The sequence below is a fragment of the Streptomyces sp. NPDC048277 genome, assembly GCF_040652235.1.
In the GTDB taxonomy this organism is placed as follows: Bacteria; Actinomycetota; Actinomycetes; order Streptomycetales; family Streptomycetaceae; genus Streptomyces.
This window is the reverse complement of sequence record NZ_JBEZLQ010000043.1, coordinates 1-57,671: the sequence shown is the minus strand read 5'-3', so window position 1 is coordinate 57,671 and position 57,671 is coordinate 1. Positions and strand designations below refer to the sequence as shown.

Here is a 57,671-nt window from a genome sequence, read left to right as displayed (position 1 = left end):
GGCTGCCCCTCCGCGCGCAGCGCCTCGGCCGCCCAGGCACCGAGCATCGGTTTACCGACGTACTCGGCGACCGGACCGACCGGGGCGTCCGGCAGGGTGCGGGCGGCCGGCGCGCGTCCGGACCGTCACCGGCCGCCACCCACGCGCGCAGCACCCGGCGGTCCGTGGCCGCCTCCCAGTGCCACGCGGCGGCGACCAGCCGCTCGGCGTCCAGCGCCGAAACCGCCTCCAGGGTGGGGAAGCGCTCCGCGACGGTCGACGGCGTCCACTACGGTCCCGGTTCCCCGTCACCAGCATCGTCCCTGCCCCCGTCCGGTCCCGGGTGCGCCGCGCGCGGTGGCCAGCCGCCGCCGTGCGCCAGCAGCAGCGCCTCGCGCAGTACCACCGCGGCGAGCGGTGTCAGCCCGTAGGCGTCACCGCTGCGCCACACCACACCGGCCCCGGCCAGGGCGTCCAGTCGGGCCGCCGGCCGATGCGCCTCCGGCTCCAGTTCCGCCACGTCGTTCTCGTCCAACGTGCCCAGCCCTATAGGAGGCGTTCCAGTTCGGGCGGTGACGGCAGGCGGTACGACGAGGCCGACCCGTCCGGCTCCTCCGGTTCTGCCCGCTCGGCCTCCTGACCCGGCTCGTGCGGGCCCGCCGTGTCGTCGCGCTCACGCACCGGAGCGGCGAACGACGCCCCGGCGGCACCGCGCACTCGGCCGACACGGCCGCGTCCCGGGCCACCGAGCGGGTCTCGCCCGCTGCGGTGCAGAGCGTCACCAGGTCGCCGAGGATCTCGTCGTCGAACTCCTCCCCGATATCGGGGTCCGCGCCCAGCCGGTCACACCACTCCACCAGGGCACGCACCGTGAGCCCCGCGAGTTCGCCCGCGTCCCGCTCCCGCCACGCCTCCAGGGACGGCCCCGGACACGGGGTGCCGTCCTCGTCCAGCACCAGGAAACCGGTCACCACAGTGAAAGAGACACCGTCGGGGTCGAGCTCGGGGTCGGCGGGCGGGGCGGTGGCGAGCCGTGCCGCCGGGGCGAGCAGTCCGTTCGCATGCAGCCCGGACACGAACCCGCCCCGGTCCGCGGGCAGGGGGTGCGGCGGCGCGGACGGCTCACGGTACTGAGCCGCGACCGTCCGGAGCGAACCCGTCACGGAGAGCATCGGGAAGGGCTGCAGGCCGGTTTCACGACCGGGAAGGGGGACGGGTGGGGCCGGTTCCCGCACCCGCTGTGCCGGGAACGCCCGCTCCCGAGGCGCTGGGCAGTGCTCCACAGGACAGCCGTCGAGTTCTTCCAGGGCCGCCTGTGCCGACGGTGAGCGCCGCAACGGTCCAAGAAGAGAACGGAGTTCACGTTCGGCGGTGTCCGCCGGTGCCGAGCCGAGACGGCGGTACAGCCTGACGAAGGGGTGTACCTCCACGAGCGCCTCGTCGATGTGCGCGTGCCGCGGCAGGAGCGCCGCGCGGCGGGCGTGGGTCAGGCAGCGGGAGCGCCGTTCGTCGAGGTGCCGCAGCGCTGCGGCACATTGCGATAGCGAAGTGGTTGCCGGGGATCCTCGGCCGGAGGGGCCGAGGCATCGCATGGGTAGAGGGGGCGGGGTCGACGCGCAATCGGGTGGGGGGGGATCGTGGTGACTCCTCCCCTGTGGCGGGCGAGTCGCCTGCCGCATCTCTCTGCGTCTGTGCCCCTGCCCTTCCGTACGCCCCCTGATCTGGTCCCTGCCGGTCAGGGGGCTTCTTGCGTCGGACTGTCGATTCCGAGGGGCTTGTGGGCGTGGAGCCCGCGATTCGCACCGCCATGGGCGGCTTGGGTTGCCGCCGAGTACGCTGCGGACGGGGCTGTGGTGGTGGTCCTGGTGTCCCTGGCGCACGTCTGTGGCGGTGACGCACGTATGACGCACGGAGTTTTCGCGGAGCCTGGAGCGGGCTGGAAAACCGCCTCTGACCTGCATGTTCTCTGGAGCGGCCCAGGTCGCACATCTTCCCGATGACGCATCATGTGGAGTGCGTGGCGATTCTTGAACCGGCTGGGAAGGGCGCCTGACCTGCGGGTTCGGGTGGTGTGCGCTATGTGCGGTGTGGGCGTTACGGGCGATATCTTGACGCTGAAATGATGCTATCCGAGGTATCTTGACGCTCATTTGACGCCCTTTCTGATGGGGCGTCAGGAGCACTCAAGGCAGGTTCCCACTCTTCCTCGTGGTTCCCCGCAGGATCCGGCACGCGAATGGCACGGCTGGGGCCCCGGATTGCCTGAGCCCCAGCCGGCGCCAGTCATCCACGCTGCCATGTCGTCGACCACGGCAAGCTAGTTGTGACCGTCAGTGACAGTTGGCCGCTGCCTCGACGTCATCGAGGGGCCGTGTGGTGCCGCCCTTGTAGCGGCGGGGCGCGAACGCAACCGGCGTGGTGTGACAAGTACGGGGTGAGACCGTCGTCCGGCGGTCGGAGACGGAGCTTCCGTGGAATCGGAGCACGACGCGTACGGCGATCGTGACAGTGACACCCAACTGTCCATGTCCGCCGCGGATCCGGCGGCGTTCACGCCCCTGGTCGAAAGGTACTCGGTCGCCCTGCACGGCTACTTCGCGCGGCGGATGCCCGGCGCGGCGGACGATCTGCTGGCCGAGGCCTGGCTGCAGGCGTTCGCCGCGCGGCACACGTTCGACGCCTCGCGCGGATCGGCGCGAGGCTGGCTGTTCGGGGTGGCCCGCAACGTCCTCGCCGGCACCGTGCGGCGGGCGGCGCGGACAGAGGGCCCGCCGGGGGAACAGGTCACCGACCCGTGGCAGGCGGTGGACCAGCGGCTGGACGCGGCGGCGCTGGCGCCCGCACTGCGCGGCGCGCTGGCCGAACTGCCCGCAGAAGAGCGGGAGGTGATGCTCCTCGTCAGCTGGGAGCAGCTCACGCCGGCCGAGGCGGCCGCCGCTGTGGGCATCCCGGCGGGGACGGCCCGTTCGCGGCTGCACCGGGCCCGGGGCCGGTTGCGCGAACGGCTCGCGCCGGCCCGCCTGGCGAGCCGGCGCCCTGCCGTGACAGGAGACCTGACATGAGTACACACGACATGGAGGAGACGGGCGTGATCGAGCGGCAGGCACTGATGGACTTCCCGGGCGCCAAGGCGCTGCAGGCGGCGGGCCGGGTCGAGCCCCCGTCGGCGCAGGTGCTGGCCCGGTCGCTGGCGGCAGTCGAGGAAGCCGTGCGGGAGGACATGGGCCAGGCCCAGCGGGAGGAGGTACGGAAGGACGCCGTGGTGACGCCGTTGCGTAAGCGCCGTCGCGTCCTCGCCGTCCTGGCGTTGGCCGCGGTCGCGGCCGGCGTCACGGTGATGGGCGTGAACACGGGAGCGGGTACCCGGCACGGGGCGCAGCCGCAGTCCGCGTCGGTTTTCCTCAACAACGTCGCCGAGGTCGCCGCCACGCAGTCGGCCGGCTCGGGGAGGTACTGGAAGGTCCGAACCGATTCCGCCGAGTCGTACATCACGCGTTCCATGGACGCCACCTACGTCATCTCCGGCAAGACCCCCCGCAAGACACGGTTTCCCGGCTGGAGGCTCGGGTCGGAGACCTACGACTGGAACGGTCTGGACAGGCTGACCACGAACCCGGCGTTGCTTCTGCGGCAGATCGAGACCACGACCAAGGCCTCCGCCGATCAGGACGAGGACGCGGGAACGCTCGGCTTCGTGCAGGCGACCACCCTCCTCGCCAACGCCCCCGCCGGCCCGCGACTGCGCAGCGGCCTGTTCCGGGCGCTGGCCGAACTGAAGGGTGTGACCGTCGTCGGCACCGTCAAGGACAGCGCCGGGCGCACCGGGACGGAGCTGGCCTACCACGGGGGCGTCGGCACCACCAAGGTGATCATCGCCCCGAAGACCGGCACCCTCCTGGAACTCACCGAGCCGTGGAGGACTGAGAAGGACCAGCGCCGGGCGACGTACCTGTCCACCGGCCTGACCGACACGATCGGCTGACGGACGACACGGAACGGCGCACAGCCCCGTCCTGGACCGTGCGCCGTGGCCGCGGGGCATCCACCAGACGCGGCGTGATCGACCCGTACCAGCACGATGCTTGCGTACCGCAGCAGTTGAGCAGCGCGGGACGAGATCTCGCTCAAGCGAGCCGGGACACGATGGTCGGAACCGGTGCGGTGCGGTGAACTGGTGGCCTTGACCCGGGACCCGAGCGTCGGTGGCGTCGGCGCCGACATGGACCAAGAGGCGTCGTCGTCCCGGCCGGGCTTGCCGTTCGCCCGTGCCGCCGCTGGATCCAGGACGGCCGTGACCGGCGCCGGTCACGCGCCGCGACGGGTCGTCGTCGGGTGAGCGCCAAGTCGGTCGGCCAGACCCTCGAACCGCCTGGTCCGTGCGCTGAAGGACCTCGGCGGCATCCCCGCCTACGGCAATCAGCGCACCACCTGGGACGCCGGCTGCCCCGAGCCTGTACTGACCGTCGGGCCGGCCGCGGGCTGCCCTCCCCGGAGGGGAAGGGGAGCCCCGGGCCGTCCGGGGCTCCCCTGCCGTGGCAGCCGCTTCCCAACACCACGGAGCCGCCCATCTGTTCGCAGACGAGCAGAACGAGAATGGCACGCTCCTCGGCGGGCATCCCGGGATCCGCGCACCTGGTCAGGACTTTGTAAGCGTTCCGGCGCCACCGTCGGGGGAACGGCAGGCTGATGGCTCGAACACCGGCATACCGTCGACAGATGCGTGAAACCGCAGTCCAGCGGCATGCCCTCGGCCCTGTGGGCGTTCCGGAGCTGGCGGCACCACCCGCTGGAGCAACTCCCGCAGGTCTTCCGGCGCCAACCGTTCGACAAGCGCAGCAGTCGGCCCCCCCGCCGACCGACGTAGCCCGGCCCCGACGTGTTCGGCGACGCCACTGGCGGGAGCGGCGGAAAGGCCTGCTCATCAGGATGAGGGGGTGAGTGTGCCTCCTCCGGTGAGCTTGTAGGTTTTGCCGTCCAGGTAGGCGTTGGCGGTGAGTGAGGCGTCGTAGGTGATGCTGTGGGCGCTGGTGATGCCGCGTGCCTGGTCGCCCCGGATGCGCAGTCCCGTGACGGAGGTCAGCGTCGAGGTGGTGGGCGAGGACCAGGTCGCGCCGTCGCTCAGCGCGAGCGCGGCTCCGCTGATGGTGCCGTTGAGCTGGGTGTGGGAGGCGTCGAGCTCCACCGTGCCGCCGCCGGACACCGTCGCCAACTCGTCCGTGGCCGAGCGGAGTCTGGCTCCGTCGGAGACGTCGATGACGGTCGAGCCGCCGCTGAAGTCGAATACCGGGCCGCCCTGCGCGGTGAGTGAACCGCCACGGATGGTCAGTGTGTTGCTGCTGGTGCCCATGGCGAAGCCCATGACGCCCTCCTCGGCGCCCGTGAGGTCGCTGTGGTCGGCGAGCACGGTGGTGGTGGTCCCGGCCATCACCACGGCGTTGTCCGCCCGCGCGACACCGTGGACCCGGTAGGCCTTGATGGTGCCGGTCGCGTAGAGGACGGTCGAGTACTTGCCGGTGGCCAGCAGCCGGCCGCCGTGGACCTCGATCGTGCCGTCGCCCTGGTCGGTCGCCACGGCGGAACCGTGGCAGGCCGTGGAGACCATGTCCACATTGCGCAGCACCGCGCTGCCGTTGTGGCTGACCAGGACCGGGTGCGCGAACTGCCCGGAGACGTCGATGCGGCCGCCGCTCATGGTGACCGACCCGTCGTAGTCGGCGTGCAGGGCGTTGGCGCCCGATCCGGTCGTGGTGATGCTGCCGCCTCGGACACCGATGGCGCTGCCCGCGCCGGTGACCCGTACGGCGGCGTTGAGGCCGTAGAAGCTGCTGTCGTCCGCCGACTCGGTGTTGCCGCTCGTGACCACCGTCGGACGCCGGAGGCGGAGGGTGCCCGCGTTCTTGACCAGGACCGCGGTCTCGTTGTCGTCGGTGGCGGTGAACAGTGCGTCGGAGAGTGTCCGCGTACCCCCGTCCAGGGTGTACGCGGCGGTGCCGGTGATCGTGCCGGTACCGCCGCCGGGCCCGGGTGCGCTGCACGCGGTCGGGTCGACGGTGTCGGCCCAGGCCGCTGGAGCACTCCAGGCCACGCCCGAGACGGCCAGTACGGCCATCGCCGGGAGCAGGGCGATCCGGCGCTTGCGTCGTCCGGTGGGCAATCCGCGATTCATGTCATTCCTGTCGTGGTCAGGTCGGTTGAATCCTGGACGGTGTGCTGTCAGCCGAGGGTGGAGAGTCCGCCGTCGACCAGGATGCTGGCCCCGGAGATCCACTCGGCGTCGTCCGAGGCGAGGAAGAGCGCGGCCTTGGCAACGTCCTCGGGCTGCCCGAGGCGTCCCATGGGGATCCGGTCGAGGGTCAGCCTCCGGAAGGCCTCGGGCGGGTTCTCACTGGTGAACAGCGGGGCGGTGGCCGGCGTGACAACCGGGCCCGGGATCACGGAGTTGGCCCGGATGTTGTACTTGCCGCCCTCGGCGACGAGTTGGAGGGTGAGTGCCATGCAGCCGGCCTTGGCGGCGGCGTGGGCGTTCTGGGCGACGAACTCCACCCCGCGGACGGCGGCGATGGAACCCACGTTGATGACGGATCCGCCGCCGTTCGCGATCAGGTGGGGCCAGGCCGCGCGGGTGACGTAGAAGACCTGGTCGAGTTCGTTGCGGAGGGTGAACTGCCAGTCGTCCACGGAGAGTTGATCGATGGGTGCCATCCGGATCGCGGAGGCGTTGTTGTAGAGGACGTCCACGCCTCCGTAGCGGGTCGCGGCCTCGTTCACCCAGGCTCGCGCGGCGTCGGGGTCGCCGAGGTCGACCGGGCCGAGGGCGGTCATCTCGCCGCCCGCCGTGCGGGCCAGTTCCTCGGTCTCGGCGTTGGCGGCCGCGTTCAGGTCGCAGCCGACGACCTTGGCGCCTTCCCGGGCGAAGAGGATCGCCGCGGCGCGGCCCATGCCGCCGCCGGTCCCGGTGATGAGAGCGACCTTGCCCTGGAGGCGTCCGGGGGTGTTCATGAGCGGTACTCCTTCACTGATGTGCGGCGACCACGGGCGCGTCGGCGGGCAGCGGTCCCGCGGCGGTCGCCCCGCCCGGTGACCCCAGTTCGCCGAAGACGGACGCGTTGGCGTCGGTGTAGGCGGCCCAGCCGTCGGGGACGTCGGCCTCGTAGAAGATCGCCTCGACCGGGCAGACCGGTTCGCAGGCACCGCAGTCGACGCAGTCCTCAGGGTGGATGTAGAGCATCCGCTCCCCCTCGTAGATGCAGTCGACGGGGCACTCCTCGACGCAGGCCTTGTCCTTGACGTCCACACAGGGCTGGGCGATCACGTAGGTCATCGGGATTCTCCGGTGGCTGAGCTGACTGCGGGGCTGACGGTCCACGTCTCGGAGCCGTGGAGCAGTGCGGTGAGGTCGGCCGGCCGGGCCTGGCGGGCCGTTTCGAGCTGGCCTCGGGCCAGGTCGTCGTAGGTCGGACGTCGGACGGCGCGGAAGACGCCCACGGGTGTGTGGCGGGTGGCCGGTCCGCCGAGCCGGGACAGTGAGAAGGCGTGGGTGGGGTCGGCCGTCTCGGTGTCGTGGACGACCGTGCGGGAGGTCTCGAAGCCGGCCCCGGGTGCCACGACCCGCAGCGCGCCGCTCTCGGGGTCGCGGATCACCCGGTGTGCGCCGTCGGGCCCGAAGCACAGCGGCTCGCCGTGGCGCAGCGGGATGACGGCCGGCGGGCGCGTGGGATCCGCGGTGTCCCGTTTGAGCAGGTCGAAGGCGCCGTCGTTGAAGACGGGGCAGTCCTGGTAGATCTCCACCAGTGCCGATCCCCGGTGCTCGGCCGCCGCGCTCAGCACCTCGGTGAGGCCCCTGCGGTCGGAGTCCAGTGCCCGCGCGACGAAGGTCGCCTCGGCCCCGAGCGCCAGCGAGACCGGGTTGAAGGGGTGGTCGACCGAACCCATCGGGGTCGACTTGGTGACCGTTCCGGGCTCGGAGGTCGGCGAGTACTGCCCCTTGGTCAGGCCGTAGACGCGGTTGTTGAAGAGCAGGATCTTGAGGTTGACGTTCCGGCGCAGGGCGTGGATCAGGTGGTTGCCGCCGATCGACAGCGCGTCGCCGTCGCCCGTGACGACCCAGACCGACAGGTCGGGCCGGGTGAGCGCCAGCCCGGTGGCGATGGCGGGCGCCCTGCCGTGGATGGAGTGCATCCCGTAGGTGTTCAGGTAGTAGGGGAAGCGGGAGGAGCAGCCGATGCCGGAGACGAAGACGATGTTCTCGCGGCGCAGCCCGAGGCGGGGCAGGAAGGACTGGACGGCGGCCAGCACGGCGTAGTCGCCGCATCCGGGGCACCACCGGACCTCCTGGTCCGACCGGTACGAGGCGGCGGTCCGGCCGTGGTCGTCGGTCGGTACGCCGTCCGGTCCGCGCAGGGTGGGCGGGTCGAGGTCGATGGCGGTCATGGGGCGGTCCTCTGTACGGCTGTCTGTGGCGTGCGGGTGGTCCCGGCGGCCGGGGCGGTGAGCAAGTCGTGGATCGTGTCGGCGAGTTCGGCGGCGCCGAAGGGGACTCCGGACACCTTGGTCACCGAGTGGACATGCGCCGCGCCGAAGGCGCGCAGCAGCGGCGCCAGTTGGCCGAGGTTCAGCTCCGGTACGACCACCCGCTCGTAGCGGCTCAGCACGGCGTCCGTGTTGCCGGGCAGCGGGTTGAGGTGCCGTAGGTGGGCCTGGGCGACGGACCGGCCGCGTGCCCGGATCCGGCGGCAGGCGGCGCCGATCGGGCCGTAGGTCGAGCCCCAGCCCAGGACCAGTACCCGGGCGTCCCCGGAGGGGTCGTCCACCTCCAGGGCGGGTACGGCGACGCCGTCCACCTTGGCGCGGCGGAGCCGGACCATGCGCTCGTGGTTGGCCGGGTCGTAGGAGATGTCACCGCTGCCGTCGGCCTTCTCCAGGCCGCCGACGCGGTGTTCCAGGCCCGGCGTGCCCGGAACGGCCCACGGGCGGGCGAGTGTGCCGGGATCGCGCAGATAGGGCCAGAAGGCGCCCGAGCCGTCCGTGGCGTTGGGTTCGGTGGCGAACCGCTGGCGCAGGTCGGGGAGTTGGTCCGCATCCGGGATCCGCCAGGGTTCGGAGCCGTTGGCCAGCGAACCGTCCGACAGCAGCAGTACAGGAGTGCGGTAGGTGAGCGCGATCCGTGCCGCCTCCAGCGCGGTGTCGAAACAGTCGGCCGGAGAGCGCGGGGCCAGCACCGGGACGGGGGCCTCGCCGTTGCGGCCGTACATGGCCTGGAGCAGGTCGGCCTGCTCGGTCTTGGTGGGCAACCCCGTGGAGGGGCCGCCGCGCTGTACGTCCACGACGACGAGCGGCAGCTCGATCATCACCGCGAGGCCGATGGTCTCGCTCTTGAGCGCGAGCCCCGGACCGGACGTGGAGGTCACGCCCAGGGCGCCGCCGAACGCCGCGCCGAGGGCGGCGCCGATCCCGGCGATCTCGTCCTCCGCCTGGAAGGTCAGTACGTCGAACTCCTTGTGCCGGGACAGCTCGTGCAGGATGTCCGAGGCCGGCGTGATCGGATAGCTGCCGAGCAGCAGCGGCAGTTCCGCCCGGCGGGCCGCGGCGATGAGGCCGTAGGCGAGCGCGGTGTTGCCGGTGATCTGCCGGTAGGTGCCGGGCGGGAGCGGGGCGGGGGCGATCTCGTACGTGCCCGCGAACGCCTCGGTGGTCTCGCCGTAGTTCCAACCGGCTTGCAGCGCCCGCGCGTTGGCCTCGGCCAGGTCCGGACGGGAGGCGAACCGGTCGCGCAGGAAGCGCTCGGTGCCCTCGGTGGGACGGTGGTACATCCAGGACAGCAGGCCGAGCGCGAACATGTTCTTCGCCCGGTCGGTGTCCTTGCGGGACATCCCGGACCCGGCGAGGGCACCGTGGGTCAGCGTTCCCATGGCGACCTGATGGACCCGGAAGGCGTCCAGGCTTCCGTCGTCCAGGGGCGAGTTCCCGTATCCGGCCCTGGCCAGGTTGCGGCGGGTGAACTCGTCGGTGTTGACGACGATCACGGCGCCCGGCGCGAGGTCCGCGAGGTTGGCCTTGAGCGCGGCGGGGTTCATCGCCACCAGCACGTCCGGCCGGTCGCCCGGGGTGAGGATGTCGTGGTCGGCGAAGTGCACCTGGAACGAGGAGACACCGGGGACCGTTCCCCTGGGGGCCCGGATCTCGGCCGGGTAGTTCGGCAGTGTCGCGAGATCGTTGCCGAACAGGGCGGTCGCCGAGGTGAAGCGGTCGCCGGTGAGTTGCATGCCGTCGCCGGAGTCGCCGGCGAACCGGACCACCACCCGGTCCAGTTGTGTCGTCTGCGCCGTCACGGCGCTCCTCCTGAACTCCGCACCACGTGCGGCGGATGGGGACCGGTGCCCCGCCTGGCGCGGCGGGGAACCGGAGCACGGTGGGAAGAGGGGCGGGGTACGGGGGTCAGTAGGCGTCGGTGACCTGGCCGAACTCCGCGTACGGCGCGGGCGGGGCCGGTTCGTTGGCGTAGACCCGGTCGGGGCTGTAGTTCCAGTGGGTCGTCGGCGGACGGTCCGGCGCGTACTCCGTGGGCAGCGGCGGCATGTCGTCGGGGTTCATGTCGTCCGGCTCCTCGGCCCAGCTCTTCTCGAACGAGCACATGAAGATGCCGTAGACGTGCAGGTGCCAGATCTTCCACTCGCCGTTCTCGAGGATGAAGTCGCAGGCGTACTTGCACCAGGCCCAGTTGGCGACCGGTGTGGGGTCGTCCAGCTTGTGGAAGCTGGGGCCGGTCTCGTGGCCCGGGGAGACCCAGACCCCGCGGGCGGTCCGCAGGTCGTCGGCCACCTCGATGACCGGGGTGGTCAGCGCGTGCATGTGCATCTTGCCGGTGGGGTCGCCGTCGGCCCAGACATGGAAGCCGGGGTAGCAGCGCTTGATGCCCTCGGGGCCCTCGTAGACGCCCCACATCATCTCGGCCCGCACGTCGGGGGTGTCCATCGCGAACAGGTCGAGGCACTCCTGGTGCATGTTCGCGGAGTGGAGGAAGGAGTAGCGGCCCATCAGGTTCTGGATCTCGTGGGTGGCCTCCATCCGGGCGAGCCGCTGCTCCACGGTCATGGCCTTGGCCCGGCTGGAAACTGTCTCAACTGACATCGGAAGCCTTTCGGTTCTGGGGGTACGGCGCTCAGCGGCCGCGAGCCGGCACGGTCTGTGCGGCGGAACGGCCCGCGATGCGGCCGGAGTTGTAGCTGAAGGACGTGCTGTTGCCCGACATGACGAACGGATAGGTGCCGCCGTACAGGTCGTTGACATCGCGGCCGGCCCCGAAGAGGCCGGGTACCGGGACTCCCCGCGCGTCGACGGCACGGCAGAGGTCGTCCACGGCGAAGCCGCCGAGGCTGCCGTAGCCGCCCACGGAGAACCGGGCGGCGTAGAGGACCTGGCCGTCCTCGACGGGCCGCAGGTAACGGGCGGGTTTGTGCATGAGGGTGTCCCGCCCGGTGCGGCACGCGTGGTTGTACTCGTCCACCGTGCGGCGCAGGGCGGCGGGTTCCAGGCCCGCGCGGTCCGCCAGTTCCGTCACCGACTCGGCGCGCAGAATGTGCGGGAAGCCTTCGGTGACGGCCTTCGACACCGAGGTGTCAAAGTCCGGGGGTCCGGTGAGCGGGAGCTTCGACATCAGGAAGTCCCAGCCCTCGCGCTCGTAGTGAGCGTTGATCTCCGCGGTGAGGATCATCAGGCCGTGCCCGCCGGGCTGCCTGCCGACCGCGTTGGCCGCGTAGCCCGGGTGCCGCATGACCGACTCGTCCATGAAGCGCTGGCCAAGGCCGTTGACCATGAGGTTGGGCTGGCGGAACGAGCCGAGTTCGGGCGGGGTTCCGCCCGGACCCCAGTACGGCTCCGGAAGGCAGACGTACGTCTCCATCATGGTCGGGCTGGGCGCGGCACCGGCCGCGAGGGCCAACGCGATGCCGTCGCCGGTCAGTTCGGGGTGCGAGAAGGAGAACAGGTCGGTGCCGTGCCGGTAGCCGGTGTGCTGTTCGATCAGCCGAGGGGAGCCGCCGAAGCCGCCGGTGGCCACCACGACCGCACCGGTGTCCACGCGCAGGGGACCGTCCGCCGCGGTGGCGGTCACGCCGACCACGGCGCCGGCCGCGTCGGTCACCAGATCCCGCGCCCGGCACCCGGTGCGGATGCGCACGCCGAGCTCGCGGGCGCGCTGGGCCAGCACACCGGTGATCTCGGGGCTGTCCGGCTCCCGGTAGTGCCAGGTCGGCTGGGCGCCGAGGTAGTAGGCGACCACGTCGCTGAACTCGACGCCCAGCCCCGCCATCCAGTCGATGGTGTCGGCGGACTGTGCGACGTACGCGGAGGCCAGCCGGGCGTCGCTGCGCCACTGCGTGTGTTCCATCATCCGGTGGAACGCCTCGTCGCGGGTGAGCGCGATCTGCCGGTCGCGCTGCATGCGCGTCTCGACGGCGAAGAGTCCCGCGCCGCCGTGGATGGCTCCGCCGATCCGCCCGGTCTTCTCCAGGACGAGGACCCGGGCGCCCGCCTCGGCGGCGCTGACGGCCGCCGCGAGCCCGGCGCAGCCGGTACCGAGGACGACGACGTCGGCGGTGTCGTGCTGTGCTTCGGCACGCGCTTCGGTGTGTGTCCCGCCGGTCATGGCCTGGCCTCCTCGGCGTACCGGCCCGCCTGCTCGCCCGCGATCCGGCCGGAGTTCACGGCGAAGCCGAGGGCCATGCCGAACAGGTGCTGACCGCAGTAGTCGGCGCCTTGCCAGCCGGAGGCCATCGAGCCGGACACATACAGACCGGGTACCGGGCCGAAGTCCTCGCCGAGGGCGTGCATCTCCTCGTCCACCCGGACCGGGCCGACGGTGTCGATCATCATCGGACCGAACCGGATCGCGTGGAACGGCGGCTCCACCAGGGCGCGCAGATAGCGGCGGTCCTTGACGAACTCCGCGTCGTAGCCGCGGGCGCAGTGCTCGTTGTAGTCGGCGACGGTCTTCTCCAGCGCCTCGGCCGGTGCGCCGATCCAGGCGGCGACCTCCGCCCACGAGTGCGCGGTGACCGCCCAGTCGCCCACGGCGGCGGCGCTGTCCACGTGCTTGCGCAGGTGCGGGGGGCGCAGCGGGGCGCGGGGCAGCAGCCAGCCGTTGTCGTCGACATCGCGGATCATGGCGTCGTCGTAGAGGGCGAAGCCGGTCATGCCGGGCTGGCGCAGCAGGGGGTTGGCCCCGGTCTGGAGGTGGATCGCCACGGCCTCGTCGCTGAAGCGACGGCCCAGCCGGTTGACCCAGACGGTGTCGGGCTGACGGGTGGCGGGGCCGAGGCTGTACTCGTTGGGCCGCTCGCTGCTGGAGCAGGTCTCCTTGATCAGCGTGGCGTGCGGTTCCAGTCGGACCCCGGCCTTCGCGGCCATCTTGATGCCGTCGCCGTTCATCGGAATACGGAAGCCGGCCAGCGTCTCGTCGTAGAAGTAGAAGTACTTCCGCATGAGTTCCGGGTCGCCGTGGAAGCCGCCGGTGGCGAGCACGACCGCACGGGTCTCGACGACTTCCTCCCGGCCGTCGCGTTCGACCACCACGCCGGTGACCGCGCCGTCCTCGTCGGTGCGCAGGGCGACCGCCTTGGCGCCGGTCCACACCTCTCCGCCACGGGACTGGAACGTCTCTCCCAGGGCGCGGACGATCTGGCTGAACTTGAGCAGCGTGTGCCCGCCGTGTTCTTCGAGCCGGGCCGGTACATGCCAGGTCGGGGCGTGGTCGTAGGACATCTTGTACTCGACGCTGATGACGAAGTCGATGCCGGTCTTCTCCGTCAGCCAGGCGATGGTCTGCCCCGACCTGTTGATGACCGCGCGCAGGATGCGCGGGTCGACCCGTTCGTGGTGGTGCCATGCCATCGCGGTGCGGAACACCTCGTCGGCCGACACGTCGACGATGGCGTCGCGCTGCTGGCGGGTCTCGCAGGCCCACAGTCCGGTGGCGAAGACGGCGTTGCCGCCGAGCTTGGCGCGCTCCTCCAGCAGGAGCACGCGGCCCGCACCGCTGTCCTGGGCCGCGACGGCGGCGACCGGCCCTGCGCCGCCGCCGCCGATGACGACGACGTCTGCGGATGTGCTTGGTTGCACGGGTGAGCCTCCTGATCGGCGCTGGTGTGTCGGTGCGAGCAGTCTGGGCGGGCCCCGTCGGCCGGGCCAAGAGGCTGCGGCATCGCGCGTGGGGATCCGAGGGATCGGACGGACTGTTGGAGATTTCCGATATGCGCGAAAAGTGACATCACGGGATCAGTCATCGGCCGCCTCGATGTAAGGGGTCGTCAACCCTTGTGGACATATGGCTTTTATGCGACATGAGTTGACAAACCAGCTATGTCGTGTACGCCCCGTGCGATGCCTCCGAACAGGCAATTCAGGCTTGTCCGAAGACGCTCGCACAGGCACCAACAGCCCCGGCGATACCAGAGATCGCCCAGATCGATCATCCGGCCGTATTCCCACCCCTTGCGGGAGCTGTTCCACTCCTGGTCGAACCGCCACGGCCAGCCTGCCGGCGGTACGCACGTCCAGGGAGCCCACATGAACCGAACCCGCCGGGCCGCCGCCGTCGCCGGCGTGGCGCTGCTGATCTCCGCCACCGCCGCCTGCGGAAGCGGCGGCTCCACCGGCAGTGCGGGGGGCGGCGACACCCTCGCCATCGGCCTTCAGATGTCGTTGCCGAGCCTCAACCCGGTCCTCAGCCCCATCAGCCCCACCCTGGTGTACGCCTACGACCCGCTGATCTACCGGGCGAACGACGGCTCCTACGTACCGGACCTGGCCACCAAGTGGGGCTACGTCGGCAGCGGCAACCGCACCTTCGAGCTGACGCTGCGCTCGGACGCGAAGTTCACGGACGGCACACCGCTCACCGCGCAGGCCGTGAAGAACTCCATCGACTACTTCCTGAAGACCCCGAACTCCAACCTCGCCGCGGCGGGCCCGATCTCCGCCGTCACGGCGGTCGGACAGCACACCGTCCGCATCAGCTACAAGTCGGGCTTCCCCAACGCCGTGGACTCCCTGACCCAGTTCTGGGGCATCGGACTGATCATCGGCCCCAAGGGCCTGGCGAGCCCGAAGAGTCTGGAGACCTCCACCGACGGCGTCGGCCAGTACACCCTCGACGCCTCGGCCACCCGGGCCGGATCCGTCTACACCTTCGCGGCCGGCAAGACCTACTTCAACCAGTCCGCGATCCGCTACAAGAAGATCCAGATCCGGACGTACGCCACCGACACCGCCCGCCTGAACGCCCTCAAGTCCGGCCAGATCCAGGACGCCACCCAGATCTCCCTCGGCCAGACCGGCGTCGCCGCCGCGAACGGCTTCCAGCAGCTCAAGGGCAACACGACCTGGATGGTCACCCAGTTCCTCGACACCAGGTCCGGCCCCCTGAAGTCCAAGGCCGTCCGCCAGGCGCTCTCCTACGCGATCGACCGGAACACCATCGTCAAGGACTTCTACGGTGGACTCGCCGTCGCCCAGGACCAGTTCACCCCGCGCGGCCTCGCCGGCTACAGCGCCGGTCTCGACAACACCTACCCGTACGACACCGCCAAGGCCAAGCAGCTGCTCAGCTCCGCGGGATACGCCGACGGCTTCACGCTCAAGCTGCTGACCGACCAGACCGCCGACCCCGGCGGATCGCTGGGGCAGGTCCTCAGGAGCCAGCTCGCCAAGATCGGCGTCAAGGTCGAACTGGACGTCAACACCGGTACGTTCCCCCAGCTCCAGTCCAAGCTCGCCTCGGGCACGTACGACGCGGCGCTGTTCAATCTCGCCTCCGTCGACCTGTACTCCACCGCCACCCAGTCCATCGTGTCACCGAAGTCGTTGCTCAACCCCTCCGCCACCGCCGACCCCACGGCCATGCGGCTCCTGAACGCCGCCGCCACGGCCTCCGGAACGTCCGCGATCCAGGCGGCACTGGTGAAACTCAACACCTACCTCACCGACTCGGCCGTCGGCCTGCCCATCGTCACCCGTACCAACGTCGACCTGGTCAGCACGGACGTCACCCTTCCCGCCACGTCCTACGTCACTCCCCAGCCGACCGTGATCGGCCCCGCCGCCTCCTACGCCTTCGCCGCCAAGTAACCCCGAGGTCAACGGACATGACTATCCGTCAACTCGTCATCAGGAGACTCGTCGTAGGGTTCGCACTGCTGTTCGTGGTGTCGGCGCTGACCTTCGTGCTGGTCGCCCTGATCCCCAGTGATCCCGCCCGCAGCATCCTCGGCAACACCGCGACCGCCCAGCAGATCACGGCGCTGCGTTCCCAGTTGGGCCTCGACCGGCCGCTGTGGGCGCAGTACGCCTCCTGGGCCGGCCACGCCCTGCGCGGTGACCTGGGCAGTTCGCTGATCGCACCGCAGTCCGTCGCCTCCACCCTGAACGCCGACCTCAGCGTCACCCTTCCCCTGACGGTCGGCGCGGTCCTGGTGACCATGACCGTCGGGGTCGCCGCCGGAACCCTGGCCGCCCTGCGGGGCGGTGTGGTCGCCCGGCTCATCGACCTCGTCGCGCTCACCGGACTGGCCCTGCCGTCGTTCTGGGTCGCCCTGGTCCTGGGCGAGTACTTCGGCGTGCGCCTGCACTGGCTGCCCGCCACCGGCTTCGTCGCCTTCGCCGACTCACCGCTGGGCTGGCTGCGCAGTCTGGTGCTGCCGGTGGTCGCGGTGGCGGTCGGCGGTGTCGCCGCCGTCGCCAAACAGACCCGGGAGAGTGTGGACGGCGTTCTGCGGCAGGAGTACATCCGCGCCCTGCGCGCCGACGGCCTTCCGCTGCGGCGTCTGCTGTTCCTGCACGTACTGCGCAACGCCGCCATTCCCGTGGTGGCGGTCGGAGGCACCCAGTTCGTCGCCGTACTCGGCGGCACCGTCATCGTCGAGAACGTCTTCGCGCTGCCAGGACTGGGCTCGACCGTGGTGCGCGCCGCCCTGGACCACGATCTGCCGCTGATCGTCGGCGCGGCCGTCTACTTCTGCGCGCTCGTCGTGCTCGCGAACCTGCTGGTCGACGTGGTGTTCGCCCTCATCAACCCCAAGCTCCGGAACGTCTCATGAACGCCCTCGCCGGCCTGCCGCGCCGTCTCGCCCGCAAGCGGGTGGCGCTGGCCTCCCTCGCCTTCCTCGTCCTGCTCGTGGCGCTCGCCCTCGCCGCCCCGTGGCTGCACCTGCCGTCCCCGACCGAGGGCGAGCTGGCCGACGCCCGGCTGGGCCCCGGCTGGGCGCACCCGCTCGGCACCGACCAGACGGGCCGCGACACCCTGAGCCGCCTCGTCTGGGGCGCCCGTCCCTCGCTCCTCTACACGGCCGAGGCCGTCACAGTGGCCCTCGCGGTCGGCATACCCCTGGGAGTGCTGGCCGGGTTCGTCGGCGGCAGGGTGGACCGCGCGGTGATCGCGGCGGACGACGTCGTCATGGCCATGCCCGGCATGGTCGTCCTGCTGGTGGTCCTGGCCATCTTCGGCAGCCATGTGCACTACGCGATGATCGCCATGGGCCTGATGCTCTGCGCGCCGTTCCTGCGTGTGGTGCGGGCGGCCACTCTCGACGTGCGCCGCGAGGCGTTCATCGACGCGGCCAGGGTCGCGGGCCTCTCCTCCTGGCGGATCATGTGGCGACATGTCCTGCCGCGGATCGGCGGTGTGGTCCTCGTCCAGGGCGCCCTGCTCACCGGCATGGCGCTCCTGCTGTCCACCGGCATCGCCTATCTCGGCTTCGGCACCCAGCCGCCGAACCCCTCGTGGGGCCTGATGATCGGCGACGGCGCCCAGATCATGGGCTCCAGCCCGTGGCTGGTGCTGTTCTCGGGCGCCGCGATCGGACTCACGGTCATCGCCTGCGGACTCGCGGGCGACGGGCTCCGTGACCTCGTCACCGAGCGGTGGAGCGGCACCACGCGCCCCGTCCCGCCACCCCGCGTGGTGGTCGACCGCCGACCCGCCGCGGCCCCGTCCGACACCACCGACGACGACACGGTCCTGCGCGTCGAGGACCTGAGCATCCGATACCCCTCCGCCGAAGGACACCGCACGGTGGTGCACGGGGTGAACCTCGCCCTGCGTGCCGGGGAGACGCTGGGGCTGGTCGGCGAGTCCGGCAGCGGCAAGACCGCCATCGCCCGGGCCGTCATGGGCATCCTCGTCGGCGGCGAGATCGAGGCGGGCCGTGTCGGCCTCGCGGGACAGGACATCACCGGCATCGCCCACTTCGCCCCGGCGCAGCGGTCCCGGCTGCGGATGGGCTACGTGTCCCAGGAGCCGCACGCCTCCCTCGACCCCTCCTGGCGGGTCGGCCACCTGGTCGCGGAAGCCCTGCGCCGGCACCGCGGTCTGACGGCGGCGCAGGCTCGTGAGGCGGCGATCGCCCTGTTCGACCAGGTCAGACTCGAAGACCCGGAGGCGGTGGCCCGCCGGTATCCGCACGAGCTGTCCGGCGGCATGGCCCAGCGCGTGGCCATCGCCCGTGCCCTGGCCTGCCGTCCTCGGCTGCTGATCGCCGACGAGCCGACGACGGCCCTCGATGTCACGGTCCAGGCCGAGATCCTCGACCTGCTGCGCGGCATCCAGGCGGAGACCGGCATGGCCCTGCTCCTGATCACGCACGACTGGGGCGTGGTCGCGGACCTGTGCGACCGGGCCGCCGTGCTGAGGGACGGGGAGATCGTCGAGCAGGGCCCGGTGCTCCAGCTGTACGCCGACCCCCAGCACGCGTACACGCGGACCCTGCTCGCGTCGGCCCCGACCCACATGATCGACGAATTCCGTCACGAAGGAGCCGACAAGTGACAGCGCAGCACACCGCGGCCGGCACGGCCAGAGCCCGCACCGCGGCACCGCTGCTGGCGGTCGAGGACCTTCGGGTCAGCTACCGCAGGCGGCCCCGGGACACCGGCCGCGCCGCCGTGGACGGGGTCAGCCTGACGATCGCCCCGGGCGAGACGGTGGGCGTGGTCGGCGAGTCCGGCTCCGGCAAGTCGACGCTCGCCCGTTCCCTCGTCGGGCTGGCCGAGCCCTGCGGGGGCCGGATCACCTTCGACGGACGCGACATCACCCGGGTCGCCCGCAGTGACCGCCGCCGGCTGGCTCGGCACATCCAGTACGTGTTCCAGGACCCGTACAGCTCGCTCAACCCGACGCGTACGGTCGGCAGCACGCTCACCGAACCGCTGCTGGCGTCCGGACGCGGTGACCGGGTCACCCGGAGGGCGAAGATCCAGAACATCCTCGAACTGGTCGGTCTGCCCGCCGACGCCGCCGACCGCTATCCCGGCTCGTTCTCCGGCGGGCAGCGGCAGCGGATCGCCATCGCGCGGGCTCTGGTCGTCTCCCCGCGCCTGGTGATCTGCGACGAGCCGACGAGCGCACTGGACGTCTCGATCCAGGCCCAGATCCTGCGCCTGCTGCGCGACTTGCAGGTGCGTTTCGGGATCAGCTACCTGTTCATCGCCCACAACCTCGACGTGGTCCGCTGCATGTCCGACCGCACGGTCGTCATGCGGCGTGGACAGGTGGTCGAGGAGGGACCGGCCGAGCGGATCGCCACCGAGCCCACGCATCCGTACACCCAGGCACTGGTGGCGGCCATGCCGCTGGCCGATCCGGTCGCCCAGAGGGAGCGCCGCGACCGACGTCGGACGGAGGGTGACGGCACCCCGAGATGACCGACGCGGCTGTCACGACGGACGGAGATACCGCGTCGTGCCCCGTCGCCGCCGGTCTCGGCCGGGACCATGAACAGGCGATCTGCCCCCGCAGAGACGAAAGTACAAGGACGAAGTCGGCGGCCTGGATCTCAAGCACCGCGACGACAGCTCCGGCATGTACTACCTGGCCCACCGCTACCAGCACGTCGTCGTCGACGAGGCACAGGACCTCCGCCCCGCCCACCGGAAGATGCTCCGTGCCATGGTCGCCTCCGGCGACGACGACATGTTCATCGCCGGCGACACCCACCAGCGCATCTACGACCAGCAGGTCACCCTGGGGACCGTCGGCGTCCACATCCGGGGCCGCGCGGCCCGCCTCACCCTCAGCTACCGCACCACCCGCGAGATCCTGAACCGTGCCATGCAGGTGGTGAACCCCAAGAACGGCGGGATCACCTTCGACGACCTCGACGACGGTACCGACAACCTCGACGGCTACCGCTCGGTCCTGCGCGGCCCGGCCCCCGAACTCGTCCCCTGCGACTCATGGGACGACGAACTCGCCAAGCTCGGCACCACGCTCCGAGCCTGGCGGGAGGAGCTCGCCACCGGCGGCGCCGACGGCGCACCCCGCGACCCGCGCGGCACCATCGCGGTCTGCGTCGCCGACCGCGAGGCCGTCAATCAGGTCATGTACCACCTGGCGACCCAGGCCGGCCTCACCGTCGCCGAACTCACCAAGGGCGGCGCGAAGGGAGACGGCGACATCCACGTCGGCACCATGCACCGCTTCAAGGGCCTCGAATACCAGCGGCTCGCCATCGTCGGCGCCCGCGACGGCGTCATCCCCCGTGCCTCGGTCGTCCAGCGCTACCGCGACACGGACCCGCAGCGACTCGCCCGCGAGGAACTCAAGGCCCGTTCCCTGCTGTTCGTCGCGGCGACCCGGGCCCGCGACGCCCTGCGCATCAGCTGGTACGGCAGGCCGAGCCCGTACCTGCCGGTCTAACGGCGTCGCCTGACGAACCCCGCCCAGGCGTCCCGGGACACATGTATGACGGGTCCGGCCACGGCCTTGGAGTCACGGATGTGCACGACTCCGGGGTCGGCCGCGACCTCTACACAGTCGCCGCCCTCGGCTCCGCTGTAGCTGCTCTTGAACCAAACGAGACCGGAGTTGTTCATAGCGATCCCAGCAACCCTTCGATGAACTCCAGGGACTCTCGCGGCGTGAGAGCCTGTGATCGGATGATCCCATAGCGGGCGGCGGCGAGAGCCGTCTGTTGCGGATCGGTCTGAAGGGTGCTGGCTCCCTGTGCCTCGGTGTACGCGAACTTCTTGCCGTCGTCCCGCGTGACGACTGTGAACGGCCCGTCCACGCCCGCGCTTTCCTCACAGTCGAGGGGCATGACCTGAATCTCGACGTTGCGCTTCTGACCGATGAGAAGCAGATGCTCCAACTGGCCTCGCAGTACGTCCTTTCCGCCGAGCGGACGCCGCAGTACTGACTCGTCCATCACGAAGCTCAGCAGCGGTGTGGGCTGGCGGTCGAAGATGTCCTGCCGGGCCAGGCGCGCCGTAACCCGCTGCTCGATGGTCTCCTGATCCAGAGGCGGTCGTCGCATCGCGAGTACAGCCCTCATGTACTCCTCGCTCTGGAGCAGGCCTTTGACCATGAGGGTGTCGTACGCGAGCAGCTCGATGGCCTCCTTCTCCAATTTCGCCATCCCCTGGAAGAACACCGGATACTGCGCCCTCTCCACCTGCTCCTTCCACACCGTGAGCAGCCCCTCCGCCCCCAGCACCTCGTCCGCCTTGTCGATGGTCCTGGGGGACGGGATCCGCCGGCCCTGCTCGAACGACGCGACCGTGGACGCCGAGTAGCCGATCCGCCGTCCCAACTCCTCGCGTTCCAGGCCCGCCCGCAGCCGCAGCGTCTTCATGGTCTGGCCGAACGCGGCGACCACGCCCCGGCCCGAGGCGTCCGCCGCCTGGCCCGCGGTGCCCTCTTCTTCCGTAACCTCGGTCACCCCTACCGCCTCCCTGCCCCAACGCCCGCCTCCGGGACGGCGTCACGCCGCGCCGCTCGTACTCGTACCGCCACCGCGCGTACAACCGGCCCGCGTCAGTGCGTCACCACTGGTCACGCTACGCGACCGAGGACACCGTTGTCGGCATGACGAACAAACCCGGCAGCGCCTTCGAGATGCGCTTCACCTCCACTCCGCGCGGCGCCCGGCTCGCCCGCAGGCTGGCCGCCCACCGGCTGGACACCTGGGGGATCCCGTACGGCGGTGGCCCGCACGAGTCGATCGCGCTGGTCGTCGGCGAGCTGACCGCCAACGCGGTGCGGCACGGGCACGTCTCCGGCCGGGACTTCCACCTGCGCCTGTACGTGACCGGACCGGCCGCCGCGGTGGTCCGGATCGAGGTCACCGACACCCGCGTCGAACGCACGCCGCCCCGCCCGGAGGCGCTGTGCGCGGCGGACCCCGAGGACACCGGGGGCCGGGGGCTGGTCATCGTCGCGGGGCTGGCGTCCCGCTGGGGCTGGCACGCGCGGTCCGACGGGCCGGGCAAGACGGTGTGGGCGGAGTGCGCGGCCACACCCTTGGTGTGAGACGAAATCCGGACATCACGCACCGGCGAGGGCGGAGGTCGGGAACAATGGACCCACGATGACCTCGCCCGACTACAGCCCGTTCGCGCACCTCACCGCGCCCAACTCCGCCCTCTACCGTCGGGTGATGCGAGCGTTCCTCGCCGCCAAGGAGCGGTTCGCGGTGCATCTGCGGCCGGAGGACGTGTTCGCGGCGCTGGACGCGGACGCACGGCCCGGCGATGTCGAGTCGGTGGTGAAGGCGCTGGACAGTCTGGTCGGTTGGGGGAACCTGCGGGCAGATCCCGACCATGCGCGGGTGACAGCCGTCGAGGACTTCTACCGCAGGCGGTTCATCTACCAGCTCACCCGGGCCGGTGAGGCGGCCGAGGCGGCGCTCGGGACGTACGACGCGACGCTCGGTCGGCGCGGGGAACTCCAGGCGGTCGCGCTGCACGACATCGTCACGCAGCTGCGGGCGCTGCTGGTGATCGCCCAGGAGGACGAGCCGGACCCGGCCAAGGCGCATATCGCGCTGTCCGTCCTCACGGCTCGCTTCACCGACCTCGCTGACAACGCGCATGCCTTCATGGGGTCGTTGCAGCGCACCATCGACCTGCACGACATCGAGGTCGAGGCGTTCCTCGCCTACAAGGACAGGCTGATCCAGTACCTGGAGCGGTTCATCCAGGATCTGATCACGCTCGGCGGGCGGATCGCCCTGCTCATCGGCGAACTGGAGGAACAGGGCAGGGTGGAACCGCTGCTGGCCCTCGCCGCAGGGCGGGAGGCCGCCGACGCCGCTCCCGAGGAGGCCAAGAGGGCGGAAGCGGTGGCGTACGAGAGGTGGGCGGCGCGCTGGTCCGGGCTCGCCCAGTGGTTCGTGTCGGAGGAGGAGCGGGAGTCGCAGGCCCGGCTGCTGCGCGGGCGTGCCCTCGGCGCGATTCCACAACTTCTTTCCGTCGTACGGCAGTTGAACGAGCGGCGGGCCGGGCGCTCGGACCGCTCCGCCGACTTCCGCACGCTGGCCCGCTGGTTCGCCCAGGCGCCGGACGACGAGACGCGGCACCGGCTGTGGCGGGTGGCCTTCGGACTGCACTCGTCCCGGCACCTCACCGTCGACGCCGACACCCTCGCCGAACGCGCCGCCGCCCCGGAGCCTGCCGCCACGCCTTGGGGCAAGGCGCGTCCCCTGCGGATCAGCCCCCAGCTGCGCCGTACCGGAAGCTATGAACGCCGGGGCAAGCCGCGCCGGGTCGCCGACCGGGGTGAGGCGAAACGGCGGCTCGCCGAACTCGCCGCCCGGCAGACGGCGGAGGCCGGGCGGGCCCGCGACCGGCTCGCGACGGGCGGGCCGGTACGGCTGTCCCGGCTGGGAGAACTCGACCCCGTCGCCTTCCAGTTGTTCCTGCGCCTGCTCGGCGACGCCCTCGCCACCTGGCGGCCCGGCATGACCACCACCACGGCGACCAGTTCGGACGGTTCGATGGAGATACGGCTGACCGCGCTCGACGACGGCACGACGGCCGAAGTGCACACCCCCGACGGGGTGTTCAGCGGCCCCGACCACCTGATCGACATCGTCGACCTCACCGCAACCGGGGAGACGGGGGAAGACGGATGACCAGCCCCTCCGGCCACTCCGGCCCTCTGGCCGAGGTCCTCGAAGGCCAGCGCGAGGCCGAACTCCAGCGTGCCGCACGCGCGTTGCTGAAGGAGCCGCTGCTGACCGCCGACGGGCCGTACGCCGACGAGTTCCGGCTGGTGCGCCGGCACGCCACCGCGCTGCGCGACTGGTTCGAACGCAACGTCGGCTGGACGCTGCGCACCGACGCCGACGCGGCCCGGCTGCGCAAGACACCCGGCACCCTCACCGACGCCACCCACCCCGCCCGCGAGGCGGCCCGCACCGCCCTGCCCTTCACCCGCCGCCGCTACGTCCTGCTCTGCCTGACCCTCGCCGCCCTGGAGCGCGGCGAGGCCCAGGTCGCCCTCGGCCGCCTCGCCGAACAGGTCGTCCTGGCCGCCGCCGACCCCGAACTCCTCGCCGCCGGAATCGAGTTCACCCTGGAGCGGCGCGACGAACGCCTCGACCTCGCCGCCGTCGTACGCCTGCTGCTCCGGCTCGGGGTGCTGCGGCGGGTCGCCGGTGACGAGGAGGCCTATGTCAGCGGCTCCGGTGACGTGCTGTACGACGTACGCCGACGCGTCCTCGCGGGAATGCCCGCCGCCCTGCGCGGCCCCTCCCTGATCGAGGCCGAGGACTTCGCGGGACGCCTGACGGAGATGACGGCGCGGACCGCCCTCGACAGCGACGAACTGCGCTTCCGCACCATCCGCTGGACACTGACCCGCCGCCTCCTCGACGACCCCGTGCTCTACTACGACGACCTCACCGACGACCAACTCGCCTATCTCACCCGGCAACGCGGCTTCATCACCGCCCGGATCACCGATCTGACCGGCCTGGTCGCGGAGGTGCGGGCCGAAGGCATCGCCATGGTCGACCCCCTGGACGACCTGACCGACGTACGCATGCCGGAACAGGGCACCCACGGCCACATCACCCTGCTCCTCGCCCAGCACCTGGCCCGGGCCGACCGGCCCGTCACGGTCGCCGAGCTGGCCGCGCACGTGCGCGAACTCGCGGTGGAACACGGCAACTTCTGGTCGAAGACGGCCCGCGAGCCGGGAGCCGAACCCGCGCTCGTGGCCCAGGCCCTGACCAAGCTCCAGGCCCTCGGGCTCGCCGAGGACACCCCGCGAGGCGTCGCGCCCCGCCCCGCCCTCGCGCGGTACGCGGTCGGCGACGCCGTCATCACCACCACCGGCGACGAAAGGTGACCCGCGCCGTGACCGCCCCGCCCGCACAGACCGTACGGACCGAGTCCCCGGCGTTCGTGCTGCCCGCCCCCGCGCCCGGCCGGTGGCGGCCCCTGCGGATCGGGCTCGTCGACCTGTTCCACTACGACGTCGAGGAGTTCTGGTTCCGCGACGGCCGACTGCTGCTGCGCGGCAACAACGGCACCGGCAAGTCGAAGGTGCTCGCCCTCACCCTGCCGTTCCTGCTCGACGGCGACCTCTCCGCGCGCCGCGTCGAGCCCGACGGCGACCCCGGCAAGCGCATGGAGTGGAACCTCCTCCTGGGCGGCGAACACCCCCACCCGGAACGTCTCGGCTACACCTGGATCGAGTTCGGCCGGCTCGACGACACCACCGGCGAGGCCCACTTCCGCACCCTGCTGTGCGGCCTGAAGGCCGTCGCCGGACGCGGTATCGCCCGCCACTGGTTCGCCGTCACCACGCAGCGGATCGCCGCCGGACTCGACCTGCTCGACGCCACCGGCACCGCCCTGTCCCGGGACCGGCTCGCCGAGGCCATCGGCGGCCACGGCATGGTCCACGACACCGCCAAGGCCTACCGCCGCGCGGTCGACGAGGCCCTGTTCGGGCTGGGGGAGCGGCGCTACGGCGCACTCGTCGACCTGCTCATCCAGCTGCGCCAGCCCCAGCTGTCCAAGCGACCCAACGAGGCAGCGTTGTCACGGGCGTTGACGGAGGCGCTGCCGCCGATGGACCAGGCGGTGGTCGCCGACGCGGCGGAGGCGTTCCGGTCACTGGACGAGGAGAAGGAGGAACTGCGGGCGGCCCGCGAGGCCCAGCAGGCGTCATCGGCGTTCCTCGACCACTACCGGCGCTACGCCCGCATCGCCGCCCGCCGCCGCGCCCGCCTGCCCCGCGCCGAACACGCCCGCTACGAACACCTCCAGCGGGAACTCGTCAGGGCACAGGCCGACCACGACCAGGCCGTCACCGACCGGACCGAGGCACAGGAGCGCGCGGCGGCGCTCGCCGAGCGGGCGGCCCGCATCGGTGCCCAGGACGCGGCACTGCGGTCCGGGCCCGAGATGCGCGACGCCCGCGCCCTCGACCGGGCGGCGGCCGACGCCTCCCGCACGGCCGGGGACACCGTCCGCTCCGAGGCGGACCGGCAGCAGGCCGCCGCAGCGCACACCCGGGCCCTCGGCCGGCTCGCCACCGCCACGAACCGGCTGACCGCCGCCCGGGAAGCCCTGGACGACATCGAAGGCAGGGTCGCCGACAGCGCGGCGGCGGCCCGCATCGACGTACCCCGGACCTCCGGAGCTCCCGCCCCGGCCCTGCGCCGGGCCGCCGACGAGGCCATGGCGAGCAGACGGCGGGCCGTGGACCATGTGGAGACCCTGGTGACGGCGGCCGAACGCGCGGCGGAGGCCCGCAGGACCGCCCGGCTGCGCGCCGACGAGGCCGACGAGGAGGCCGGGCGCGGCGCGGTACAGCTGGCCGAGGCGGAGGAGGCGGTTGCGGAGGCCGGACACGCCCTGGTCGCGGCCGTCCGGGAGAGGCTGTCTGAGTTCGTGGAACTGCGCGTCGATGGGCTGCCGGGGCTGCTCGACGCCGTGCAGGGCTGGACGGGCACCCTGGACGGACCTCATCCGGCCCGGCTCGCCGCCACCGCCGCATATGGCGTCCTCGGTGGCCGACTGGCCGACCGGGCCGCCACCTTGGCCCAGTCGGAGAAGGCCACCGCCGAACGTCTGCGCCGGGGCGCCGAGGAACTGGCCGCTCTGGAAACCGGCGGACAGCGCGGACCCGCCGCCCCGCACACCCGCACCGCCGACGTCCGCACCCGCGCCCTCGGCGCCCCGCTGTGGCGTCTCATCGACTTCCGCCCGCATGTGACGAAGGCGCAACAGGCCGGCCTGGAGGCGGCGTTGGAGGCCTCCGGGCTCCTCGATGCCTGGGTGCGGCCGGACGGCACGGCGATGTCGGCGCACGGCCACGACGTCCTTCTCGACCCCCTCGACCTGCCCACCGGCAACGGACTCGACCGCGCGCTGTGCCCGGCCGTCGACCACACCGACGCCGGGGCCGCGGCCGTCGGCGAGGAGACCGTCCAGCGCCTGCTGGCCGCCATCGCGCTGGTGGACGCGGGCCAGGACGGTGACAGCCGTACCTGGGTCTGTGCCGACGGCCGGTTCCGGGTCGGCGCACTCACCGGCGGCTGGGCCAAGGACAGCGCCCAGTACGTGGGGGAGAAGGCCCGGGAACAGGACCGCAGGAACCGGATTGCCGAACTGCGCATCGAGCAGGCGGCCATGGAGGCCGAACGGGAGCAACTCGTCGAGGGGCTACGGGCGGTGTCCGAACGGCGCACCGTCCTGGACGCCGAACTCGCCGCCGTACCCGGTGAGGACGACCTGCGCCGCGCCCACGCCCGGCTCGGCGCGGCGGCCGAAGCCGTCCACCGGGCCCGTACCCGGCAGCGGGAGCGGGCCGCCGAACTGTCCCGCGCGGCCACCGAAGCCGACCGCACGGTGAACGAACTCGGCGACACGGCAGCCGACCTGAACCTCCCCGCCGGACGGGACGGTCTGGCGGCCGTGCGGCACGCGCTCGCCGACCACGCCGTGCACCTCGCCGCGCTCTGGCCCGCCTCGCGCGAGCGAGCGGACGCCGAGCAGGCGGTCGACGGGGAACACACCGAGACCGACCGTGCTGAGCGGCTCGCCGCAGAGCTCGCCGAACGCGCCACGGAGGCGGCCCGCCTCGCCGCGGCCGCCGACGAACACCTGCGCACCCTCCGTTCGACCGTCGGAGCGGCCGTCGCCGAACTCCAGCGGCTGCTGGAGGAGACCGGGGAAGCCGCACGCGCCTGCGAGCGCGAACAGCAGCGTGCCCAGGAGGACAACCAGGCCGCCGACCGGCGGGCCGGCCATGCCGAGGGGCGCATCGAGCGGCTCGTCGAGGACGTCACCGACGCCACCGCCGCCCGCGAACGGGCCGTCGCCGCGCTCCAGCGGTTCACGGCGACCGGACTGCTCGCCGTGGCCCTTCCCGACCTGCCCGTACCGGACGAGGACGGCGGACCCTGGGCGGCCACCCCCGCCGTGACCCTCGCCCGCGCCATCGAGTCCCGCCTCGCCACGACCGAGGACTCCGACGCGGCCTGGGAACGCATCCAGCGCTATCTCAGCGAGGAACTCGGTCGGCTCCAGGACGCGTTGTCCCGGCACGGCCACACCGCCACGGCCCGCCCCGGCGAGGACGGCATGCGTGTCGACATCGTCTACCAGGGCCGCGAACGCGCCGTACCCGAACTCGCCGAAGCCCTTGCCACCGAGGTCGCCGAACTGACCCGCATCCTGTCCGCGCACGAACGCGAGATCCTGCAGACCCACCTGATCACCGAGGTCGCCGGCACCCTTCAGGAACTGATCGGCTCGGCCGAACGCCAAGTACGTGCCATGAACAGGGAGCTGGAGGAGCGCCCGACGTCCACGGGGATGAAGCTGCGCCTGGTCTGGCGCGCCTCCCGCCGCGCCCCGCAGGGGCTGGCCCAGGCCCGGGACCGGCTGCGTCAGTCCGCCGACGCCTGGTCACCCGAGGACCGGGCCGCCGTCGGCGCCTTCCTCCAGGAGCAGATCGCCCGCCGGCAGGCCGACGACCGTACCGGCAGCTGGCAGGAGGACCTCACCGCCGCCCTCGACTACCGCGCCTGGCACGAGTTCGGCGTCGAACGCCACCAGCACGGCAGATGGGTACCGGCCACCGGCCCCGCCTCCGGCGGTGAACGCGTCCTCGCCGCGTCCGTCCCCCTGTTCGCCGCCGCCTCCTCCCACTACGCGAGCGCGGGCGGCGCCCACGCCCCGCGCCTGGTCACCCTCGACGAGGCGTTCGCCGGAGTCGACGACGACTCCCGCGCCAAGTGCCTGGGCCTGTTGCGCGCCTTCGATCTCGACGTCGTCATGACCAGCGAACGCGAGTGGGCCTGCTACCCACAGGTCCCCGGCATCGCCATCGCCCAGCTGTCCCGGGTCGACGACATCGACGCCGTACTCGTGACGCGCTGGGAGTGGGACGGCGGCGAACGCCGACGCGGCCCCGAGCCCGGCACGACCGCGGGCCCGGCACCGGTTCCTGCCCCATCTCCCGGCCCTGCCCATGAAGCAGGTGCGCTCGACGCCTTCCGCGCTTCGGTGGAACCGGGCACCCCGTGGACGTGAACCCCTCGGCGACCGAGGCGAAGGTCGACGGCGAACGGCTCGGACGGCTGCTCGGGGACCCGGGACTGGCCTGGCTCCTGGAGCGCGTCAGGCAGCGGATGACGGCCGGACGGCCCCTCACCGGGACGGTCACCCTGGCAGGCCCGGACGACCTCCAACGCCGAGCCGCCGAGCGACTGCTGGGACGCCCTCCGAGCGCCGGACGGTCCCTGACCGTACGCCTCGACACGGTGGACGAGGTCCTGCGCCGCTCCGGCGTCAGCCCCGACGGCCTGGAGACCGCCGTGGTCGCCCTCACCGGTCCGGTCGTACCGCGTGCGGAGATCCGGGACAGACTCGCCGGGGCGTGGGAGGAGGCACTGGCCCCGCTCGCCGCCGTGAACGCCGAACTGGCCGACTGGGCCGGTCGGATCCGCGAGGACGGTCTCGTACGGCGGCTTGCCCGCACCCCCGAAGCCGCCGGCCCCCTCGTCACCGCCGCCGTACGGGCACTGCGCGCACTGCCGGCCGATCCCCCGATGTCACGGGCGGCGTTCGCGGCACTGAGGCTGACCGGCGCCCATGCCCTGGACGAAGGAACCCCGCTCGCCACGCTCGTGCTCTCGGGGATCCGTGCGCTCACCGGCTTCCCCGACGGAGCCGGTGCCGAGTGGCGACGCGAGGCCTGGGCTTCGGCCGGACTGCTCAAGGACGACGTGTCATCCACTGCCCTCACCCTCAACCTGCGCGGTACACCCGCCCTCGACTGGATGGCCGACGAGGGCGAACCCGCGGTCCTGACCCTGCGTTCCCTCACCCGCCGGACCGCGAACGGGATCATGACGGCGACCGGAGACGTCCACGTGTGCGAGAACCCGGCCGTCCTGTCCGCCGCCGCCGACACCCTCGGCCCGGCATGCCCGCCCATGGTGTGCCTCCAGGGACAGCCCTCGGCGGCGGCGCTCACCCTGCTGCGCGGCCTCTCCGCGCGCGGAGCGGTACTCCTGCACCACGCGGACTTCGACTGGGGAGGGGTGCGCATCGCCACCGCCCTCGGGCGAGTGGCCCCATGGCGCCCCTGGCGGTACGAAGCCGCCGACTACCGGGCGGCCGCGGCGGGGGTGAGCGAGCCGCAGTACCTCACGGGCACGGCCGCCGCGACACCGTGGGATCCGGGCTTGGCCGCCGCGATGACCGAGCACGGATTACGTGTCGAGGAGGAGTCGATCCTCGATGCTCTGCTCTCGGACCTGCGGACCGCGGCTCGCTGAGAGACGTCGGACGGCGCCGAGGCTTCTCGACCGGCGGTTGACGGGCCGCCGGGCCTCGACAAGTCTGCGCAGCACCGGCCACAGCTGGAGAAGCAGCTCCACATCCCTTCCGCCCGAATGAGATTGGATTGTTGACCATGCTTTCGCCCGAGGGGCGCGCTTGCGTGCAGGCAGGAGTAAGGGGGCGGAAGGCGGTTGGTTGTGAAGCGGTGGCGGGACAGACAGGTCTTCGCCCTCTTCGAAGCGTGGACTCTCTGGCACAGCTCCGATCTGACCTTCTTCAAGGTATCGGCTTTGGCCGGAACCTATTCGCTGCTGGTGCTGTACGCCTTGAGTCATCTGCGACCGGGAGTGCGCAGCGAGCGCGATGGGCTCATTGTCAGGAATTTCTCCGCCACATACACGATTCCGTATCCGGATCGAAGGCCGGGACGAGCCGCTGTCGCTTGAAGCGTTCAACGGTTGGCCCGCTGCTGGAAGAGCCGGGCGCATCCGCGAGGAAATCGACGCGGCACGGACCATCAGTGTGGGGGAGGCCGGCGGCGAAGTGGTCGAGGTGCCGTCTCGCGGCTACCTGGAGTTGGTTCTCGTCATTCCGATCGTCGTCATGCTTGGTGCGCTTTTGTTCGAAGGCGCCCGCTGGCTCATCGACCGCTAGCCGGGTGGCCCGTTTCGTGGCCAGAGCCATCTGTGCTCTGGGGCGACGGGTCACGTCCCCGGACGTGGTGTACGGCTCGCAGGGCCCGGAATCGTCAGCGTCGTTCGGCCAGCGCGTGGACGAGCTTCGTCGCGTCGACCGTGCCGAGACCCGTCGCCTGGTCGTAACCAGGGCCCGCGGCGAAGCCGTTGGCTCCCGTGTTGCCGGTGGTGACATCCACCAGGCCGGTGTCCGGGCGGCCGTAGAGCCGGTACAGCAGGCGGTCGACCTGGCCGAGGCGGTGGCCCGCGAGCTGGTCGGCGAGGGCGACGACGCCCGCGAACAGCGGTGACGACTCGCTGGTGCCGTTGCCGCCGGCGGTCCAGCCGGTGCGGGTCGGGTCATAGCTGGAGTACAGCCACAGGGCGCCGTCCGGGGAGGCCGCCATGCTGATGTCGGGGGTGCCGCGGTGCTCCCCGACGACGGAACGGACCGGGTCCTGGTACGCCGGGCGGGAGAAGACCTTGGAGTGGTCGCCGCCGCTGCCCGACCAGGCCGCGTCCGGCTTCAGGCGGTTGCCCGCGTCGTCCAGGTAGAGCTCGGTGCCGCCGACGGCGGTGACCAGGGGGTCGCCGGCGGGCCAGGCCGCGTCGACGCGGCCTGCGTGGCCGCCGCCGTCACCGGAGCTGGCGGTGAGGGTGACGCCGTGGCGGGCCGCTGCCGAGAAGCCGTAGCGCAGGGTGGTGAGGCTGGTGTAGTCGCCGAGGTCGAAGCCGGGGAAGCGTGCCTCGCTGGTGGCCCAGCTCATGGAGACGACGTCGCCCTCGCCCTCGTTCACGAGGTGGGCGATGGCGCTCTGCATCTCGGGGATGCCGACCGGGCCCTCGGTCTCGGAGACGCCGGTCTCGACGAGGACGATGCGCGCGCCGGGCGCCACCGCGTGGGCGGCCTCGACGTCGAGGGTGGTCTCGTCGGCCCAGCCGTTCTGGTCCGGGTCGGTGTGGTCGAAGGCGGGCACGTCGCCCCACTTGAGGACGTCCACCTGGGTGTCGGGCAGGCCCCACTGCCTGTCGAAGACCTCCAGGTCGTGCTGGATGGTCGGGGAGCCGAAGGAGTCCGTGATGACGATCGTGCGGCCCTTGCCGGTGATGCCCTCGGCGTACAGGGGCGACAGGTCGTACGCCTTGTCGTACTGGACGGGCGAATAGCAGCCCCGGCTGATCTGCTTGCGGCACTCGCCGGTGCTCACCGGGCTGCTGAACACCGGGTTGAGGGCCTGCGGTTGCTCGCCGAGGATCTCCTGCGGGGAGCGTACGGTGCGGGTGGAAGCCGCCGACGCGGCCGGGGTCGTACCGGATGCGCCCGAGCCGGGGAGGAGGGCGAGGGCCAGGGCCGACAGCGCGGCGGCTCCCGGGGTGAGCAGGGCACGGCGCCTTAAGGATGTGGCCATGACAAACCTTTCGGCCGAAGCGGCAGCGGTTCCGACGTCGGCCATCGCAGCACAACACCGGAACCGCTGACACCTCGCCGGGTGTTTCTTGGGCCCTTCTTCAACTTGCCTTACCCGGAGGACGGAACCGTCCAGCGCTGGCCGACGCCGCCCGTGCAGGTGGCGATGGTCAACTGGGTCTTGTCGGTGGCACCGTTGCTCGTGTCGGTGAGGCAGAGTCCGGAGACCGGGTTGACGATCTCGCCGGACGCATTCGCCTGCCACTGCTCGGCCTGGGTGCCGTTGCAGGTGTGCAGTTGGACCTTCGTGCCGGAGGCGGTCGCGCCGTCCGTCACGTCCATGCAGTCGGTGAGCACCTGGAGAGTGCCGTCGGGGACGGCCTTCCAGGTCTGCGCGTCGGTGCCGTTGCAGGTGTAGATCTGGATGGCGGTGCCGTTCGAGGTGCCCGCGCCGGCGTCGTCGGCACACTTGCCGGTGGCGGTCTCGGTGAGCGTGCCGCTGGGCTGCGCCACTCCGGTCCCCGGGGTGCCGTCGTAGGACGGCGGAGCGGCGGAACCGGCCGCCGCCCACGAGGTGTTGGCGGAGGAGGAGAGGGTGAAGTCCAGCTCCGCGGAGCCGCTGAGGTACGAGGCCGGTACGTACGCCTTGTTCCAGGAGCCGCCGTTGAGGCTCAGCGACTGGACGTACGGCGAACCGTCCGCCGCCGCCGGGGCGTCGACCGTGAGCGTGTGTCCGCCGGTCGTGACCACCGCCGAGGTGAACATGGGGCTGCCGATGGCCAGGTCGGCGGTGCCCGGGATCTCCGGGTAGAGGCCGAGGGCGGACCACACGTACCAGGCGCTCATCTCGCCGAGGTCGTCGTTGCCGGGCAGTCCGCCCGCCGTGTCGGTCCACAGCTGGTCCTGGACCGCCCGCACGGTGGACTGCGTCTTGTACGGCTGTCCCACCCAGTCGTACTCCCAAGGCAGCCCGGTACTGGGCTCGTTGCCCATGTTGGACTGGGTGCCGATGACACTGCCCAGGCCCTGGTAGCCGCCGAGCACGCTGTCCAGGTACGACGCCAGGGACGAGGTGCCGCCCTCCAGCGACGCCAGCTTGGCGAGGTTGAAGGGGATCATCGGCGTGTAGGTGAAGGCGTCGCCCTCGGCGAAGTCGTTGGACGAGGTGCCGGTGATCAGCTTGGCGTTGAAGCCGTCCATCCAGCGGCCGTTGGAGTGCCGGGGCTGGATGTAGCCGGAGGACGGGTTGTAGATGTTCTCCCAGTCCTGCGCCCGGTCCTGGAACTTCTTCTGCGTGGTGGTGTCACCGAGCGCGCCCGCGAACGCCGAGAGCGCGAAGTCGTCGGTGTCGTACTCGAGTTGGGTGGACGTCGTGGCGTACTCGTGGCAGCAGCCGTAGAGCGAGTTGGTGGGCAGGTAGCCGAAGGAGTCGAGGTAGGTCACGCCGGGGGTGACGTCGGTGTTCGTCGTCTGTTCCTTGACCATGGCGGCGAGGGCCGTCGACGTGTCGAAGTTCCGTGCGCCGAAGGCGTAGTAGGCGGCGAGCAGCGGTACGGCGGAGTCGCCCACCATGATGTGCGTCTCGGCGGTCTCCATGCCCCACTTGGTCAGTGTGCCGCCCTGCTGGTAGTCGTCGACCACCGACTGTGCCATGTCGGACGCGGCCGACGGGTCGAGCAGCGCGGTGAGTTGGGCCTGTGAGCGGTAGGTGTCCCAGGTGGAGAAGTCGGCGTACTGCGCCGCGTGGCCGCTGCCCACCGTGTGCACCGCGTTGTCGAAGCCCCGGTAGGAGCCGTCCGCGTCGCTGATGACGGACGGGAAGAGCGAGGCGTGGTAGAGCGCGGTGTAGAAGACGTTCTGCTGGTCCGAGGTGCCGCCGGTGACGGCGATCTTCGACAGCTCGGTGCTCCACGCCGACGCCGCCGACTTGACGGCCGCGAAGGTCTTGCCGGTCACCTCGGCGTCCCGGTTGGCCGCGGCCTCCGCCACGGAGGTGTAGGAGATGCCGACCCGGGCCTCCACCGTCCTGCTGCTCGTGGTGTCGAACGTCAGGTACTCGCCGCCGGTGAAGGTGCCGGTCGCGGTGAAGGGATGGTCGAAGGTGATCGCGTAGTAGAGCGTGATCGGGGTGGTGTCCTCGCAGAACCCGGTGCTGGTGATCGACCCGGTCACCGTGTCGCCGCCGGACAGGCCGAGCGTCGAGGAGGCGTACGGCGTCTGGGTGTCCTGCACCTTGAGGAGCAGGCTCGCCCGGGTGGAGGACGGGAAGGTGAACTGGCCGATGCCGGCATGCGTGCTGGTGGTCAGCGCGACGCCGGTGCTGTTGCCCAGGCCGACGGAGTAGGAGCCGGGCGAGGCCGTCTCGGCGGAGTGCGTGAAGGACTCGGTCGTCGAGGCGGGGTCCGAGCCGAGCGAACCGACCACGGGCAGGATCGGCAGGTCCCCGGCCGCGTCGCAGCCGACGCCGGAGACATGGGTGAGGCTGAAGCCCGAGACGGCCGAGTCGGCGTAGTCGTAGCCGCCGCCCTTGGGGCGTGACGAGGTGTCGGGCGACCACTGGAGCATGCCGTGCGGCACGTCGGCGCCCGGGAAGGTGTTCCCGGCGCTGAAGTCGCCGTTGCCGCCGGTGCCGATGTACGGGTTGACCAGCGACACCGGGTCGGCCGCGGCCACCGCCCCCGCCGCGCCGGCCAGTTGGCCGGACACGGCGAGCGCGAGGGCCGCGGCACCCGTGGTGAGGACACGCAGGAGCGCGTGCGGGCGGCGGGTGTCAGCCACGGAGCAGTACGTCGCTGAGGACGCCGTCGGCCGGGGCGGTGATCCAGTCCGAGGAGATGTACGAGGCCCCGTCGGCGGCGAGCAGGGCGACCCGGGCCTGGGCGTCGGCCAGGGACGGTGCGGAGGAGCTCAGCGCGGGCGAGACGTCGTAGGCGTCGGTGACGACCGTCAGATAGTGGTTGGTGTTGTACCACTCGGTGTTGCCGTCGCCGACCCAGGCGCCCGCGTCCGCGTCGAACACCACGAACCAGGGGCGCAGCGTGGTGTCGCTGTAGCGGGTGCGCGGGTCGACGGCCTGGGCGCCGAGGACGCTCGGGAAGACCGCGGCCTGGCTGATGGTCCCCGCGGCGGCGAGGTCCTTGAGGTGCTGGGCGTAGACCACGTCCGACCACGAGGAGGCGGAGCTGACGGCCTGCTCGAAGGTGCCGGGGATGATCTCCACGATCGCGTGGCCCGCGAGCGAGCCGTAGCTCGCCCAGTTGTTCGCCTTCGCGGCGGTGTCGAGGTCCGCGTACTGCGAGCCGTCGCTCTTGGTGAGCAGGTCGGCGGGCGTGTAGAGGACGCTGCCGAGGTGCGCCTTGACGTAGGTGTCGAACGTGGTCGGCGTCATGCCGAGCGTGCTGTAGAACCCGTTCTTCATCTCGATCTTGACCATGACCGGGTGGCTCGTGGGGTGGGCCTGGAGCCAGATCCGGATGTCGTCGAGGCAGCTGTCGAGGTTCTGGTTGCGGTCGCCGGTGTAGAGGTCGGCGGCCGTGCTCGCCTGCACGCAGTTGTTGCTGCTGCCCAGCGGGTTGCTGTGGCTCACGTTCCACTTGCCGGTGAACACGTTGTGCCAGGTGTCGAGTTCGACCAGGGAGGTGCCGGTGTCCAGGGCGTCGGCCAGGTAGGTGTACGTGGACCCGTCGTCGTACGTGTTGTGGATGCCCGTGCCGGAGACCCCGGCCAGTGTCTGCCCGCCGACGTCGTCGGCGTGTGCGGCGGGCATCGCCACCGCACCGAGCAGCAGGGCCGAGGCCGTCAGAAGTGCGGCCCGGATTCTACGGCGGATCATGAGCATGCCAGATCCCTTCATGGTGCTCGGCGGTCGCGCAGAGCTTAGGGGGGACGGATGGACATCTGCTACGCCCGGGTAACAAGTTGTCGTCGGCACCCTGAATCCCTGCGCTGAAGCGGCAGTTGGACGGCGGGCGGTCGCTCACCGAAGTGAGCGGCCGCCCTGGGCGGTTCCGGTGGCCTACGGGATCGTCGCCCCCTCCGCGCTCAGTGCCGCCGTCACCGGCTGGAAGAACGTCTCGCCGCCCGAACTGCAGTCACCGCTGCCGCCCGAGGTCAGTCCGATCGCCGAGCTGCCGTCGAAGAGGGCGCCGCCGCTGTCGCCGGCCTCGGCGCACACGCTCGTGTCGATCAGGCCGGAGACCGAGCCCTCCGAGTAGTTCACGGTGGCGTCCAGGCCGGTGACCGAGCCGCTGTGCAGGCCGCTGGTGCTGCCGCTGCGCTGGACCGACTCGCCGACGTAGGCGTCGGCGGCCCCGGTGATCTGCTGGGTGCTGCCGTCGTACAGGTCGACCTCGCTGGCGGGGGACGAACCGGAGTCGTCGTACTGCACGAGGGCGTAGTCGGTGCCGGGGAACTGGGAGTCGACGGTCTGGCCGACCTCGGAGCCGTCCTGGGTGTCGGACCAGGTCGAGGAGGCGTTGCCGCAGTGGCCGGCGGTGAGGAAGTAGGGCGCACCGTTCACGGTGACGTTGAAGCCGAGGGAGCAGCGCACCGAGCTGCCCCAGATGGCGTCGCCTCCGGCGATCTTCAGCTTGAAGGGCGAGGCCGTGTGGCGCAGGACGGCTCTGCCGCCGAGCGCCTCGACCGCGGCGTCGAGCCGGGAGCGCTTCGCCCCGGTGACCGTGGGGTCCGCGGTGACCACGACCTTGTCCTGCCGGGGGTCGATCGCCCACGCGGTGCCGGCGATCCGGGCCTGCTTTGCCAAGTCCGCTATGGCTGTGCGCAGTTGGGGGGTGGAGTAGCGCACGACCTTCGGTACGGCGCCGGTGGCGCGGACCTGCGGGGCCGCCGAGGCGTCGGTGATGTCGACCACGAGTCGCCGGGAGGCGGCGTCGTAGTAGGAGCCGGCGGCGCGGTTCCCGAGCTGGGCGGCGAGGTTCGCCGCGGCCTTGGCCTGGTGGGCCACCTGGGCGGGTGCGGCGGTGGCCGCTCCGGCGCCGGGCAGCAGGACGGCGGTGGCGGCGAGGGCCGCCGCGGCCGTGCCCGCGAGGGTGAGGCGGGCGGTGGGTGTCGGACGGTTCGTCACGTGTGGAGCCTCCTGAGGGGGGTGCCCCGTCTGCTCGGCAGGCGGGGCCGGAGGGGTCGGTGAGGGCATGGGAACCAGCCTGATTTGCTGGCGTGACCATGCCAGGACTGGAACGTCGACGAGTATTGCGACGTGCCGCCCGCGGCCACAAGGCGGCTTTCCGGCCGCCCGCCCGGCGTACACCCACCGCGGCGCCGACGGTCGGCCGCAGGCCTGTGAACAGCTGTGTTGCGGCTGAGATTGACCGGTCCACCGGACGTCCGGCCACGCAACACACCTGCCCGGCTGGCCGGTTGACGCCGTTTCCCCTCGCTCCATGGAGCGAGGGCGCCGAAACGTCCGACGCCCTTCGGCCAACTCCGGTTCACAGGAGTGAAAAGACGAGGCAAGGCCGGTTTGTGGATCGCCGCAGCGGGGGAGCCAGCCCGCGCGCGCACGCGCGGGCGACCGCCCGGTGGGTCGCCGGCCCGGCCGGACTCCGTGTCACCCTGCGACTCCCGGTCGGAGAGCGGCACACCGCGCCGCTCCGGTCCGCGAGCCGGTGACGGATGTGCTGCGGAGGGGCACTCGGTGACGGGAGTTCGGGCACGCCGAGTCTCAGAGGGCGAGCCGGGTCACCACCTGGGTGTCGGCGTGGGCGCGTGCGGCCTTTCTGGCCTCGTCGGCGTTCGGTGCGGAGAGCGCTGCTCCGGCGATGGTCCGGCACTGCGCGAGGGTGTGGTGGCGCAGTGCGTGGCGTACGGCGGGGAGGGCCGGCGGGGACATGGAGAGGCTGGTGACGCCCAGGCCGGTCAGGGCCAGCGCCATCAGCGGGTCCGACGCCGACTCGCCGCACACCCCGACGGGCTTGCCCGCGGCCGTTCCCGCCCGGGCGGTGCCGGCGACGAGGGTGAGCACGGCGGGCTGCCAGGGGTCGAGCAGGTCCGCGAGTTCGCCGCGGAGGCGGTCCGTGGCCATCGTGTACTGGGCGAGGTCGTTGGTGCCGACGGAGACGAAGTCGACCTCGGCGAGGATCGCCGCCGCCTGGAGCGCGGCGGCCGGGACCTCGATCATCACGCCGACGGTCCCGATGCCGTGGGCACGGGCGAGGCGGGCGAAGGTGCGGGCTTCAGCAGGCGTGGAGATCATCGGTGCCATCACCCACAGGTCGGCCCGGTCCTGCGGCTCCCGCGCGCGGGCGGCCGCGCCGAGGGCGGCGAGCTGTTCCTCCAGCAGCTGGGGCTGGGTACGGACGAGCCGGTAACCGCGCACGCCCAGCGCCGGGTTGTCCTCGTCCTCGTGCGCGGCGAACGCGAGGGGTTTGTCGGCGCCGGCGTCGAGGGTGCGGATCACCGTCCTGGCACCGTCCGTCGCCGCGAGGGCGCGGGCGTACTGCGCGGCCTGCCGGTCGCGCGAGGGTGCGGTCGCGGCGTCCAGGAAGAGCACTTCCGTACGGAACAGCCCGATGCCCTCGGCCGTGGCGGGGGCGAGCTGCTCGATCTCGTGCGGGGTGCCGACGTTGGCGAGCAGCGGCACCCGGTGGCCGTCCGCCGTCGCGCCCGGTGCGGTGTCCTCGGCGAGTACGCGTTCGGTCTCCGCCCGGCGGTGGATCGCCTCGACCAAGGCTCGGTCGGGATGCGCGGTGACGGTTCCGGTCGCGGCGTCCACGGCGACGAGGGTCCCCTCGGGGATCCGGGCCGCCCCGGTGGCCCGGACGACGCAGGGGATGCCGAGCTGGCGCGCGATGATCGCCGTATGCCCGGTGGGTCCGCCCGACTCGGTGACCAGGGCGGCCACGTGCGCCAGGTCGAGTGCGGCGGTGTCGGCGGGGGAGAGGTCGACGGCGCAGACCACGGACCGCTCCCGGAGCTCGGGCAGTCCCGGGGCGGGCAGCCCGAGGATCCGGGCGACCGCGTGGTCGCGCACGCTCCTCAGGTCCGTCGACCGCTCGGTGAGCAGGCCGCCGGCGGCGGTGAGCATCGCGACGACCTCGGTGACGGCGTCGTCCACGGCGGCGGCCGGGCCCTGTCCGTTCTCGACGCGGGCCCTCACCATCGCGGCGAGTTCGGGGTCGGCCGCCATGCCGGCGGTCGCGCCCAGTACCTCGCCCAGTGCGCCAGGTGCGGTGGCGGCCCGCTCGGCGAACTCGGCGGCCACCTCCGCCAGTGCCGTCAGCGCGGTGGTGATCGCCGCGGCGCGCTCCGAAGGATCGGTGAGCCGGGATTCTCCCGGGGGGACGACGGGCGCGGGCCGGACCAGGGCGAGCGGGGCGAGCGCGGCGGAACGGCCGACGCCGACGCCGGACACGGTCCGGGGCGTGGTCACGGTGCTCATGACGGCCGGGCTCACTGCTCGTCGAGCTCGGTGGCCAGCAGGGCGACGAGACGGTCGAGCGAGGGCCCGGCCGTCTCGTCGTCGGACGCGAGGATGACGGCTTCGCCTTCCTTGAGTCCCAGGCTCATGAGCATGAGCATGCTGTTCGCGGACACCGGGTTCCCGTCCGTCTTCCGGATGGTGATGCGGTGGTCGGTCGCCGCGGCCGCCCGGGCGAAGGCAGCCGCCGGCCGGGCGTGCAGGCCCTGGGAACACATGACGGTGGCGTGTCGCTCCGGCATTCCTGACTCCTTTTGTCTCTCGTTTCGCATGCGCCGCTCGATTCGCGACGCGGTTGGGTGAAAACCCCGGGGATCGGAATCGGTTTTTTCAGGTCGCCGCGGACCGGGCGGTAATCGGGGGCACGAATCCCGCCTCGACGACCACGGCGCCGGTCCCGGTGATCTCGACGGTCGTCACACTGCAATTGGCCAGCGCCGGTGCGCCGGAATATCCGACGAGCGTCAGGTAGGCGTACAGGGTGACGCCGTGGCTGACGACGAGGACGTCACCCTCCGGGTGGGCTCGTCCGATCCGGGCGAACACGTCGGTCACCCGGCCGAGAAAGGCGTCGGCCGATTCGCCGCCGGGCAGCCCGGGATGTGCTCCGGACATCACATCCGCAAAGAAGGCGCGTGGTGCGGTCCGGCCGTACAGTTCCGGTTCGGGGCGCGCCTCCCACTTGCCGAACGAGTACTCCCGCAGTGCGTCGTCCGCACGCAGGCGCAGCCCGTCGTGGTGGCGCAGGATCTCCCGCGCGGTGGTCATCGTCCGCCCGGAAGGGCTCGCCCAGGCACCCGTCAGCTCGACGCCGGCCAAGTGGGCGGCGGTCGCGCGCAGTTGGGGCAGGCCCTCCGCGATCAGCGGTGAGTCGCACCAGCCCTGCAGACGGCCGGCGGCGTTGTACTCGGTGCGGGCGTGCCGTACCAGATGGAGCCTCATGACCGCGGGCCGACCGGCTCGGGGCGGGACGCGCCGCCGGTGATCACCCGGGCGCGTATCTCGTCCAGGGCTCTCAGCACGGCGACACTCTCGTCCAGGGGCATCAGCGGACTCTCCAACGCGCCTTCGCGCAGCCGTCGTTCGACCTCAAGGGCCTGGAAGTGCATCCCGCGCCCGGCCACGGCCGGCGGGTCGAACCGCCGTACGGGGCGGCCCGGGCGGCCCGCGTCGTACACGGTGAAGCCCGAGGACGCGAACCAGTAGGGGTCGATCTCGATCCAGCCGTCGGTGCCGATGATCGCGGCGCCGTTCGGACCGGGGGTGTCCATGGCGGTGAGGGTGGTGGAGGTGCGTTCCTGACCGTGCCGCATCAGCACCGAGGCGCTCGTGTCGACACCGGCCGCCGTCGCGCCGCCCTCGGCGACGATCTCGTGCGGTGCGCCCAGCAGGTGGAAGGCGAGCGAGATGCCGTACACCCCGAGGTCGGCGACCGCGCCGCCGCCGAGCGCCGGGTCGTAGTGGCGGCCGGCCGGGGAGTCGTCCAGCTTCTGGAAGTGGTGGGTGACCACGCCTCTGAGCTCGCCGATCGTGCCGCGCGCGAGTTCGGCGCGGATCTCGCCGAACGTGGGCAGGAAGCGGGTCCACATGGCTTCCATCGCGAACACCGAGCGGCGGCGGGCCGCGTCCACGACCCGCTGTGCCGAGGGCGCGTCGTCGGTGAACGACTTCTCGACGAGCACCGCCTTGCCCGCCTCGATCGCGAGGACCGCCTGGTCCGCGTGGAACGGCTGCGGGGTGGCGACGTAGACGACGTCCACCTCCGGGTCGTGGACGAGCGCCTCGTACGACCCGTGGGAGACGGCGATCCCCGTCTCCCGTGCGAACCGTGCCGCACGGTCCGGGTCGCGTGCCGCCACCGCCGACACCCGCAGTCCGGCGGCCCCGAGACCGGCGGCGAAGACGCGCGCGATCTTGCCCGCGCCGAGGATCCCCCAGCGGATTTCGCCCGTTCGCATTCGCCATCCCTCGCTGCCGTCCGACCGCACCCGCAGGTGTACAGGCACAAAAAAAGACCCGGGCGCGGCTGCCGTACGACAGCTCGTCCCAGGTCTTGCCCGGCTCACACCGGTAACAATCCGTGAACCGCACCGTAACGTCCGGGCGGGTCGGCGTCAACGGGACGAACGCCACATGTTCCGTCCCGCGTTCCACCGCCCGATCCGGCGGAAAATGGTCTTGCCCGATGTCTGGACACGGAAAAATTCGGCGTCTACTGTCTCGCCCCAAGGCGCCCCCCGGTGCCCTACCAAAGCTGGGATTGTTACTGGACCGCAGGCAAGACCCAAGCTGAGATCCGTTGTTCTTCCGTGTTCCGTCGGTGTACTCCGGCGTTTCCGGGACGGCATTCAGGATCACGGCTTGGGTCTTTTTGTTTGTACGAACCGTGTCGTTGTTCGTACGGACTCGGTCGGCCGGTCCGGTGCAGCGGGGCTCGAGGAGGAGCCGTGGCAACACAGAGCAAGTACGAGACGATCGCCGAGGACGTCCTGCGGGGCATCGGCGGCAAGGAGAACGTCAGATCCGTCGCCCACTGTGCGACGCGGCTGCGTTTCGTCCTGGACGACCGTTCCAAGGCGGACAAGGAGGCCGTCGAGTCGACGCGCGGTGTCATCGCCGTCGTCGAGGCCGGCGGCCAGTTCCAGGTCGTCATCGGCAACACCGTCGGCAACGTCTATCAGGCGGTCGTCGCGCAGGGCGTGGAGGAACGCGACGGCGGCACCGCCGCCGGCGGCTTCCTGCCCCGGGCGATGGACCTCGTCACCAGCATCTTCACCCCGTTCCTGTGGACGCTCGCGGCCGTCGGACTGCTCAAGGCGTTCCTCGCCGTCGCCGTGAAGATCAGCCCCGGCTTCCAGGGCACGTCGACGTACGCCATCTGGTTCGCGGCGGCCGACGCCGTGTTCCAGTTCCTGCCCGTGCTGCTGGCCATCACCGCCGCCAAGCGCTTCAAGGCGAACCAGTTCACCTCGGTCGCGATCGCCGGCGCGCTCATCTACTCCGCCACCATCCCCGTCATGCCGGGCAAGAACGGCACCAGCGTGACGCTGCAGGCGTTCGACCAGGCGGGCGGACACCTGACCTTCCTGGGCATCCCGGTCGTCATGGCCAGCTATCTGTCCGCCGTCATCCCGACCATCCTGGCCGTGTACTTCCAGTCGCACGTCGAGCGTCTGCTGGAGCGGGTGCTGCCGACCGTCATCCGCAACTTCACCGTCCCCCTGGTCACCCTCGCGCTCGTCGTCCCCGTCGTCTTCCTGGCCATCGGCCCGGTGTCGAGCCAGGTCGGCGACGCGGTCGCCTCCGCGATCAAGAACCTCTGGGACGTGGCGCCCTGGGCCGCGGGCGGGGTGTTCGGCGGTCTGTGGCAGGTGCTGGTCATCTTCGGTCTGCACTGGGCCTTCGTCCCGGTCATCACCCAGGAACTCACGACCAACGGCCACTCGGTCATGACCGGCTCGCTGTTCCCCGCGATCCTCGCCCAGGGCGCCGCCACCTTCGCCGTCTTCCTCAGGACGCGGGACCAGGACCTCAAGGCCGTGGCCGGTCCGGCCAGCCTCTCCGCCTTCGTCGCGGGCATCACCGAGCCGGCGATCTACGGTGTCACCCTGCGACTCAAGCGCCCCTTCGTCTTCGCGATCATCGGCGGTGCCGTGGGCGGCGCGATCGCGGCGGCGGGCGGCTCGGGAGCGGACGGCTTCGTCGTGCCCGGCGCCCTCACCCTCGCCTCGACCCTGGGCTTCGGCAACTTCGCCCTCCAGCTGATCGGCTGCGGCGTCGGCATCGCCATCGCGTTCGGGCTGACCTTCGTCGCGGGGTTCAAGGACCTGCCCACGGCGACCGCGGACGGCAAGGCCGCGGACGGCAAGGCCGGCGACGGCGCCGGTGACACCGCGGTCGCGCCGGACACCGCGGTCGCGACGCTCACGGTTCCCGTCGCCGGCAAGGTCGTCCCGCTGTCCGAGGTCCCCGACAAGGTGTTCGCCTCCGGCGCGATGGGGTCCGGCCTGGCCGTGATCCCCTCCGAGGGCAAGGTCTACGCGCCCATCGGCGGCACCCTCGTCAGCGTCATGCCGCACGCGTTCGGCATCCGCAGCGACACCGGTGTGGAAGTGCTCGTGCACATCGGACTGAACACCGTCGAGCTCAAGGGCCGGGGCTTCACCCCCGCGGTCGCCCAGGGTGGTCGGGTCGCGGCGGGCGACCTGCTCACCGACGTCGACCTGAAGGTCATCACCGACGCGGGCTACGACCCGATGACCGTGCTGATCGTGACCGACCCCGGCAGCCACTCCGCCGTGGTGCCGACCGCCACCGGTGACGTCGGGCCCCGGCACGCCGCCCTCGACCTGATCGGCTGACCCCCCTCACTCCCGGAGACAGACACATGACAGGCCCCACCTCCCAGCCCTTCCCCGAGACCTTCCTCTGGGGCGGCGCGACGGCCGCCAACCAGATCGAGGGAGCCCACGACGCCGACGGCAAGGGCGTCTCCATCCAGGACGTCCTGCCCAAGGGCCTCATGGCTCCGCGGACGGCCGCTCCCACGCCCGACAACCTCAAGCTGGAGGGCATCGACTTCTACCACCGCTACGCGGACGACATCGCGCTCTTCGCCGAGATGGGCTTCAAGGTCTTCCGCTTCTCCATCGCCTGGAGCCGGATCTTCCCGAACGGCGACGACGAGGTCCCCAACGAGGCGGGACTGGCCTTCTACGACCGCGTCCTGGACGAGCTGGAGAAGCACGGGATCCAGCCGCTGGTCACCATCTCCCACTACGAGACGCCCCTGGCCCTCGCGGAGAAGTACAACGGCTGGGCGAGCCGCGAGCTGATCGGCTTCTACGAGCGCTATGTCCGCGTCCTGTTCGACCGCTACGGCCATCGCGTCAAGTACTGGCTCACCTTCAACGAGATCAACTCGCTCCTGCACTTCCCGATCATCGGTGGCGCGATCCTCACACCGAGGGAGGAGCTGCCCCGCCAGGAGCTGTTCCAGGCGATCCACCACCAGCTCGTGGCCAGCGCCCTGGCCACCCGGATCGCCCACGAGACGGTGCCGGGCGTCCAGGTGGGCTGCATGGTGCTCGCGATCCCCGTCTACCCGCTCACGCCCGACCCGTCCGACGTCCTCGCCGTACTGGAGGCCGACCACGCCAACCTGATGTTCGGCGACGTGCACGTACGCGGCGCCTACCCGGGCCACGCGCTGCGGCACATGCGCGAGCACGGCATCGAGCTCGACATCACCGACGAGGACCGCGAGATCCTCAGGAACACCGTCGACTTCGTGTCGTTCAGCTACTACATGAGCATCTGCGAGACCGCCGACCCCGACCAGCGGCAGACGGGGGAGGGCAACATCATCGGCGGCGTGCGGAACCCCACGCTGCAGGCCAGCGAGTGGGGCTGGCAGATCGACCCGGTCGGCCTGCGGATCGTGCTGAACCAGTTCTGGGACCGCTGGCAGAAGCCGCTGTTCATCGTCGAGAACGGCCTGGGCGCCAAGGACGAGCTGGTCGAGGTCGACGGCCGGCCCACGGTGAACGACGACTACCGCATCGCCTACCTCAACGACCACCTGGTCCAGGTCGCGGAGGCGATCGCCGACGGCGTCGACGTCCTCGGCTACACCCCGTGGGGCTGCATCGACCTCGTCAGCGCGAGCACCGCCCAGATGAGCAAGCGCTACGGGTTCGTCTACGTCGACCGTGACGACGACGGCGGCGGCACCCTCGCCCGCCACCGGAAGAAGTCCTTCGACTGGTACGCCGACGTCATCCGCAGCAACGGCGCAAGCCTGCGGCGGGGCGACGGGAGACCGTGACCCCGGCAGCACCCAGGGCCGCGCTTCGGGAAGGGGACTACTCTTCTCCTTCCCGGGCGCGGCCAGATAGGACTCACGCAACGATGCGCGTCAAGAAGGTGTTCAACAACAACGTCGTCCTCGGCGTCGACGAGCAGGGCGCCGAGACCGTTCTCATGGGGCGAGGGCTCGGTTTCCAGGTCAAGCCGGGGGACTGTGTGGACGCCGACCGGATCGAGCGTCACTTCGTCCCGCAGGCCATGCCCGCCGAACGGCTCGCCGCCCTGGCCGCCGAGATCCCCCTCCACGAGATAGAGGTGATGGAGGAGGTCGTGGCCGCCGCCCGGGCCCGGCTCGGCGGGACCATCAGCGAACACGTCCTGCTGCCCCTGGCCGACCACGTCCACCTCGCACTCGCCCGCGCCCGCGCCGGAGCGCAGATCGAGTACCCGCTCAAGTGGGAGATCGAGAACCTGTACCCGGCCGAGGCCGCCACGGGCAGGGCGGCCCTGGACATCATCGAACGGCGGCTCGGCGTCCGCATGGACGAGGACGAGGCACTGCCCCTCGCCCTGCACTTCGTCAACGCCCAGATCGGCTCCGGCGGCATCGCGGCGACCATGCAGATGACGCAGTGGCTCAGGGTCGCCCTGGAGACGATCGGCGAGGACTTCGGCGTCGAGATCGACCGGCACTCCCTGGCCGCGGCGCGCTTCGTCACCCACCTGCGCTACCTCTTCCTGCGCGCCCGGGACGGCAAGCAGACCCCGGAGGCCGGCGACGAGATCGGCGAGGCGGTCAGACTGGCCAAGCCGCTCCAGTACGCCACCGCCGAACGCCTGGCGCACAAGATGGAGGAGATGTTCGCCTGGAACGTCGGCCGGGAGGAGATCCTCTATCTCGCCCTCCACGTCAGCCGGCTGACCGCGCGGAACGACACGGCGGAGGACACCCATGCCGGCACCTAGCGACGACCGGGCCGCGGCGGCGATCCTGCGGGCCGTCGGCGGCCGGGAGAACGTCACCCGGCTGACCCACTGCTTCGTCCGCCTCCGCTTCCGGCTCCGCGACCCGGCACTCGCCGACGTCGAGGCACTCACCGCGCACCCGCTCGTCGCGTTCGCCGCCTGGCAGCTGGACGAACTCCACATCGCCCCTGGTCGCGACCTGTTCCGCCTGTTCGACGAGCTGAAGGACGTGCTCGGCGACGTGGCCTCGGGGCAGAGCCCGCTGTGAGGAACGAGGGCCCTGCCCGCCGGGCTGCCGGTGGCGGAGTCAGGGCGCCGGGGAAGCCGGCCGCAGGTCGGGGAGGCCGAGCTGGTGCAGCCGGTCGCGGACGGTGAAGGGCCGCATGCCGTAGCCGGCCAGGTTGTGGGTGGCGATGTGCCGCAGCCGGGGACTGCCGCCCATCCTGCGCAGCACATGCCGCCCGAACGCCCGCCCGGCCCTCGACGTGCTGGTGACCAGTGTGGTTGCGTCGTGGCTCATCAGGTCGATGTGCCGGATCCATCCGCTGCGCTGCGCCTCGTACCGGGCGAGCGCGTCGTCCACGGCGTCCGGCGTGAGCGGCCCGTCCGCGAACTGGCCGGCGAGCGTGCCCGCATCCGCGATCGCGGTGTTCATGCCCTGCGCGGCCATCGGATGCACGGAGTGCGCCGACTCACCCACCAGCGCCATCCCGGGCACCGTCAGACGAGCCGCGCTGAACCGCCACAACGTGTGCACCTGCCGGGTGCCGGCGCAGTCCCGCAGCCGCTGTCGCAGCGGAGCCAGCGCGGCGGCCTCCGCGCAGACGGCGGAACACCACTCGTCCCACGCGTCCGGCTCCGCACGGCTCATCCGGCGCAGCGACTCCGGGGCCACCTGGACGTACAGCCTGGCCCTGTCGCCGGGCAGCGGGTAGAAGAGGCGCAGGCCCCCCGGGGTCATGTACGCGGACACCTCGGGTGCCGGACGCTCCACTCCCGACAGCTCGAACGACAGCAGACGGTGGCCGTACCTGACCGGCCGGGCGGAGATCCCGGCGAGTCTGCGCAGCCGGGAGGAGACTCCGTCCGCGGCGACCACCAGGGGCGCGTGCGCGGTCTCCTGGTGTCCGCCCGCCGTGAAGCCCACGCCGCTGACCCGCCCGGCCGGGTCGCGCAGCAACTCGGTGACCGTGGCGCCGCGACGGCAGGTCACCGTCTTCGGCAGCGCCTCGCCGAACACGTCCAGGATCTCGCCGTAGTCCAACGCGAGCAGCGATCTGTCGTGCGCCTCCAGGCCGGAGTAGTCGAACGCCAGCAGCGGCCCGCCGCCGGCGTCGTGCACCACCAGGCGGCTCAGCTCCACCGCGCCCCGTTCGACGAGCCGGGGCAGGAGGCCCAGCTCGCGCAGGACGGTCAGCGAACTCGGCTGGAACACCTCGCCCTTGGCCAGCGGGACCGGCCGGGTCAGCTTCTCCAGCAGCAGAACCCGCAGACCGCGCGCCCCCAGGGCGTGGGCGCACAGCAGGCCGCCCACCCCGGCGCCGCACACCACCGCGTCGTAGGTCATCGGCGTTCCTCGTCGCGGTAGGCGACCAGCGCTTCCAGGACGAGGCCCTGCGCGATCATGTGGTCGGGGTAGTGCACATGGTCACGGATGTAGACGCCGGTCTCGCCGGGGCGCCAGCTGCCGTCGGCGCGCTGGTTCTCCACCAGCCAGGAGACCGCGCGCCGGGTGGCGTCCTCGGCACCCGTGCCGACCAGCGCGCGCAGCGCCCACCCGGTCTCCTCCGGTGTGCCCCAGGAGCCGTCCGGCTGCTGGGCGTTCAGCAGCCAGTCCCGTGCCCTCGCGGCCACCGGGTGGCCGGCCAGACCGGCACGGGAGAACGCCCGCCAGGCCACCGCCGTGGCGGCCACACCGCCGCGGTGCCAGGTCGCGGAGTAGGACCCGTCGGGGTTGGGGTGCCGCAGCAGCCACCGGATCGCGCGGTCCGCGCGCGGGTCGCCACGGCCGTCGTTCAGGTCGAGCAGGAGCAGTGCTGCCTCGGCCGTGCTGAACGGGCACGGGCCGTCGGCGGGGAGCAGGCTGTTGCGGACGAACGTGCTCCACGAGCCCCGCCGGTCCTGCCGTTCGAGCAGCCAGTCGACGCCGGTCCGCAGCCGCTGCGCCGCGGCGGTGTCCTTCTCGTCCTGGGCGAGTGCCTTGAGCACCGCGAGCGAGTCCAGCACGTTCGGCCAGCCCTGCGCGCCGGACCAGGTCCAGCCGCCGGGCGGGCAGTCGTAGGCCGGAAAGCCCTTCCGCTGCTGGAAGTCGCCCAGCCAGGAACGGGCGCGGCTCAGCCGTGGATCGGTGGCGAGGCCGGCCGCGCCGAGTGCCGAGGCGACATAGGCGGGGCCGGTCACCTCGACCTTCTCGACCTGCATCCCGTGCAGCGTCTGCCAGGAACCGTCGGGTTGCACGGTCAGCCGGAGGTAGTCGACCGTGGCGGCCACCAGGTCGGGCCGGACCCCGTTGATCGAGAGCGCCGTGCAGACCAGCGCGGACAGCCACGGGTCGGCGCCGAACGATCCGACACCGCCCTCCTGCTCGGTGATCTCCGTGAGGAGGCGCAGCGCCGTCGGCCGGGTGACCCGGTCGATCGCGCGCGTGAGGGCGTTGCCCGGGCGCTGCTTCGCCTGCAACAACGCATGGGCGGCGAAGGGCACGGTCAGGAAGGACAGCACCCGGCGGCGGAGCGAGCCGGGCAGGAGGAGCATCTCGGTCGGCATCCGGGGGATGTCCGCGGCGTCGTACAGGCCGGCGAGGGAGAACGCCAGGCCGGCCATCTGGGTGATGGCCGTGTCCGGGTAGCCGGCCACCCCGCCCCAGCGTTCGAGCACCTCGAAACCGGTCCGTACGACGTCCTCCGACTCCTGCGGCGCGATCAGGTGCAGCGCGGCCATGGCGGCCGAGGTGGCCGCGAAGTCGCTCGGGCGCCCGGCGATGGTGGCCCAGCCGCCGTCGGCGTTCCGCGCGCTCAGCAGCCAGCCGACGCCGGCCTCGACCAGGTCGGCGGATCTCGGCCGGTCGACGAGGTGCAGGGCCACCAGGGCGGAGGCGGTGCACGGCACCGAGGACGCACACGGCCTCGGCCACCTCCAGGAGCGGCACGTCCTGTCCGTCCCGTTCGAGATGATCGCCTTCTACACCGGCGAGCCGGTCGGCCACTCGATGGACGCGGTCAGAAAAGTCGTGGACCACCACCGGGGCGGATCCTGCTTCGAGCTGAACTCCGCGTTCGGTCTGCTGCTCAGGGCCCTCGGCTACGAGGTGGAGATCATCTGGGGACGCATCCACCGGGACACGGCCTTCGACAAACGGACCGGCCATATGGCGCTGCGCGTGCGAACACCGGGTTCCCCGGTCCCCTGGCTGGTCGACGTCGGCCACGGGTACAACAGCAGGCGGCCGCTCCGCCTGGACCTGCGTACACCGCAGGACGATCCGCACGGAACGTACCTGCTGACCCCGGCCGAAGAGGGGGACGTCGACGTCTCGGTCGACGGCCGGACGCTGTACCGCATGGAGAGCAGGGCCCGTGACGAGGACTACGGCGAGGCCATGATGTGGTGGTACCACACCTCCCCGAAGTCGCCCTTCAAGAAGAAGCCGGTCTGCATGCAGCCCACCGAGACCGGCAAGTACTCCCTGCTGGGCACCCGGTTCACCAGCGAGGAAGACGGCAGCGAGACCGTACGGGACATCGAGACCGAAGCGGAGCTGATCGAGATATACAAGCGGTGCTTCGGCATCGAGCTGAGCACGCTCCCGGTCCGGTCCGCCGACCTCCCCTCGCCCGCCCCGGGGCTCACCTAGCGTCCTCGCGCTCGCCGCCGACGGACAGGCCCGCGAGCAGGGCGCGCCGGCTGGCCCTGACGTGCTCCCGCATGACGCGCTCGGCGCTGTCGCCGTCCTTCTCCAGGATCAGTTCCAGGACGAGGTGGTGCTCACGGTCGGACTGGGTGGCGCGGCCCGGCCGGCTCAGCGAGGTGTTCACCAGCCGGGAGTACGCGAGCTGGTTCATCAGGATCCGGTAGTGGGCCTGCAGCTTGCTGTTGTCGGAGCCGGCCAGGAGCAGGTCGTGGAACTCCCGGACCAGCGCCGCGTAACGCTCCCGGTCGTCCCGCTCCACCGCGGCATCGGCCTCCCGCAGGTTCCGTTCGAGGGCGTCGATCTCCGGGACGCGGCCGCGCTGCGCGAGCAGGCGGGCGGCCGCGCCCTCGATGAGTTCCTTCATCTCGAAGAGTTCCGTGATCTCCCGGCGGGAGGGGATGGTCACGAACGTCCCGACCCGGGGCCGGATCTCGACGAGCCCTTCGGTCTGCAGCTGCTTGAGGGCCTCGCGCACCGGTGTACGGCTCACCCCGAACTCGTCCGCGAGGACCGTCTCCGAGAGGGAGGCGCCGGGCTCGACGTCACCGTCGATGATGCGCCTGCGCATTTCGACGATCACCGTGGCCTGCATCGATGTCCCCCCGGCCTTCGGCCCGGGGGACCCCCGCTTCGGTTCGCTCTGCGCGCGATTCACCGAGTGCTCCTCCCTCTCCGCCGCCCGCCGGATCAGCCCAGGGGCGTGAGTGCCCCGCCGTCGAAGAACCTGCCCGCGCTGTAGACCATGGGAGAGAGCTCGGTGACCGCGGCGTGCACCACGCGGCAGATGAAAACGGTGTGGGTACTGGCCCGCAGCCGTTCGCGGATCCGCACCTCCATCTGCGCGCTGCTGCGGGCGATCAGCGGGCTGCCGTACGGTCCGCTCTCCCAGTCCAGGTCCCTGAACTTGTCGTCGGACTTGGCCGCGAACGTGCCGACGACGTCGAGCTGGTCGGTGGAGAGGATGTTGATCGCGAGGTGATCCGCCCGGAACAGACAGTCATGGGTGGAGGAGGTGTGCTGCACGCACACCATCACCGTGGGCGGATCGAGCGAGATGCTCGAGAACGCGTTGACGGCCAGCCCCCTGGGGGTCTCTCCGTCCATCGCGGTCACGACCGTGACGCCGGTGACGAACTGCCGGTTCACCCGCTTCATCACGTCGAGGTCGGGGGCGGAGGCAAGCGCGGTCATGAGGGTGCTCCTTGTCGTCTTGATCGTCGGGCCTGTCCCACGCCGACCGTCAGTCCTGTCCCACGCTGATGATGCCCAGCGCCGCGAGCAGGGCACGGGGGTCCCACGTGACGTGCTCCTCGACGATCCGGTCCGCCTCGAAGCGGGCGAAGGTGGCGCCGCTGATGTCGACGCTCCGCTTGGTGGGCGGGACACCGAGGAAGGAATTCACATGCGTTCCCCTGCTGTGCCAGCGGATCGCGGCCCTGTCACCCTCGATCACGATGTCGTCGATGACGGTGGCCAGGTCCGGGAACGCCGCACGGGTGGAGACGATCGCCGCCTTGAAGGCGTCCCGGCCCTGCGGCTGCGGGTCCGTCCCGTGGCGCAGGTACGCCGGGCTCAGCAGCGCGTCGAGCGCGTCGACCTCGCCCTGCCCCCAGGCCTCGGCCCACACCTTCTCGATCCGTTCCCTGCGGGCGTCGGTGTTCGGCATCTCTTCCCCTTCCACGGTGACGGGATTCTGGAGCGGTCGGCGGATCTTGCCGGGGGTGGGGAAACAGAAGCGGAATCCTGCGCTTCTCCGTCCGGTACGCCATCGGCCGTACCGTGAATGGTGGTTCCGCCGCCGTTCCCCGGCGGCTGCGCGGCGTCCACACGGCTGAACCCGGCCTGCTCTGGCATACAAGAAGCAGTAAGGCATGCGGCAGGGGGAGCGTCAAGACCCCGGCCGTGCCGGCTTGCGTCCCCACCTCCTGAGATCGCCGGAAAGCACAGTTCAAGTGTGGTCTGTGAACATCGGGCGGTCGGTCAGGCGGGCGCGTGAAGGACATCCGGGCGCGACCCCTTGACCCGTTTGCGAGGGCGTGCCTATCGTCCTGTGCCATGCAAGAGAGCCTGGAACACTCTGACGAGAGCATCGGTCTCCGAAAGCTCGTGCTCTACCGGGACGTCGTCCTGACCGAGGCGGGTGAGACGCCCGCGCGACCCGCGTGGCGAGCGAGTGTCGCCGCGGTCATCCGGAATCCATGGCTGGGCTCCGGTCCGTCGGCCGACCTGACCCCGGAGCAGGCCCGTATCGCACCGGTACTCGCGAAGCTGCTGACCGACCGGCTCATCACGTCGCTGGGCGGCGTGGACGAGATCGAGTCGTTCGGCAAGGCCGCCATCGTCGGCACGGCGGGGGAGATCGAGCACGCCGGGGCACTGATCCACACCCCGTACTTCGGCAACCTGGTGCGGGAGTTCCTCCAGGGCGAGTCGATCATCTGCTTCGCCGACACACGTGCCGAGGCCGGAGAGTCGCTGGTCATCCCTCTCTGGCACAAGACCCATGCCGCGACACGCAGTCACTACCAGACCGTCAGCGCCCGCGTCTCCGACGGACCGCGCGCGGACGAGATCGTCGTCATCGCGGCCGCGTCGACGGGGCCGCGCCCGCATCCCCGGATCGGGGACCGGCTGACCGACCCCGTCGTCACCACCCACACCCTGGAGGTTGTTTCCTCATGAGCGTCCGCAGGATCGTGACCGTCGTCGAGGAGATCCACGCCGAGGGCGGCCGGGAACTCGGCCGCCCCGCCCGGATCGCCGTCGTCGCCGCGGTGATCGACAACCCCTGGGCCGGTCAGGGCTTCGTCGAGGATCTCGGCCCCGGCATCGAGGCGAACGCCTCCGACCTCGGCGCGCTGCTGGCCCCGGCCGTCCTCGACGCCCTCGGCGAACCCGCCGAGGCGTACGGCAAGGCCGCCATCGTCGGTCTGGACGGCGAGATCGAGCACGGTTCGGCGCTGATCCACACCCTCAGGTTCGGCGACCACTTCCGCAAGGCCGCCAACGCCACCACCCTGCTGCCGGCGGTCGAGAAGCGCGGCCCCGCCGGTGTGGTCTTCGACATCCCGCTGAAGCACATCACCGACGCCACGATCCGCTCGCACCACCAGAGCTTCGAGGTCCGCATCAGCGACGCCCCGCACCCGCACGAGATCGTCATCGCGCTCGCCGCCGCCGCTCAGGGCCGCCCCCAGCAGCGCCTGGCGCCGCTCACGACCGAACAGTAGGTGCGCCATGAGCAAGCCGACCGTGGTCCTGCTGCACGGCGTCGGACTCGACCACACCATGTGGGAGCCCACCGCCGCGCTCCTGGCCGACCGCTTCACCGTGCTCACCCCCGACCTGCCGGGCCACGGCACCCGCCCGCCCGTGAGCGACGCGGTGACGCTCGGGGACCTGGCCGACGGGGTGGCCGGTGAGATCCCGGTCGGCGCGCATCTGGTCGGCTTCTCCCTGGGCGCGCTGGTCGCGCAGTACCTGGCACTGCACCGGCCCGGGCAGGTGGCCACCCTGACCTCGGTCAGCTCGGTCTGCCGGCGCACGGCAGCGGAGCGGGCCTCCGTCCTCGACCGGCTGCGCACCGCGGAAGCCGACTTCACGGCCAGCACGGCCGCGTCCCTGAAGCGGTGGTACGACGGCACGGGCGTCGCCCCCGACCGGGTGGCCCGCACCGAGGCGACACTGCGCGCCAACGACCTCGGCTCCTTCCTCGGCTGCTACCGCGTGTTCGCCACGGCGGACACCGACCTCGGACCGGACCTCGGCCGTATCGCCGTACCCGCCCTGGCGGTGACGGGTGAGAACGATCCGGGCTCCACCCCCGAGATGACCCGGCGGCTCGCCGCGGCCCTTCCCGACTGCCGTGCGGTGATCGTCCCCGAAGCGCGTCACATGCTGCCCGTCGAGCGCCCCCGGGCGCTGGTCGACTCCCTCACCGCCTTCCTCGGAGAGTGTTCACATGTCTGACCTCACCACACTGCAGCACTTCATCGGCGGGGCACCGGTGGAGCCCGCGTCCGGCGAGTACTTCGAGAGCACCAACCCGGCCACCCGCGACGTCCTCTACCGGGCCGCGCGCGGCGACGCGACCGACATCGACCGGGCCGTCACCGCCGCGAAGAACGCCTTCGAGGACCCGCGCTGGCGCGACCTCAGCCAGACGCGCCGCGGCCACCTGCTGCGCCGCCTCGGTGAGCTGATCGCCGAGAACGCCGAGGACCTGGCCAGGATGGAGACCCTGGACAACGGCAAGCTGCTGCGCGAGATGCGCGGACAGCTGGCCACCCTGCCGGAGTACTACCACTACTACGCGGGCCTCGCCGACAAGATCCACGGCGACTTCATCCCCACCTCCGACCGCCGGGTGCTGAACTACACGGCCCGCGAGCCGCTGGGCGTCGTAGGGGCGATCACCCCCTGGAACTCCCCGCTGACGCTGACCAGCAGCAAGCTCGCCCCGGCCCTCTGCGCCGGCAACACCGTCGTGATCAAGCCCTCCGAGTACACCTCGGCGACCGTCGTCAGGCTCGCCGAGCTGGCCCTGGAGGCCGGGTTCCCGCCGGGCGCGGTCAACGTCGTCACCGGGTTCGGGGCCGAGGCGGGACAGGCCCTGGTCGACCACCGCGACCTGGCGAAGATCTCCTTCACCGGCTCCACCGCCACCGGCGCCCGGATCGCCGCGGCGACCGCGAGCCGGTTCATCGGCTCCACGCTCGAACTCGGCGGCAAGTCACCCAACATCGTGTTCGAGGACGCCGACATCGCGAACGCGGCGATGGGCGTCGTGGCCGGCATCTTCGCCGCCGCCGGACAGACCTGCATCGCGGGCAGCCGGGTCTTCGCGCACCGGTCGGTCTACGACGAGCTGCTCGAACGGGTCGCCGAACGCGCCAGGACCATCCGCATCGGCGACCCGCTCGACGCGGCGACCGAGCTCGGCCCGCTGGCCTTCGCCGACCAGCGCGACAAGGTGGCCGGCTACGTCGATCTCGGACGCAGCGAAGGCGCCCGGGTGCTGACCGGCGGGCACCCCACCGACGGCGGGCTCGGCGGCTACTTCTACGAGCCCACCATCCTCGTGGACGTCGACAACGGCATGCGGGTCGTCCGCGAGGAGATCTTCGGACCCGTGCTGGCCGTCATGCCGTTCGACACCGAGGAGGAGGTCGTCCGGCTGGCCAACGACACCGACTACGGACTCGCGGCCGGCGTCTGGACGACCAACCTCGCCCGCGCGCACCGGATGGCGGCACGGCTCGACGCCGGGACCATCTGGGTCAACACCTACCGGGCCATGTCCCCCATGTCCCCGCGGCAGGGCTTCAAGACCAGCGGTGTCGGCGTCGAGCACGGCACCGAGACCGTCAAGGAGTACACCCGCCTCAAGAGCGTGTGGATCAACACCAGCGAGGAACCGGTGGCCGACCCGTTCACCATGCGGAGCTGACCGGAGCCGACATGCCACAGGTCGACATCACCCTCGCCGAGGGCCGCACCCCGGAACAGATCCGGGCCCTGCTGCACGAAGTGCACGCCGCGGTCCTGCGCACCACGAACACCAAGCCCGAGTACATCCGTGTCGTCGTCCACGAGGTACCCCGGTCCCACTGGGCCACCGGGGACATCACCCTCACCGAGATGGACGCGGCCGGCCCGCAAGACGAGGAGCAGTCATGAGGTTTTCGTTGTTCGTGCACATGGAGCGCTGGGACGAGGAGGTCGGCCACCGCGAGCTCTTCGAGAACCTCACCGAGCTGACCCTGATGGCCGAGGCCGGCGGCTTCGGCACCGTGTGGATCGGCGAGCACCACTCGATGGAGTACACCATCTCGCCCAGCCCCATCCCGCTCCTCTCCTACCTGGCCGCGCGGACCACGACCATCCGGCTCGGCGCGGGGACCATCGTCGCCCCGTTCTGGAACCCGATCCGGGCCGCCGGTGAGTGCGCGCTGCTCGACGTCATCAGCAACGGCCGGATGGAGGTGGGACTCGCCCGCGGCGCCTACCAGTTCGAGTTCGACCGGCTGGCGGGCGGGCTGTCGGCCCGGGACGGCGGCAAGCACCTGCGCGAACTCGTGCCCGCCGTAAGGGCGTTGTGGCAGGGCGACTACGCCCACGACGGCGAGATCTGGCAGTTCCCGACGTCGACCAGTGTGCCCAAGCCGGTGCAGAAGCCCACCCCGCCCATGTGGATAGCCGCCCGCGACCCCGACTCCCACGACTTCGCCGTCGCCCAGGGCTGCAACGTCATGGTCACCCCGCTGATGAAGGGGGACGAGGAAGTGGTCGACCTGAAGCGGAAGTTCGACACCGCGGTGGCCAACCACCCCGAGGTGGCGCGCCCGGAGCTGATGGTCCTGCGGCACACGCACGTCCACTCCGCCGACGAGCCCGAGGGGTGGCGCCCGGCCGCGGAGGCGATCAACCGGTTCTACCGCACCTTCGACGCCTGGTTCGGCAACCAGGTGACCCCGCGCAACGGTTTCCTCGACCCCAGCCCCGAGTCGAAGTTCGAGGGCCGCCCGGAGTTCACGCCGGAGTCGCTGCACAAGACGGCGATGATCGGCACGCCCGCCGAGGTGATCGAGCGGCTGCGCGCCTACCAGGAGCTCGGTGTCGACGAGTACAGCTTCTGGATCGACACCAGCCTGTCGCACGAGGAGAAGCGCCGGTCGCTGGAGCTGTTCATCAAGGAAGTCGTACCGGCGTTCCAGTAGGCCGACAAGCCCCCACAACCCCCACAACCCCACAGCCCCCACACCCCACCGAAGCAGTCTCCTTTTCCGTCCCCAGGAGCACGCCATGTCCCACGATGCCTCGGCGCCGGTGTACGGCAGCGCGGTCACGAAGGTCGAGCCGTTCGGTGTCGATCACATTCCCGACAATGAGCGGCATGGGAGGCCGAGTTCGCAG

47 protein-coding genes and 1 pseudogene are annotated in these 57,671 nt (G+C 71.4%); 24 read left to right on the top strand and 24 right to left on the bottom strand.

Going from position 1 to position 57,671, the window contains the following annotated elements; all coding sequences use genetic code 11:
• Positions 1 to 268 precede the first annotated feature (268 nt).
• Complete coding sequence (locus AB0D85_RS49135) at positions 269 to 514, bottom strand: hypothetical protein (RefSeq protein ID WP_362337137.1); 246 nt, start codon at positions 512 to 514, stop codon at positions 269 to 271.
• 1,936 nt (positions 515 to 2,450) lie between these two features.
• Between AB0D85_RS49135 and AB0D85_RS49130 the strand changes: the two genes are divergently transcribed.
• On the top strand, positions 2,451 to 3,041 hold the full coding sequence (locus tag AB0D85_RS49130) for an RNA polymerase sigma factor (protein WP_362337134.1): 591 nt from the start codon (positions 2,451 to 2,453) through the stop codon (positions 3,039 to 3,041).
• Entirely contained in the window at positions 3,038 to 3,961 is a 924-nt protein-coding gene (locus tag AB0D85_RS49125; protein ID WP_362337132.1) for a hypothetical protein, read from the top strand. The genes AB0D85_RS49130 and AB0D85_RS49125 overlap by 4 nt, the downstream gene beginning before the upstream one ends.
• A 939-nt stretch (positions 3,962 to 4,900) precedes the next feature.
• Here the strand turns inward: AB0D85_RS49125 and AB0D85_RS49120 are convergent.
• The 8 genes from AB0D85_RS49120 to AB0D85_RS49085 form a co-directional block, all read right to left on the bottom strand.
• On the bottom strand, positions 4,901 to 6,145 hold the full coding sequence (locus tag AB0D85_RS49120) for a hypothetical protein (RefSeq protein ID WP_362337130.1): 1,245 nt from the start codon (positions 6,143 to 6,145) through the stop codon (positions 4,901 to 4,903).
• A 47-nt stretch (positions 6,146 to 6,192) separates the two neighbouring features.
• Entirely contained in the window at positions 6,193 to 6,978 is a 786-nt protein-coding gene (locus tag AB0D85_RS49115) for an SDR family NAD(P)-dependent oxidoreductase (RefSeq protein ID WP_362337127.1), read from the bottom strand.
• Positions 6,979 to 6,991: 13 nt separating this feature from the next.
• A complete protein-coding gene (gene fdxA, locus AB0D85_RS49110; protein ID WP_362337124.1) occupies positions 6,992 to 7,300 on the bottom strand; it encodes a ferredoxin in 309 nt (102 codons plus the stop codon).
• Positions 7,297 to 8,409, bottom strand: coding sequence for a 2-oxoacid:ferredoxin oxidoreductase subunit beta (locus AB0D85_RS49105; RefSeq protein ID WP_362337121.1), 1,113 nt, complete (start codon positions 8,407 to 8,409; stop codon positions 7,297 to 7,299). The genes fdxA and AB0D85_RS49105 overlap by 4 nt, the downstream gene beginning before the upstream one ends.
• Positions 8,406 to 10,307: a 2-oxoacid:acceptor oxidoreductase subunit alpha gene (locus AB0D85_RS49100; RefSeq protein ID WP_362337118.1), complete on the bottom strand. Its 1,902-nt coding sequence runs from the start codon at positions 10,305 to 10,307 to the stop codon at positions 8,406 to 8,408. Before AB0D85_RS49100 ends, AB0D85_RS49105 begins: the two co-directional genes overlap by 4 nt.
• 106 nt (positions 10,308 to 10,413) lie before the next feature.
• The gene (locus tag AB0D85_RS49095; RefSeq protein WP_362337115.1) at positions 10,414 to 11,106 is read right to left on the bottom strand and encodes a nuclear transport factor 2 family protein; all 693 of its coding nucleotides are present in this window, start codon (positions 11,104 to 11,106) and stop codon (positions 10,414 to 10,416) included.
• Positions 11,107 to 11,137: 31 nt separating this feature from the next.
• Positions 11,138 to 12,622 (bottom strand): FAD-dependent oxidoreductase, encoded by a 1,485-nt coding sequence (locus AB0D85_RS49090; protein ID WP_362337113.1) that lies wholly within the window; start codon positions 12,620 to 12,622, stop codon positions 11,138 to 11,140.
• A complete protein-coding gene (locus tag AB0D85_RS49085; RefSeq protein ID WP_362337110.1) occupies positions 12,619 to 14,094 on the bottom strand; it encodes an FAD-dependent oxidoreductase in 1,476 nt (491 codons plus the stop codon). Before AB0D85_RS49085 ends, AB0D85_RS49090 begins: the two co-directional genes overlap by 4 nt.
• 447 nt (positions 14,095 to 14,541) lie before the next feature.
• Here AB0D85_RS49085 and AB0D85_RS49080 point away from each other — a divergent pair, with 447 nt between their 5' ends.
• The 5 genes and pseudogenes from AB0D85_RS49080 to AB0D85_RS49060 all read left to right on the top strand — a co-directional run.
• Positions 14,542 to 16,101 carry an ABC transporter substrate-binding protein gene (locus tag AB0D85_RS49080; protein WP_362337107.1) on the top strand — a complete coding sequence of 520 codons (1,560 nt, stop codon included), beginning with the start codon at positions 14,542 to 14,544 and terminating at the stop codon, positions 16,099 to 16,101.
• A 17-nt stretch (positions 16,102 to 16,118) separates the two neighbouring features.
• A complete protein-coding gene (locus AB0D85_RS49075) occupies positions 16,119 to 17,069 on the top strand; it encodes an ABC transporter permease (RefSeq protein ID WP_362337104.1) in 951 nt (316 codons plus the stop codon).
• Positions 17,066 to 18,796, top strand: a complete 1,731-nt coding sequence (locus tag AB0D85_RS49070) for a dipeptide/oligopeptide/nickel ABC transporter permease/ATP-binding protein (RefSeq protein WP_362337101.1) — start codon at positions 17,066 to 17,068, stop codon at positions 18,794 to 18,796. The genes AB0D85_RS49075 and AB0D85_RS49070 overlap by 4 nt, the downstream gene beginning before the upstream one ends.
• Positions 18,793 to 19,671 carry an ATP-binding cassette domain-containing protein gene (locus AB0D85_RS49065; RefSeq protein ID WP_362337098.1) on the top strand — a complete coding sequence of 293 codons (879 nt, stop codon included), beginning with the start codon at positions 18,793 to 18,795 and terminating at the stop codon, positions 19,669 to 19,671. Before AB0D85_RS49070 ends, AB0D85_RS49065 begins: the two co-directional genes overlap by 4 nt.
• A 94-nt stretch (positions 19,672 to 19,765) precedes the next feature.
• Positions 19,766 to 20,665 (top strand): annotated as a pseudogene (locus AB0D85_RS49060) (3'-5' exonuclease); the annotation flags it as partial.
• Here AB0D85_RS49060 and AB0D85_RS49055 read toward each other — a convergent pair.
• Both AB0D85_RS49055 and AB0D85_RS49050 read right to left on the bottom strand, forming a co-directional pair.
• Entirely contained in the window at positions 20,662 to 20,841 is a 180-nt protein-coding gene (locus AB0D85_RS49055; protein WP_362337095.1) for a DUF397 domain-containing protein, read from the bottom strand. The pseudogene AB0D85_RS49060 and the gene AB0D85_RS49055 sit on opposite strands and share 4 nt — an antisense overlap.
• Positions 20,838 to 21,686 (bottom strand): helix-turn-helix transcriptional regulator, encoded by an 849-nt coding sequence (locus AB0D85_RS49050; RefSeq protein ID WP_362337092.1) that lies wholly within the window; start codon positions 21,684 to 21,686, stop codon positions 20,838 to 20,840. The genes AB0D85_RS49055 and AB0D85_RS49050 overlap by 4 nt, the downstream gene beginning before the upstream one ends.
• Positions 21,687 to 21,832: 146 nt before the next feature.
• On the opposite strand from AB0D85_RS49050, the gene AB0D85_RS49045 reads away from it, so the two are divergent.
• The 6 genes from AB0D85_RS49045 (at position 21,833) to AB0D85_RS49020 (ending at position 31,209) form a co-directional block, all read left to right on the top strand.
• Positions 21,833 to 22,276: an ATP-binding protein gene (locus AB0D85_RS49045; RefSeq protein ID WP_362337089.1), complete on the top strand. Its 444-nt coding sequence runs from the start codon at positions 21,833 to 21,835 to the stop codon at positions 22,274 to 22,276.
• A 58-nt stretch (positions 22,277 to 22,334) separates the two neighbouring features.
• Positions 22,335 to 23,879, top strand: a complete 1,545-nt coding sequence (locus tag AB0D85_RS49040; RefSeq protein ID WP_362337086.1) for a TIGR02677 family protein — start codon at positions 22,335 to 22,337, stop codon at positions 23,877 to 23,879.
• Entirely contained in the window at positions 23,876 to 25,099 is a 1,224-nt protein-coding gene (locus tag AB0D85_RS49035) for a TIGR02678 family protein (protein WP_362337083.1), read from the top strand. The genes AB0D85_RS49040 and AB0D85_RS49035 overlap by 4 nt, the downstream gene beginning before the upstream one ends.
• An 8-nt stretch (positions 25,100 to 25,107) precedes the next feature.
• Entirely contained in the window at positions 25,108 to 29,301 is a 4,194-nt protein-coding gene (locus AB0D85_RS49030; protein WP_362337080.1) for a TIGR02680 family protein, read from the top strand.
• Positions 29,292 to 30,551, top strand: a complete 1,260-nt coding sequence (locus AB0D85_RS49025) for a TIGR02679 family protein (protein ID WP_362337077.1) — start codon at positions 29,292 to 29,294, stop codon at positions 30,549 to 30,551. Before AB0D85_RS49030 ends, AB0D85_RS49025 begins: the two co-directional genes overlap by 10 nt.
• A 367-nt stretch (positions 30,552 to 30,918) precedes the next feature.
• The gene (locus AB0D85_RS49020; protein WP_362337074.1) at positions 30,919 to 31,209 is read left to right on the top strand and encodes a hypothetical protein; all 291 of its coding nucleotides are present in this window, start codon (positions 30,919 to 30,921) and stop codon (positions 31,207 to 31,209) included.
• Positions 31,210 to 31,303: 94 nt separating this feature from the next.
• Here the strand turns inward: AB0D85_RS49020 and AB0D85_RS49015 are convergent, their stop codons facing one another.
• From AB0D85_RS49015 to AB0D85_RS48980, 8 genes are all read right to left on the bottom strand, one after another.
• Entirely contained in the window at positions 31,304 to 32,638 is a 1,335-nt protein-coding gene (locus tag AB0D85_RS49015; RefSeq protein WP_362337071.1) for a S53 family peptidase, read from the bottom strand.
• A 110-nt stretch (positions 32,639 to 32,748) separates the two neighbouring features.
• The gene (locus tag AB0D85_RS49010; protein ID WP_362337068.1) at positions 32,749 to 35,415 is read right to left on the bottom strand and encodes a lectin; all 2,667 of its coding nucleotides are present in this window, start codon (positions 35,413 to 35,415) and stop codon (positions 32,749 to 32,751) included.
• Positions 35,408 to 36,469, bottom strand: coding sequence for a hypothetical protein (locus tag AB0D85_RS49005; RefSeq protein ID WP_362337065.1), 1,062 nt, complete (start codon positions 36,467 to 36,469; stop codon positions 35,408 to 35,410). The genes AB0D85_RS49010 and AB0D85_RS49005 overlap by 8 nt, the downstream gene beginning before the upstream one ends.
• A gap of 183 nt (positions 36,470 to 36,652) precedes the next feature.
• A complete protein-coding gene (locus AB0D85_RS49000) occupies positions 36,653 to 37,720 on the bottom strand; it encodes a S1 family peptidase (protein ID WP_362337062.1) in 1,068 nt (355 codons plus the stop codon).
• A gap of 597 nt (positions 37,721 to 38,317) precedes the next feature.
• Entirely contained in the window at positions 38,318 to 40,033 is a 1,716-nt protein-coding gene (locus AB0D85_RS48995; RefSeq protein WP_362337059.1) for a putative PEP-binding protein, read from the bottom strand.
• 11 nt (positions 40,034 to 40,044) lie between these two features.
• Positions 40,045 to 40,314: an HPr family phosphocarrier protein gene (locus AB0D85_RS48990; RefSeq protein ID WP_362337056.1), complete on the bottom strand. Its 270-nt coding sequence runs from the start codon at positions 40,312 to 40,314 to the stop codon at positions 40,045 to 40,047.
• 88 nt (positions 40,315 to 40,402) lie between these two features.
• A complete protein-coding gene (locus tag AB0D85_RS48985) occupies positions 40,403 to 41,014 on the bottom strand; it encodes a histidine phosphatase family protein (protein WP_362337053.1) in 612 nt (203 codons plus the stop codon).
• Positions 41,011 to 42,030 (bottom strand): Gfo/Idh/MocA family oxidoreductase, encoded by a 1,020-nt coding sequence (locus AB0D85_RS48980; RefSeq protein ID WP_362337050.1) that lies wholly within the window; start codon positions 42,028 to 42,030, stop codon positions 41,011 to 41,013. Before AB0D85_RS48980 ends, AB0D85_RS48985 begins: the two co-directional genes overlap by 4 nt.
• A 489-nt stretch (positions 42,031 to 42,519) precedes the next feature.
• On the opposite strand from AB0D85_RS48980, the gene AB0D85_RS48975 reads away from it, so the two are divergent.
• The 4 genes from AB0D85_RS48975 (at position 42,520) to AB0D85_RS48960 (ending at position 47,114) form a co-directional block, all read left to right on the top strand.
• Complete coding sequence (locus tag AB0D85_RS48975) at positions 42,520 to 44,433, top strand: beta-glucoside-specific PTS transporter subunit IIABC (protein ID WP_362337047.1); 1,914 nt, start codon at positions 42,520 to 42,522, stop codon at positions 44,431 to 44,433.
• A 26-nt stretch (positions 44,434 to 44,459) separates the two neighbouring features.
• The gene (locus AB0D85_RS48970) at positions 44,460 to 45,899 is read left to right on the top strand and encodes a glycoside hydrolase family 1 protein (protein WP_362337044.1); all 1,440 of its coding nucleotides are present in this window, start codon (positions 44,460 to 44,462) and stop codon (positions 45,897 to 45,899) included.
• An 83-nt stretch (positions 45,900 to 45,982) separates the two neighbouring features.
• A complete protein-coding gene (locus AB0D85_RS48965; protein ID WP_362337041.1) occupies positions 45,983 to 46,846 on the top strand; it encodes a PRD domain-containing protein in 864 nt (287 codons plus the stop codon).
• Entirely contained in the window at positions 46,833 to 47,114 is a 282-nt protein-coding gene (locus AB0D85_RS48960) for a PTS transporter subunit EIIB (protein ID WP_362337038.1), read from the top strand. Before AB0D85_RS48965 ends, AB0D85_RS48960 begins: the two co-directional genes overlap by 14 nt.
• Positions 47,115 to 47,153: 39 nt before the next feature.
• Here AB0D85_RS48960 and AB0D85_RS48955 read toward each other — a convergent pair whose 3' ends face one another.
• Complete coding sequence (locus tag AB0D85_RS48955) at positions 47,154 to 48,413, bottom strand: NAD(P)/FAD-dependent oxidoreductase (RefSeq protein ID WP_362337035.1); 1,260 nt, start codon at positions 48,411 to 48,413, stop codon at positions 47,154 to 47,156.
• Positions 48,410 to 49,954, bottom strand: coding sequence for a prenyltransferase/squalene oxidase repeat-containing protein (locus AB0D85_RS48950; RefSeq protein WP_362337032.1), 1,545 nt, complete (start codon positions 49,952 to 49,954; stop codon positions 48,410 to 48,412). The genes AB0D85_RS48955 and AB0D85_RS48950 overlap by 4 nt, the downstream gene beginning before the upstream one ends.
• Between AB0D85_RS48950 and AB0D85_RS48945 the strand changes: the two genes are divergently transcribed.
• Positions 49,944 to 50,699 (top strand): arylamine N-acetyltransferase, encoded by a 756-nt coding sequence (locus AB0D85_RS48945; protein ID WP_362337029.1) that lies wholly within the window; start codon positions 49,944 to 49,946, stop codon positions 50,697 to 50,699. The two genes, AB0D85_RS48950 and AB0D85_RS48945, sit on opposite strands and share 11 nt — an antisense overlap.
• Here AB0D85_RS48945 and AB0D85_RS48940 read toward each other — a convergent pair.
• From AB0D85_RS48940 to AB0D85_RS48930, 3 genes are all read right to left on the bottom strand, one after another.
• On the bottom strand, positions 50,692 to 51,348 hold the full coding sequence (locus tag AB0D85_RS48940) for a GntR family transcriptional regulator (RefSeq protein WP_362337026.1): 657 nt from the start codon (positions 51,346 to 51,348) through the stop codon (positions 50,692 to 50,694). The two genes, AB0D85_RS48945 and AB0D85_RS48940, sit on opposite strands and share 8 nt — an antisense overlap.
• A 95-nt stretch (positions 51,349 to 51,443) precedes the next feature.
• Positions 51,444 to 51,947, bottom strand: coding sequence for a flavin reductase family protein (locus AB0D85_RS48935; RefSeq protein WP_362337023.1), 504 nt, complete (start codon positions 51,945 to 51,947; stop codon positions 51,444 to 51,446).
• 49 nt (positions 51,948 to 51,996) lie between these two features.
• Positions 51,997 to 52,422, bottom strand: a complete 426-nt coding sequence (locus tag AB0D85_RS48930) for an ester cyclase (RefSeq protein ID WP_362337020.1) — start codon at positions 52,420 to 52,422, stop codon at positions 51,997 to 51,999.
• Between the two features lie 389 nt (positions 52,423 to 52,811).
• Here AB0D85_RS48930 and AB0D85_RS48925 point away from each other — a divergent pair, with 389 nt between their 5' ends.
• The 6 genes from AB0D85_RS48925 to AB0D85_RS48900 are packed head-to-tail and all read left to right on the top strand — an operon-like array spanning position 52,812 to position 57,475.
• Positions 52,812 to 53,438: an amino acid synthesis family protein gene (locus AB0D85_RS48925; protein WP_362337016.1), complete on the top strand. Its 627-nt coding sequence runs from the start codon at positions 52,812 to 52,814 to the stop codon at positions 53,436 to 53,438.
• Positions 53,435 to 53,986, top strand: a complete 552-nt coding sequence (locus AB0D85_RS48920) for an amino acid synthesis family protein (protein WP_362337013.1) — start codon at positions 53,435 to 53,437, stop codon at positions 53,984 to 53,986. The genes AB0D85_RS48925 and AB0D85_RS48920 overlap by 4 nt, the downstream gene beginning before the upstream one ends.
• A 7-nt stretch (positions 53,987 to 53,993) precedes the next feature.
• Positions 53,994 to 54,725: an alpha/beta hydrolase gene (locus AB0D85_RS48915; protein WP_362337010.1), complete on the top strand. Its 732-nt coding sequence runs from the start codon at positions 53,994 to 53,996 to the stop codon at positions 54,723 to 54,725.
• Positions 54,718 to 56,205, top strand: coding sequence for an aldehyde dehydrogenase (locus tag AB0D85_RS48910; protein WP_362337007.1), 1,488 nt, complete (start codon positions 54,718 to 54,720; stop codon positions 56,203 to 56,205). The genes AB0D85_RS48915 and AB0D85_RS48910 overlap by 8 nt, the downstream gene beginning before the upstream one ends.
• 11 nt (positions 56,206 to 56,216) lie before the next feature.
• A complete protein-coding gene (locus AB0D85_RS48905) occupies positions 56,217 to 56,435 on the top strand; it encodes a tautomerase family protein (protein WP_362337004.1) in 219 nt (72 codons plus the stop codon).
• Positions 56,432 to 57,475, top strand: coding sequence for an LLM class flavin-dependent oxidoreductase (locus tag AB0D85_RS48900; protein WP_362337001.1), 1,044 nt, complete (start codon positions 56,432 to 56,434; stop codon positions 57,473 to 57,475). Before AB0D85_RS48905 ends, AB0D85_RS48900 begins: the two co-directional genes overlap by 4 nt.
• The last annotated feature ends 196 nt before the right edge of the window (positions 57,476 to 57,671 follow it).

Bases quoted from the DNA above. Each gene is read 5' to 3' on its own strand.
- AB0D85_RS49125 (WP_362337132.1), top strand. From the start codon at position 3,038: ATGAGTACACACGACATGGAGGAGACGGGCGTGATCGAGCGGCAGGCA.
- AB0D85_RS49120 (WP_362337130.1), bottom strand. From the start codon at position 6,145: ATGAATCGCGGATTGCCCACCGGACGACGCAAGCGCCGGATCGCCCTG.
- AB0D85_RS49115 (WP_362337127.1), bottom strand. From the start codon at position 6,978: ATGAACACCCCCGGACGCCTCCAGGGCAAGGTCGCTCTCATCACCGGG.
- fdxA (WP_362337124.1), bottom strand. From the start codon at position 7,300: ATGACCTACGTGATCGCCCAGCCCTGTGTGGACGTCAAGGACAAGGCC.
- AB0D85_RS49105 (WP_362337121.1), bottom strand. From the start codon at position 8,409: ATGACCGCCATCGACCTCGACCCGCCCACCCTGCGCGGACCGGACGGC.
- AB0D85_RS49095 (WP_362337115.1), bottom strand. From the start codon at position 11,106: ATGTCAGTTGAGACAGTTTCCAGCCGGGCCAAGGCCATGACCGTGGAG.
- AB0D85_RS49090 (WP_362337113.1), bottom strand. From the start codon at position 12,622: ATGACCGGCGGGACACACACCGAAGCGCGTGCCGAAGCACAGCACGAC.
- AB0D85_RS49080 (WP_362337107.1), top strand. From the start codon at position 14,542: ATGAACCGAACCCGCCGGGCCGCCGCCGTCGCCGGCGTGGCGCTGCTG.
- AB0D85_RS49075 (WP_362337104.1), top strand. From the start codon at position 16,119: ATGACTATCCGTCAACTCGTCATCAGGAGACTCGTCGTAGGGTTCGCA.
- AB0D85_RS49070 (WP_362337101.1), top strand. From the start codon at position 17,066: ATGAACGCCCTCGCCGGCCTGCCGCGCCGTCTCGCCCGCAAGCGGGTG.
- AB0D85_RS49055 (WP_362337095.1), bottom strand. From the start codon at position 20,841: ATGAACAACTCCGGTCTCGTTTGGTTCAAGAGCAGCTACAGCGGAGCC.
- AB0D85_RS49045 (WP_362337089.1), top strand. From the start codon at position 21,833: ATGACGAACAAACCCGGCAGCGCCTTCGAGATGCGCTTCACCTCCACT.
- AB0D85_RS49040 (WP_362337086.1), top strand. From the start codon at position 22,335: ATGACCTCGCCCGACTACAGCCCGTTCGCGCACCTCACCGCGCCCAAC.
- AB0D85_RS49035 (WP_362337083.1), top strand. From the start codon at position 23,876: ATGACCAGCCCCTCCGGCCACTCCGGCCCTCTGGCCGAGGTCCTCGAA.
- AB0D85_RS49020 (WP_362337074.1), top strand. From the start codon at position 30,919: ATGGGCTCATTGTCAGGAATTTCTCCGCCACATACACGATTCCGTATC.
- AB0D85_RS49015 (WP_362337071.1), bottom strand. From the start codon at position 32,638: ATGGCCACATCCTTAAGGCGCCGTGCCCTGCTCACCCCGGGAGCCGCC.
- AB0D85_RS49005 (WP_362337065.1), bottom strand. From the start codon at position 36,469: ATGATCCGCCGTAGAATCCGGGCCGCACTTCTGACGGCCTCGGCCCTG.
- AB0D85_RS48995 (WP_362337059.1), bottom strand. From the start codon at position 40,033: ATGAGCACCGTGACCACGCCCCGGACCGTGTCCGGCGTCGGCGTCGGC.
- AB0D85_RS48990 (WP_362337056.1), bottom strand. From the start codon at position 40,314: ATGCCGGAGCGACACGCCACCGTCATGTGTTCCCAGGGCCTGCACGCC.
- AB0D85_RS48985 (WP_362337053.1), bottom strand. From the start codon at position 41,014: ATGAGGCTCCATCTGGTACGGCACGCCCGCACCGAGTACAACGCCGCC.
- AB0D85_RS48980 (WP_362337050.1), bottom strand. From the start codon at position 42,030: ATGCGAACGGGCGAAATCCGCTGGGGGATCCTCGGCGCGGGCAAGATC.
- AB0D85_RS48970 (WP_362337044.1), top strand. From the start codon at position 44,460: ATGACAGGCCCCACCTCCCAGCCCTTCCCCGAGACCTTCCTCTGGGGC.
- AB0D85_RS48965 (WP_362337041.1), top strand. From the start codon at position 45,983: ATGCGCGTCAAGAAGGTGTTCAACAACAACGTCGTCCTCGGCGTCGAC.
- AB0D85_RS48960 (WP_362337038.1), top strand. From the start codon at position 46,833: ATGCCGGCACCTAGCGACGACCGGGCCGCGGCGGCGATCCTGCGGGCC.
- AB0D85_RS48955 (WP_362337035.1), bottom strand. From the start codon at position 48,413: ATGACCTACGACGCGGTGGTGTGCGGCGCCGGGGTGGGCGGCCTGCTG.
- AB0D85_RS48940 (WP_362337026.1), bottom strand. From the start codon at position 51,348: ATGCAGGCCACGGTGATCGTCGAAATGCGCAGGCGCATCATCGACGGT.
- AB0D85_RS48935 (WP_362337023.1), bottom strand. From the start codon at position 51,947: ATGACCGCGCTTGCCTCCGCCCCCGACCTCGACGTGATGAAGCGGGTG.
- AB0D85_RS48930 (WP_362337020.1), bottom strand. From the start codon at position 52,422: ATGCCGAACACCGACGCCCGCAGGGAACGGATCGAGAAGGTGTGGGCC.
- AB0D85_RS48925 (WP_362337016.1), top strand. From the start codon at position 52,812: ATGCAAGAGAGCCTGGAACACTCTGACGAGAGCATCGGTCTCCGAAAG.
- AB0D85_RS48920 (WP_362337013.1), top strand. From the start codon at position 53,435: ATGAGCGTCCGCAGGATCGTGACCGTCGTCGAGGAGATCCACGCCGAG.
- AB0D85_RS48915 (WP_362337010.1), top strand. From the start codon at position 53,994: ATGAGCAAGCCGACCGTGGTCCTGCTGCACGGCGTCGGACTCGACCAC.
- AB0D85_RS48910 (WP_362337007.1), top strand. From the start codon at position 54,718: ATGTCTGACCTCACCACACTGCAGCACTTCATCGGCGGGGCACCGGTG.
- AB0D85_RS48905 (WP_362337004.1), top strand. From the start codon at position 56,217: ATGCCACAGGTCGACATCACCCTCGCCGAGGGCCGCACCCCGGAACAG.
- AB0D85_RS48900 (WP_362337001.1), top strand. From the start codon at position 56,432: ATGAGGTTTTCGTTGTTCGTGCACATGGAGCGCTGGGACGAGGAGGTC.